The sequence below is a fragment of the Bowmanella yangjiangensis genome, assembly GCF_018531185.1.
Lineage (GTDB): Bacteria > Pseudomonadota > Gammaproteobacteria > Enterobacterales > Alteromonadaceae > Bowmanella > Bowmanella yangjiangensis.
On sequence record NZ_JAHDJU010000002.1, the window covers coordinates 1321659 to 1379329 of the forward strand.

At 49.4% G+C, this 57671-nt stretch carries 51 protein-coding genes (2 of these 51 cut by a window edge); 41 read left to right on the forward strand and 10 right to left on the reverse strand.

The features are described from left to right. The 28 genes from KJY73_RS15060 to flhB form a co-directional block, all read left to right on the forward strand. Nucleotides 1-714, forward strand: the 3' portion of a protein-coding gene (locus KJY73_RS15060) for an HAD family hydrolase (protein ID WP_214344518.1). 342 nt of this gene lie to the left of the window's left edge; only the last 714 of its 1056 coding nucleotides appear in the window; the start codon falls outside the window, past its left edge; it ends in the stop codon at nt 712-714. 3 nt (nt 715-717) lie between these two features. Beyond that, nucleotides 718-2661, forward strand: coding sequence for a rhamnan synthesis F family protein (locus tag KJY73_RS15065; RefSeq protein ID WP_214344519.1), 1944 nt, complete (start codon nt 718-720; stop codon nt 2659-2661). Between the two features lie 18 nt (nt 2662-2679). After that, on the forward strand, nt 2680-3666 hold the full coding sequence (locus tag KJY73_RS15070; protein ID WP_214344520.1) for a hypothetical protein: 987 nt from the start codon (nt 2680-2682) through the stop codon (nt 3664-3666). Continuing rightward, entirely contained in the window at nt 3659-4870 is a 1212-nt protein-coding gene (locus tag KJY73_RS15075) for a glycosyltransferase family 2 protein (protein WP_214344521.1), read from the forward strand. The genes KJY73_RS15070 and KJY73_RS15075 overlap by 8 nt, the downstream gene beginning before the upstream one ends. Before the next feature lie 67 nt (nt 4871-4937). Next, nucleotides 4938-6089, forward strand: coding sequence for a glycosyltransferase family 2 protein (locus KJY73_RS15080; protein WP_214344522.1), 1152 nt, complete (start codon nt 4938-4940; stop codon nt 6087-6089). Between the two features lie 57 nt (nt 6090-6146). Then, on the forward strand, nt 6147-7376 hold the full coding sequence (locus KJY73_RS15085; RefSeq protein ID WP_214344523.1) for a glycosyltransferase family 2 protein: 1230 nt from the start codon (nt 6147-6149) through the stop codon (nt 7374-7376). Nucleotides 7377-7386: 10 nt separating this feature from the next. Beyond that, on the forward strand, nt 7387-8892 hold the full coding sequence (locus KJY73_RS15090; RefSeq protein ID WP_214344524.1) for a sulfatase family protein: 1506 nt from the start codon (nt 7387-7389) through the stop codon (nt 8890-8892). A gap of 810 nt (nt 8893-9702) precedes the next feature. Beyond that, nucleotides 9703-10743: a glycosyltransferase family 2 protein gene (locus tag KJY73_RS15095; RefSeq protein ID WP_214344525.1), complete on the forward strand. Its 1041-nt coding sequence runs from the start codon at nt 9703-9705 to the stop codon at nt 10741-10743. A 7-nt stretch (nt 10744-10750) separates the two neighbouring features. Then, nucleotides 10751-11698 (forward strand): formylglycine-generating enzyme family protein, encoded by a 948-nt coding sequence (locus KJY73_RS15100; RefSeq protein WP_214344526.1) that lies wholly within the window; start codon nt 10751-10753, stop codon nt 11696-11698. Nucleotides 11699-11803: 105 nt separating this feature from the next. Next, nucleotides 11804-12691: a glycosyltransferase gene (locus KJY73_RS15105; protein ID WP_332874211.1), complete on the forward strand. Its 888-nt coding sequence runs from the start codon at nt 11804-11806 to the stop codon at nt 12689-12691. Continuing rightward, a complete protein-coding gene (locus KJY73_RS15110) occupies nt 12688-13575 on the forward strand; it encodes a glycosyltransferase family 2 protein (protein WP_232848619.1) in 888 nt (295 codons plus the stop codon). The genes KJY73_RS15105 and KJY73_RS15110 overlap by 4 nt, the downstream gene beginning before the upstream one ends. A gap of 187 nt (nt 13576-13762) precedes the next feature. After that, nucleotides 13763-14878 carry a sensor histidine kinase gene (locus tag KJY73_RS15115; RefSeq protein WP_214344527.1) on the forward strand — a complete coding sequence of 372 codons (1116 nt, stop codon included), beginning with the start codon at nt 13763-13765 and terminating at the stop codon, nt 14876-14878. Then, nucleotides 14875-16212 carry a sigma-54-dependent transcriptional regulator gene (locus tag KJY73_RS15120; protein WP_214344528.1) on the forward strand — a complete coding sequence of 446 codons (1338 nt, stop codon included), beginning with the start codon at nt 14875-14877 and terminating at the stop codon, nt 16210-16212. Before KJY73_RS15115 ends, KJY73_RS15120 begins: the two co-directional genes overlap by 4 nt. 432 nt (nt 16213-16644) lie before the next feature. Beyond that, nucleotides 16645-16971, forward strand: a complete 327-nt coding sequence (gene fliE / locus KJY73_RS15125; RefSeq protein WP_214344529.1) for a flagellar hook-basal body complex protein FliE — start codon at nt 16645-16647, stop codon at nt 16969-16971. A gap of 14 nt (nt 16972-16985) precedes the next feature. Beyond that, complete coding sequence (gene fliF, locus KJY73_RS15130; RefSeq protein WP_214344530.1) at nt 16986-18683, forward strand: flagellar basal-body MS-ring/collar protein FliF; 1698 nt, start codon at nt 16986-16988, stop codon at nt 18681-18683. Between the two features lie 2 nt (nt 18684-18685). Beyond that, entirely contained in the window at nt 18686-19744 is a 1059-nt protein-coding gene (gene fliG / locus KJY73_RS15135) for a flagellar motor switch protein FliG (protein ID WP_214344531.1), read from the forward strand. Between the two features lie 21 nt (nt 19745-19765). Then, entirely contained in the window at nt 19766-20548 is a 783-nt protein-coding gene (gene fliH, locus KJY73_RS15140) for a flagellar assembly protein FliH (RefSeq protein ID WP_214344532.1), read from the forward strand. A 92-nt stretch (nt 20549-20640) separates the two neighbouring features. Then, a complete protein-coding gene (fliI, locus tag KJY73_RS15145; protein ID WP_214344675.1) occupies nt 20641-21975 on the forward strand; it encodes a flagellar protein export ATPase FliI in 1335 nt (444 codons plus the stop codon). Next, nucleotides 21975-22421 carry a flagellar export protein FliJ gene (gene fliJ, locus KJY73_RS15150; RefSeq protein WP_214344533.1) on the forward strand — a complete coding sequence of 149 codons (447 nt, stop codon included), beginning with the start codon at nt 21975-21977 and terminating at the stop codon, nt 22419-22421. The genes fliI and fliJ overlap by 1 nt, the downstream gene beginning before the upstream one ends. A 1708-nt stretch (nt 22422-24129) precedes the next feature. Continuing rightward, on the forward strand, nt 24130-24489 hold the full coding sequence (locus KJY73_RS22055; RefSeq protein ID WP_408611391.1) for a flagellar hook-length control protein FliK: 360 nt from the start codon (nt 24130-24132) through the stop codon (nt 24487-24489). Between the two features lie 76 nt (nt 24490-24565). Beyond that, the gene (gene fliL / locus KJY73_RS15160; RefSeq protein ID WP_214344535.1) at nt 24566-25099 is read left to right on the forward strand and encodes a flagellar basal body-associated protein FliL; all 534 of its coding nucleotides are present in this window, start codon (nt 24566-24568) and stop codon (nt 25097-25099) included. Nucleotides 25100-25109: 10 nt separating this feature from the next. Then, a complete protein-coding gene (gene fliM / locus KJY73_RS15165; protein ID WP_206594299.1) occupies nt 25110-26168 on the forward strand; it encodes a flagellar motor switch protein FliM in 1059 nt (352 codons plus the stop codon). A gap of 67 nt (nt 26169-26235) precedes the next feature. Further along, complete coding sequence (fliN, locus tag KJY73_RS15170) at nt 26236-26637, forward strand: flagellar motor switch protein FliN (RefSeq protein WP_214344536.1); 402 nt, start codon at nt 26236-26238, stop codon at nt 26635-26637. Between the two features lie 4 nt (nt 26638-26641). Further along, nucleotides 26642-27043, forward strand: coding sequence for a flagellar biosynthetic protein FliO (gene fliO, locus KJY73_RS15175; RefSeq protein ID WP_206594301.1), 402 nt, complete (start codon nt 26642-26644; stop codon nt 27041-27043). Beyond that, on the forward strand, nt 27036-27785 hold the full coding sequence (gene fliP / locus KJY73_RS15180) for a flagellar type III secretion system pore protein FliP (protein WP_214344537.1): 750 nt from the start codon (nt 27036-27038) through the stop codon (nt 27783-27785). The genes fliO and fliP overlap by 8 nt, the downstream gene beginning before the upstream one ends. Before the next feature lie 12 nt (nt 27786-27797). After that, nucleotides 27798-28067 carry a flagellar biosynthesis protein FliQ gene (fliQ, locus tag KJY73_RS15185; RefSeq protein WP_188688617.1) on the forward strand — a complete coding sequence of 90 codons (270 nt, stop codon included), beginning with the start codon at nt 27798-27800 and terminating at the stop codon, nt 28065-28067. A gap of 112 nt (nt 28068-28179) precedes the next feature. Then, complete coding sequence (gene fliR, locus KJY73_RS15190) at nt 28180-28962, forward strand: flagellar biosynthetic protein FliR (RefSeq protein ID WP_206594325.1); 783 nt, start codon at nt 28180-28182, stop codon at nt 28960-28962. 78 nt (nt 28963-29040) lie between these two features. Continuing rightward, nucleotides 29041-30165: a flagellar biosynthesis protein FlhB gene (flhB, locus tag KJY73_RS15195; RefSeq protein WP_214344538.1), complete on the forward strand. Its 1125-nt coding sequence runs from the start codon at nt 29041-29043 to the stop codon at nt 30163-30165. 4 nt (nt 30166-30169) lie between these two features. Here the strand turns inward: flhB and KJY73_RS15200 are convergent, their stop codons facing one another. Then, the gene (locus KJY73_RS15200) at nt 30170-30670 is read right to left on the reverse strand and encodes a helix-turn-helix transcriptional regulator (RefSeq protein WP_206594304.1); all 501 of its coding nucleotides are present in this window, start codon (nt 30668-30670) and stop codon (nt 30170-30172) included. 100 nt (nt 30671-30770) lie between these two features. Here KJY73_RS15200 and KJY73_RS15205 point away from each other — a divergent pair, with 100 nt between their 5' ends. Genes KJY73_RS15205 through KJY73_RS15215 form a run of 3 tightly spaced genes read left to right on the forward strand, consistent with a single transcriptional unit; the run spans nt 30771 to nt 35168 of the window. Continuing rightward, nucleotides 30771-31799 carry an efflux RND transporter periplasmic adaptor subunit gene (locus KJY73_RS15205; protein ID WP_214344539.1) on the forward strand — a complete coding sequence of 343 codons (1029 nt, stop codon included), beginning with the start codon at nt 30771-30773 and terminating at the stop codon, nt 31797-31799. Further along, a complete protein-coding gene (locus KJY73_RS15210) occupies nt 31799-34870 on the forward strand; it encodes an efflux RND transporter permease subunit (protein ID WP_214344676.1) in 3072 nt (1023 codons plus the stop codon). Before KJY73_RS15205 ends, KJY73_RS15210 begins: the two co-directional genes overlap by 1 nt. Beyond that, nucleotides 34863-35168 (forward strand): DUF3240 family protein, encoded by a 306-nt coding sequence (locus KJY73_RS15215; RefSeq protein ID WP_214344540.1) that lies wholly within the window; start codon nt 34863-34865, stop codon nt 35166-35168. Before KJY73_RS15210 ends, KJY73_RS15215 begins: the two co-directional genes overlap by 8 nt. Nucleotides 35169-35184: 16 nt before the next feature. Here the strand turns inward: KJY73_RS15215 and KJY73_RS15220 are convergent, their stop codons facing one another. The 4 genes from KJY73_RS15220 to mutS form a co-directional block, all read right to left on the reverse strand. Next, nucleotides 35185-35805, reverse strand: coding sequence for a hypothetical protein (locus KJY73_RS15220; RefSeq protein WP_214344541.1), 621 nt, complete (start codon nt 35803-35805; stop codon nt 35185-35187). Between the two features lie 36 nt (nt 35806-35841). After that, complete coding sequence (gene eno, locus KJY73_RS15225) at nt 35842-37137, reverse strand: phosphopyruvate hydratase (RefSeq protein WP_214344542.1); 1296 nt, start codon at nt 37135-37137, stop codon at nt 35842-35844. 75 nt (nt 37138-37212) lie between these two features. After that, nucleotides 37213-38844 carry a CTP synthase gene (locus tag KJY73_RS15230; RefSeq protein ID WP_214344543.1) on the reverse strand — a complete coding sequence of 544 codons (1632 nt, stop codon included), beginning with the start codon at nt 38842-38844 and terminating at the stop codon, nt 37213-37215. A 211-nt stretch (nt 38845-39055) separates the two neighbouring features. Next, nucleotides 39056-41656, reverse strand: coding sequence for a DNA mismatch repair protein MutS (gene mutS / locus KJY73_RS15235; protein ID WP_214344544.1), 2601 nt, complete (start codon nt 41654-41656; stop codon nt 39056-39058). Between the two features lie 35 nt (nt 41657-41691). On the opposite strand from mutS, the gene pncC reads away from it, so the two are divergent. After that, nucleotides 41692-42180 (forward strand): nicotinamide-nucleotide amidase, encoded by a 489-nt coding sequence (gene pncC, locus KJY73_RS15240; protein WP_232848621.1) that lies wholly within the window; start codon nt 41692-41694, stop codon nt 42178-42180. A gap of 20 nt (nt 42181-42200) precedes the next feature. Here pncC and KJY73_RS15245 read toward each other — a convergent pair whose 3' ends face one another. Next, a complete protein-coding gene (locus tag KJY73_RS15245; RefSeq protein WP_214344545.1) occupies nt 42201-43190 on the reverse strand; it encodes a hypothetical protein in 990 nt (329 codons plus the stop codon). Between the two features lie 227 nt (nt 43191-43417). Between KJY73_RS15245 and recA the strand changes: the two genes are divergently transcribed. Then, entirely contained in the window at nt 43418-44449 is a 1032-nt protein-coding gene (recA, locus tag KJY73_RS15250) for a recombinase RecA (RefSeq protein ID WP_214344546.1), read from the forward strand. Nucleotides 44450-44507: 58 nt separating this feature from the next. Here the strand turns inward: recA and KJY73_RS15255 are convergent, their stop codons facing one another. Together KJY73_RS15255 and KJY73_RS15260 are read right to left on the reverse strand one after the other, a co-directional pair. After that, the gene (locus KJY73_RS15255; protein ID WP_232848622.1) at nt 44508-45101 is read right to left on the reverse strand and encodes a DUF1287 domain-containing protein; all 594 of its coding nucleotides are present in this window, start codon (nt 45099-45101) and stop codon (nt 44508-44510) included. Beyond that, nucleotides 45098-46312 (reverse strand): MDR family MFS transporter, encoded by a 1215-nt coding sequence (locus KJY73_RS15260; protein ID WP_214344547.1) that lies wholly within the window; start codon nt 46310-46312, stop codon nt 45098-45100. The genes KJY73_RS15255 and KJY73_RS15260 overlap by 4 nt, the downstream gene beginning before the upstream one ends. A gap of 314 nt (nt 46313-46626) precedes the next feature. Between KJY73_RS15260 and metA the strand changes: the two genes are divergently transcribed. The 6 genes from metA to KJY73_RS15290 all read left to right on the forward strand — a co-directional run bounded on the left by metA (nt 46627) and on the right by KJY73_RS15290 (nt 53423). After that, on the forward strand, nt 46627-47544 hold the full coding sequence (metA, locus tag KJY73_RS15265) for a homoserine O-acetyltransferase MetA (RefSeq protein ID WP_214344548.1): 918 nt from the start codon (nt 46627-46629) through the stop codon (nt 47542-47544). A gap of 23 nt (nt 47545-47567) precedes the next feature. Next, entirely contained in the window at nt 47568-48608 is a 1041-nt protein-coding gene (locus KJY73_RS15270; RefSeq protein WP_269813766.1) for a homocysteine S-methyltransferase family protein, read from the forward strand. A gap of 15 nt (nt 48609-48623) precedes the next feature. Next, the gene (gene metH, locus KJY73_RS15275; protein WP_214344549.1) at nt 48624-51248 is read left to right on the forward strand and encodes a methionine synthase; all 2625 of its coding nucleotides are present in this window, start codon (nt 48624-48626) and stop codon (nt 51246-51248) included. A gap of 244 nt (nt 51249-51492) precedes the next feature. Then, a complete protein-coding gene (locus KJY73_RS15280; RefSeq protein WP_214344550.1) occupies nt 51493-52203 on the forward strand; it encodes a hypothetical protein in 711 nt (236 codons plus the stop codon). A gap of 142 nt (nt 52204-52345) precedes the next feature. Continuing rightward, nucleotides 52346-52837: a WbuC family cupin fold metalloprotein gene (locus KJY73_RS15285; RefSeq protein WP_214344551.1), complete on the forward strand. Its 492-nt coding sequence runs from the start codon at nt 52346-52348 to the stop codon at nt 52835-52837. Further along, entirely contained in the window at nt 52830-53423 is a 594-nt protein-coding gene (locus tag KJY73_RS15290) for a DUF938 domain-containing protein (RefSeq protein ID WP_214344552.1), read from the forward strand. The genes KJY73_RS15285 and KJY73_RS15290 overlap by 8 nt, the downstream gene beginning before the upstream one ends. Here the strand turns inward: KJY73_RS15290 and KJY73_RS15295 are convergent. Both KJY73_RS15295 and KJY73_RS15300 read right to left on the reverse strand, forming a co-directional pair. After that, the gene (locus KJY73_RS15295; RefSeq protein WP_214344553.1) at nt 53420-54262 is read right to left on the reverse strand and encodes a substrate-binding periplasmic protein; all 843 of its coding nucleotides are present in this window, start codon (nt 54260-54262) and stop codon (nt 53420-53422) included. The two genes, KJY73_RS15290 and KJY73_RS15295, sit on opposite strands and share 4 nt — an antisense overlap. A 48-nt stretch (nt 54263-54310) precedes the next feature. Continuing rightward, nucleotides 54311-55462, reverse strand: a complete 1152-nt coding sequence (locus tag KJY73_RS15300) for a GNAT family N-acetyltransferase (protein WP_214344554.1) — start codon at nt 55460-55462, stop codon at nt 54311-54313. A gap of 49 nt (nt 55463-55511) precedes the next feature. Here KJY73_RS15300 and KJY73_RS15305 point away from each other — a divergent pair, with 49 nt between their 5' ends. Continuing rightward, nucleotides 55512-55970, forward strand: a complete 459-nt coding sequence (locus KJY73_RS15305) for a regulatory protein RecX (RefSeq protein ID WP_214344555.1) — start codon at nt 55512-55514, stop codon at nt 55968-55970. A 174-nt stretch (nt 55971-56144) separates the two neighbouring features. Then, nucleotides 56145-57671: the 5' portion of an alanine--tRNA ligase gene (gene alaS, locus KJY73_RS15310; protein ID WP_214344556.1), read on the forward strand. Its footprint extends 1071 nt past the window's final position; only the first 1527 of its 2598 coding nucleotides appear in the window; the start codon lies at nt 56145-56147; its stop codon lies beyond the right edge, outside the window.

A 57671-nucleotide genomic window follows, 5' to 3' on the forward strand; every position in this document is an offset into this window, starting at 1 on the left:
GCTTCATTGTTTACCGAAGAAGAGCTTGCGGTTAATTATGAACTTCCTGCGCAAGGTGGTGACCTTGAACTGGTATTGAGTCAGCACCTGCCAGCCTTAAAATCTATGGTTCAGGAGAGCAGAAATGCCTACCTTGATTATTTACAAAGTCTCGGAATTGGCACCACTGACACTCCCTTGATGATTGATGTGGGCTATAGCGGTACCATTCAAAAGATGCTGACGCGCTTACTGCAATGTGAAAGCCAGGGCCTCTATTTTATTACCACCGAAGATGGGCTTCATGATATTGAGGGCTTCCAAGCGAGCATCTCTAGCGTGTTTAAAACCGGCGTACGTATGGGAGACGGCTATCTAATGTTAGATAGATCGTTGTTTCTTGAGTCATTGCTCACCGCACCTAATGGGCAGTTTGTGGAAATAGGTAGAATGTCTGAGCTTACTGAACCTAAGTTCCATTTCTTTTATGGCCGTCAGACGCGTACTCAAAGTCATTTTCAGGATCTTCAGGTTGTATTTGCTGGAGCGCAGCAGGCGATAGAGCATTTTTTCAGGCATCGGATTCGATTTAGCACAGAAGAAATAGAGTGCATGTATCAGCAATACGTAACGAAGCGCAACCTTCTGCCAAGGGCTGTTTGTCCATTGTTTGATGTGGATGACGTTATTTCTGGAAATGGCAATGTGAACCCTTTGCAGTTATTTGGGGTATGACCAATGAAAACCTTAGTTAGGCGCTCCCTGGCTGGCGCATATAGAACGCTTACTCTGTTGCTCCGGGGACGTGAGTTTCTAAGAGTTAAGCGCCAGTTACGCATGGCGAAGAATGCAGGGGTTTTTGACCTGGAATGGTATCAACAACATTACGGCATGTTCCGCAGTGAAGTGGCCGCCTTTGAGGATTATCTGGCCAAAGCTCACTACGCCAATGTGAACCCTTCTGCCAAATTTGATACCGAGCATTATCTTCGCACGCATTTGGATATTTATCACTCAGGCAACAATCCGCTATTGCACTATCTATATAACGGTCGCTATGAAGGTCGTTCAATGCAGGAAGCGCGTCCCAGATGGTTGCCATCTAGCTATTTGGTGGCGAATGAAACACCGACCTGGCATCAGCAGAAAGTGGCTATTTGTCTGCATATTTATTACCCGGATTTCGTTGACAAATTTTTGCAATGTTTGAAAAACTTTCCGCTTAATGTTGACGTCTTCGTTGCTTGTGCCAGCGAAGAGATTTGTCAGGACGTTACCCGGCGTTACAGCAAATTAAAACGAGTCGGAAAGCTGCAGGTGGCTAGAGTACCCAATAGAGGTCGCAATTTTGGGCCTCTGCTGGTGGAGTTTGGTCCGGCTTTGCTTGAGTACGATTTAATGTGCCATTTGCACTCCAAGAAATCGCTTTATTCAGGACGTGAACAAACCCAGTGGTTTGATTATTTGAACCAGTATTTGTTCAAAGATAAGCACGTGGTTTCTTGCTTGTTGAGGCTATTTGATGAACATCCAGAGCTTGGGATTTACTACCCAACATCGTTTTGGATGATGCCACCTTGGGTGAATCATTGGACCTGTAATAAACCTTTTGCCAAAGAGTTTGAATCGCAGTGGGGCATTGACCTAACTCAGAACTTTATCAGCTATCCGGTTGGCGGCATGTTTTGGGCTCGGCCCAAAGCCCTAAAGCCATTGTTGGAAAAAGTGTATAAATACGAAGATTTTCCAGCGGAGCCATTACCTAATGATGGCTCTTGGTTGCATGCTTTAGAGCGTGCGGTGGGATTGCTGGCGGAGAAAAGTGGCTACAAACAGTTTTTCTACTATCCGCCTGCTGGCCATTTTACCGATGACAAGAGTCATATCTTTGCGGGTTACCATAAACCACCAGAACAGCTATTTACAGAGCTGAGACGCTTTGACCATATATCTTTTGATGTGTTTGACACTGTGCTGAGCCGCAAGTTGAATGAGCCGGACTATGCAAAATATCAGGTAGGGTTATATTTGCAGGAGCAGGGACTCATGCCAAATGCACAGTCTTTCGTTTCGTTACGAAATGAAACAGAGTTTGCGCTTAGAAAAGAGCACAATTTTGCTGGCGACGTATGCATTACACAGGTTTATGACAGACTGGCAGTGGTTATGGATCTCGACTCAGACCACGCCAAGGGGCTAATGGAACTGGAATTTGACCTCGATATGCAACAAATCGTGGCTAAGCAGGAAATGGTCGATTTGGTGCATAAACTGTCCGACTTGAACAAGACCATATGGTTCATCTCTGATACTTACTACAGTCACCAACAAGTGGAAACGTTACTGCGAAAGGTGGGAATTACTGCGCCATTCCGGTTATTTGTGTCAAGTGAACTTGGGTTTCGGAAGGACCGGGGAGATATGTGGCAGCATATTAGCGAGCTCGTGAGTGGTTTGTCCGGCTCCTATATTCATGTGGGAGATAACGTTCGCTCCGATGCTCAGTTGTGCGGGGATCATGGTCTCACTAATTTGCATATTCTGCATCCCAACGACAAATGGCAGGCAGCAGGAATGCCGCCGATTAACAGCGATAATCAAGGAGAGATAAATGAAGCCAACATTTTCAAATGGGGCCCACTGGTCAGTAATCTGGGTCGTTATCCATTCTTTGGCGAATAATTTGACAGCAAGCATACGATGAATACTTTTTACCTACATGTGGGACCCCACAAAACAGGCACTACTGCGTTGCAGAAGTTTTTACTAGACAATCGAAGTACCCTGTTTAAGAACAATCTGGTTTATCCCAAGCGTTACCAAAGCATTTTTGGCCATCACCCATTTCGGGCGTTATTGGACGAGCAAAGACTGACCGATGAAGATATTTCGTTTTTTAATAACGAACCTCACGACTTTCTGTTGTCTAGTGAAGACTTTATATCTCTGAACCGGGATAAATTTGAATACCTGCGCAATACGCTGGACAACAAGCATATTGTTGTTATTTATGCGTGGAGACGGGCAAGTTACAAGCTTTATTCAATCTGGCAGGAAACCGTGAAACATGGTGGTACGGAGAGCTTCTTTGCTTACTATCATGACCATCTGGCAAGGCCTGGACAAAGCCAAATGCTATCGGCAGATTTAAAGGTCGCTATGTTTTGCCATGTTTTTGGCAAAGAAAACGTTAAAGTCCTGGACTATGACGCATCTCAGCGCAGTCGGAGTTTGATACCGGATTTTATGAATGTCATCGGACAACCTTATCAGGACGACATGATTCAATCTGACAAGAATCCTGATGCTGTCAATCGCTCTATGGATATCGCGGATATTGAAGTAATCCGGGCCCTTAACCATGTATTCAAAGCAAATTTTGGCGTGACAGGTTCCTGGGTTCGCAATCAATACATTAAACATCTTCCAGCGTTAGTTATGGCCGGGTTAGATGATTTGAAGGCCATTGTGCGAAGCGCTGAACGGGAATTACGGGTGGGTAATTATTTTGTCGATAGCCGCTGCGAAAAGGTGATGCTCAGCCGTTTTAGCGACAACCTGGTTAACTATCAACCTAATAATGAGCTAGCAAGTATCAAAGTTGTTAGTGACGAATGGGCTTTCAGCCTGCCAGCGCAACAGTTAATTGGCAAAATTGCACACGTTTTGAGGCAGGCTGATGAGTGAAACCTCTGTTTCCGGAGCGCCACTGAAAGTTAAAATCGTCGCGGTGGCGAAAGATGAAGCTGCCTATTTGACCGATTGGGTGCATCATCATTTGTTTTTTGGCTTTGATGATATAGAAATCCATATCAACAGAACCACTGACAACTCATCCCAGGTCCTGGCTGATATCAACAAAGAGTATCCGAATGTCACCTGGCATGAAGCTGACTGGATTGATATGTGCCCAGCGTCAGCCAAAAAACAGATCCAGTTTATTGTTTATGCCAGGGCCTTAGATATTGCCAGGCGTGAGAATTCAGCAACCCATATTCTGTTTTTGGATATTGATGAATTTTGGTGCCCTATGGACTTCGAGACGAGCATTAAAGGTTGTCTGAACAGCTTAGGGACAGACAAAGCGATTTTCTTCGAGTGGTTGAATGATTTAGGTAATGAAGAACCTTTTACAACCTTAACAAAGGTACTCTCTGGAAATCTTTCGCCTTTAGGCAAGACCCTACTGCCAGTATCTGTAGCTATTCATGAACTTAAGCATCATGTGCCACAACTCGCCGTTGGGGAGGGACCATTGCTGGCTGATGGGCGAACCTTTGTGGGCCGCGATAATCTTGAACAAGCCGTGTTGCCAGAGTTGAACAGCCTCAAGCCGTTTTTTATCTTTCATCGTGCGCACCGTTCTGAATATGAATATGTTTCTTTGCTATACCGTGGCAGACCGGGCAACAACTTTGCATATAAGAACAATCGAAATGGTTTACCCAGGCGAGGCGGAGTAACAAAAGAGGTGATTTTTCCTGGTCCGCAGTTTGTCGAATACCAGAAGAGTCTGCAGCAATTCAAGAAACGGGTTAAGCATACTGAGCATGATGATGACGCGCGACAGTTTGTGCATGAGCGTTATGCGACTGCGGTTGAGAACATCACTGCAAATCTGCCTGAACATTATAAAGACATGGTCCGTATTTTCACGGGGGTCAGGGTTGACGAAGTTCGAACGCAATTTCAGGCCTTTCGCAAGATTTATGCCCAGCAGCACTCGCGCAATGTGGAAATACTAAAGCAGCTTGCCCGGCATGCCGTCCCACACGATGTGGACGAGGCCATTGGCTATCTGGAGCAAGCGTTAGTCATACGGCCCAAAGGACCACAGATAAAAGCACTTCTGGCGGAATTTAAAGAACGTAAGGCGAGACGGCAGGGATGAATTATCAATTGTTGTTTAAGGTTCTGAAGTTTGAAGGAGTTCTCTTTTCTTTTCGATGGGTTGAAAAATGACCATTGCGTCGAGCTATCCTTCAGTTAGCCGCTCTGGAGCTAAAGTAAAGCTGGTCGCTGTGGCGAAAGATGAGGCACCTTACCTACCTGAATGGGTTCACCATCATTTATATTTTGGCTTTGATGAAATAGAAATTTACATCAACAGGACATCCGACATCAGCGAGCAGATTTTGCACAAAATCAGTTTGCACCACCCAAATGTCAGCTTCCAATATGCAGATTGGATTGATGCCTGTCATGATAATGTTCGTCGCCAACTTCAGTTTATTATTTATGCCAAAGCTTTTGCCGAGGCCAAGTCTGCCGGGCGAGTTGATTTCATTATGTTTCTCGACATAGATGAAATGTGGACACCGAATAACATGCAGAAAAAAGTAGGTGACTATTTAGTCGATTATCTTGATGCTGATTCGGTGTCTTTTGGGTGGATAAACGAGCAGGGTGTTAATGAGGCATTTCAACCTTTTGGTAGCAGCATCAATGGGCAATTAAGCCCACTGGTGAAAACTGCTGTTAATGTCAGGGCTGAGATGGTGGAAGTTGCCTTACACTTACCAAAAACCAAACGTTTAGAGAATAAGGTGTTTGGTGGTGAATCGTTTCTAGGGCAACCCACTAACCGGGAATGTTTACATCCCGACCTTATCAGGATGAGAGAGGTCATGATTGTACATAGAATGTTCAGATCTGAGTCAGAGTATATTGCAACATTAGGGCGAGGACGGCCTTCGGACTATTTTCCACTTAAACTAAACCGCGGCGGTTATAATAAGGCATCCGGCGCTCACACTGTCTTTGCGCTTCAGCCGCCCGCTTACCTGGCATACCGTACTGCTTACTCGGAATTTATTCACGCCTGTTTATTGGCGGATGACTTGCAGTATGCTCAGCAGTCCGTACTCGCCCGCCGTGATTGGGTGTTAGATAACCTTACCTCAATGCCAGTAGAGGTGCTCGACCAAGTATTAAGAGTTTTTGAGGGGTGCAGTGATGAGGTTAAACGCCGGGTCGTAGAGTCTATTAAAGTTTCTGGGATGCTAGAAACATTGGATAACAAGCAAAATGCGTTAACGTTGGCAATGCGCGTCCGCCCCCTGAATTTTCAGCTAGCCAAGTATATTATGGCAAAAGCAGCGTTGCTTTAGTTTTGAGTGACGGACCTTAATCACTTAATGGACAGACTACGGCCATCATTTCCATCTATGAATAAGACATTGAAAGTTAAATTAGTCGCTGTAGCAAAAGACGAAGCTGCTTATCTTCCCGAATGGATCCATCATCATTTGTATGTTGGTTTTGATGCGATTGATATTTACCTGAACCGAACATCAGACAATAGTGCAGAGGTCCTCCAACGGATTCAACAGCAGCATCCAAATGTAAATTTCTTTTATGCAGATTGGATTGATTATTGTCCACCGGAAGTCTCAAAGCATATCCAGTACTTAACCTATGCAAAGTCCTTTCAGGATTGTCGAGACTCAGGTGAATTTGATTACATGATGTTTTTAGATATCGATGAGTTTTGGATGCCCAAAGACTTGTCTTTTAAAGTCCAAAACTGTCTTGAGGAAAACGCTGATGCTGACTGTATTTCCTTTCAGTGGCTCAATGAGGAAGGCAGTAGCAAGTCATTCTCAGCATTAAACCAGAACATCCGTGGTCGACTGTCACCTTTGGTTAAATCGCTTTTCCGGGTAAATGCGAATGTCGCCCAAGTTTCTTTGCATGTTCCCCGTTTGAAAAAAGGAAAATCTGTACTTTGTGATGGCAAAAAATTCAAACAAATGGAAAAGAAACGTGAATGCCTCCATGAGAGCCTCCATCAGTTACGCGACATAATGATCGTACATAGGCTTTTCAGATCTGAGAGAGAGTATTTATCGCTGCTCAATCGTGGCCGCCCGTCTGATGAAGTACCCTTGAAATTAAATAGAGAGGGGTACAACTTTGCCGGAGATCCTAGCGAGGACGTGACATTTTCAATAAAACCTGGGGCCTTCCGGGTTTACCATGAGTCTCTACAAAGGTTCATGTCATCGTCGAACTTAGATGACGTAATAGCAGAGGCCCGGCAGTTTGTTGAAAATCGCTACAAAATGACGTTACGTGACATTTGTCGGGTACCTAAAGAATACTTTGTGGAAATGGTGAGGGTTATTCGCGGCCTGACCCTCAAGTCGGTGTTTAAAGATATTCGGTTAACTATTGATACCTATTTTGCGGTGAACCGTTGTAATTCGTCCGGTGAATTAATTGCCTTGGCTAAAGAAGTAGAACGTGTAGATTTACGTTTGGCATTAGAAGTTTGGAAGAAGGCTTTAGAGCTTAGGCCAAACGGGCCAATGATTAAGGCAAGAATCGCTGAATATGAGTCAATTGAACTTAAACCAGGTATGAAGCGTTCAGATCTTCGTAAGTATCATAATTAGGAAGTATGTTATGCGGATAATATCCGTTGTTATTAGCGTCTTGTTTTTGGTTGCATGTGGTGGTTCTAGTGAACAGTCTGTACCGAGCAGACCTGAACCACCCAAACCCGACTTGCCTGATCCAGGTTACCCTGATAAACCGAATGTTGTGATTATTTTTACCGATGATCAGGGATATGCGGACTTAGGTATACAAGGTTCCAGGCAAGATTTGAAAACGCCTAATATTGATAAGTTGGCTTCTCTTGGCACACGTTTTTCGCATGGCTACGTTACTTCCCCTCAATGTACACCGTCGCGAGCTGGCCTAGTTTCCGGGCAATACCAACAAAGATTTGGCGTCGATGAGAATCGCTTTACACCGATGCCCCTGGATATTGATACGATTGGTAGTCGTTTCCAGCGCCTTGGTTACAAAACTGGCATGATTGGAAAATGGCATTTGGAGGTCATGGGCAATTCTAGTGAGTGGTTAGAGAAAAACCACCCAGATTTTTATGCTTCCAATCAAAGTATTGAAAAGCTTCCTTTGCAGTACAAACGGCCTTTTTTTCCTGACGAGCGCGGTTTTGATGATGTGTTTTGGGGATATGAGCGTCGCTATTGGACGAATTTCGAACTTGACGGTAGCGACAAATCAGCCAGCTATCAAATCAAGGAGCAATATCGACTGGATTTAACTGCACAGGCTGCAGGTGCGTTTATTGAGCGCAATGCGGAAAATCCCTTTCTACTCTATTTTGCGCCATATGGTCCTCACGTTCCTTTAGAGGCGACAGAGTTCTATTTATCACGCATTCCAGAAAATATGCCGACTAGACGTCGTTATGCTTTAGCTATGATGGCCGCAATTGATGATGGCGTGGGGATGATTGTAGATAAATTAGAAAAACACGGACTAATGGACAACACCATTATCTTCTTTATCAGTGATAACGGAGCACCTTTGGGGGACGACATGACAGATGCTCCCTTGGATAAACGCGGTGAGGCATGGAATGGTTCGCGAAACGATCCTCTGATCGGTGAAAAAGGCATGTTGACTGATGGAGGAATTCGCGTGCCTTACCTTGTTCAGTGGCAGGGGCATTTTCCTGCCGGTAAGGTAATTGATAAACCTGTATCATCACTCGATGCGGTTTACACCGCTTTGGAACTGGCCGGTGAAAAGTCGTTGTCTGATTTGGATGGGGTCAGTTTGCTACCAGCGCTGGAAGGCAATGCTGATTATCTGGATGAACGGGCACTTTATTGGCGTTTTTGGATGCAACGGGCTGTGCGAAAAGGAAAATGGAAATATCTCCAAGCAGGTATTCGCAGGGAGTTCCTTTTCGATATGGAGTCGCAAGAGGGAGAGACCTTGAATGTTATTGACCTGCACCCAGCTGTGGCTGATGAACTCCGACAACAACTCTTGCAGTGGTCTAACGAAATGCAAAGGCCTGACCCTATTGTTGAAATCCCTGCTCCGTTTGGCGCCAGATATGATCACTACTTGCCGCCGCCTCAAGGTTGAGAAAGGACGGATAATTTGTGCCGTCATGGCCTTACTAACAATATTGGGGTTTGAGTGGTAAAGAAGGTTGCAGTTGGTCTTTTGAAATGGGGTGTCAGCCAATTACCTAAGTCGTGGCGACGTTACGCCCGGCAGCATCATGGCATAACCAACAGATACACAAAATGGTTGAGACAAACCGGACATGTACAGTACTTCCCTCCTGAGTGGGTTTTACAGAAACGGTTTGAAGCCAATCTCTGTATGCAGGAGCGGGAGATAGCCGTGTTGAGTTATTCGGGAGCTGCGCAGCCGCGTTTTATATTGATAGTTGGAAATGCATCTGAGCAGTCATTAGCTGACAGCATTGATAGCTTGCTTGCACTGGACGGATTGAAGCTTTCTGAATTTAAACTTGTACTGTGGGCGGAAGCGTCACAGGCTGACCTGTGTTGTGGATTTATTTGCAGACGATGGGGCGCTCTGCAAAGTGCCTTGAGTGTTGTCAGTGATCTCGGGGAACTTGCTCCTTGCTGGGATAATAATGCGGTTTTTTTATATAGGGAAGGCGAGAGACTGCATCCCAAACTGTTGATGGTGCTGGACAACTGGCCATTACAGGAAGCATCACTGGCATATACAGACTGTGATCACTTGGGCGATAACGGACTTAGGTCTACCCCTCTGTTTTTTCCAGATTGGAATCCCGATCTGCAATTAACCATTGGCTATGTCGCCACAGGTGTATGGGTTAAATCGTTCAGCCTTATTCGTTATGAAGCACAACAGCCATATGCCAATTTTATCCGACACTGGCTTATGAAGGCTGCATTGGATAATGAGCAACAGAGTGTGGAACATATTTCTTTTAGTCTGTTGCACAAAAGGCAGTCGGAAGGTGATTTGCTTCAAGCCCTGCCTAAGAGCCTAGCTGAAAAGTTGTCGACACAGGCTCAGTTTGTTCAACGTAACCCAAATTGCTTGCAGTTTGACTGGCTGTTACCCAGTAAACCACTGGTAAGCTTGATCATACCAACAAGAAATGCCTGGCAGCTGGTTAAATCTTGTATAGAGTCCATATTAACGCTGAATTCCTACCAACATTTTGAAATTTTGTTGGTTGATAATAATTCTGACGAGGTTGAGAGCCTGACTTACTTTGAGCAGATTTCGGAACACCCTAAAGTTCGTCTACTTAAATATCCAGGAGCTTTTAATTATTCCGCAATTAATAATTATGCCGCGCGACAGTGCCGTGGGGAGATTATTGGTTTAGTAAATAATGACATTGAAGTAATAAGTGAACATTGGCTTGCCTCTATGGTTGCCCAAGTTATGCGGCCAGAGATAGGCTGCGTTGGCGCTAAGTTGCTTTACAGTGACAAGAGTGTTCAGCATGCTGGTGTCATAATGGGCTATGGTGGCGGAGCTGGACATGCACACAAATTTTTTGCAGCAGATGCACCAGGCTATATGCAGCGTTTGGTTGCCAGTCACAATGTCAGCGCAGTAACGGCGGCTTGTTTGCTGGTCAAGCGTGCGGACTTTGAAAAGGTTGGCGGGCTTAACGAACAGGATTTAAAAGTTGCTTTTAATGACGTTGATTTCTGTTTGAAGGTTCGGGAGTTGGGACGGCGCAACCTGTTTTGTGCTGAGGCGTTACTTTTTCACCATGAGTCTGTATCAAGAGGCGCCGAAGATACTCCCGAGAAAATGCAACGTTTTGAATCCGAAGTGGCCTATTTAAAGCGTACATGGGGAGCGGTTATTGCACATGACCCAGCGTACAATCGGCATCTGACGTTGAAACAAGAGAACTTTTTGGTTGCCGATAGCCATGAGTATCGGCCTTACTTCGGTGGCCAAGGATAGGATTATCATGCTGGTTAGAAACTTGGTGCTGGGATTTTGTCTGCTTTTATTGGCCGCTTGTGAGAAGCATAGTCAAAATCAGCACAACCTCGACGAAGGCATGCAATGGGTGAGCGGCGGCACCATCATGCTCGGTGACGGTGCGTTTTACCCAGAAGAGCGAGGACAACGTAAGGTAGTGATTCCGCCATTTCTTATGAGCAAAACAGAGGTTACCAATAGGGAGTTTCGTGTTTTTGTGGAAGCAACAGGGTATAAAACGACAGCGGAGAGAGTACCGTCTGCAATTGATTATCCTGACCTGCCAGCTGACATGAGAGTTGCGGGGGCTGCTGTGTTTTCAATGCCTGATGCTAACAAAGGCCCTGCGAGAAGTATGAGCTGGTGGGTCTTTGTACCCGGAGCGTTTTGGGCAGCCCCACAGGGGCCGGGATCAGATATAAAGGGTCTGGATGATTACCCAGTCGTTCATGTTTCTTTCGAAGATGCAAAGGCATACGCGACTTGGAAGGGGCATAGGTTGCCGACCGAAGCAGAGTTCGAATTGGCAGCACAAGGAATGCAGGCAATGGAAAACGGTCGCTACATAGCAAATATCTGGCAGGGAGACTTTCCATATGCTAATGATGCAACAGATGGTTATGCAGGGCTGGCACCTGTTGCACAATTTCCAGCAAACAAACACGGAATATTTGATTTACTGGGAAATGTTTGGGAATGGACATCCAGTTCTTTCTTTTTTGGGCATTCAGAAGATCTTTCAACTTTGTTAGATGCCAACCCGGACGGCTATTCGCCATCGCAGCCTGGCGTGCCGGTAAAAGTTGTAAAAGGGGGATCTTTTCTATGCGCAGTAAATTACTGTGCCAGATTTCGTCCTGCTGCGCGACAGGCGCAGGATAGGGGGCTTGGGACTTCCCATATTGGCTTTAGAACGGTTAAAGATATCAATTAGAGGCAGAATTATTTCGCTGTTTCTGTTATTTTCCCGCCATTTTATTCAGTTCAGCGGTTTTGTATCGCTGTTCGTAACACTGCACTGAATTTCGTAGAGAGTAGATTGAATAATCAATTTGAGTATTTGGGTAAGAGCTTGCAAGGTCTGAATTGTCAGGTAGTTGTGGCTATGGCGGTATATCAGGAAGACCGCGCTGAATGGGTGGCGCAGGCGATTGATAGTATCCTTGATCAAACCTATCGAGACTTCATTCTGGTCGTTGTTGCTGATGGGCCTTTGCCATCGGCCATTTCTTCTTTCCTGCGGGAAAAAGAGCAACGTAATTCCCAGCTTGTCGTATTACTGGGGGAAGAAAATTTAGGACTTAGCTCATGCATGAATGAAGTGATAGACCGGTGTGCTGACCTGTCGCCTAAATACTTGTTCAGAATGGATGCAGACGATATTTCTTCTACAGAGCGACTAAGTAAACAAGTCAGTTTTTTTGAGCATCACCCCGAAGTGTCGGTGCTCGGCACATCATTAGTTGAGATCAATGAAGCTGGAGTTGAAGTGGGAGGAAGGAAGCTGCCTCTATCTCATCAGGAGATTCTGGAATTTTTGCCAAAGCGCTGTTCGATGAATCACCCAACGGTTGCCTTCCGTTACAGCGTATTTGAGCAAGGCTTTCGCTACAGGAAAGAGTTGAAAAATACTCAAGATTATTTCCTTTGGATCGAGTTGATGCATGCAGGTTATATATTTGAGAACCTCAGTGAGCGTTTGCTTAAATTTAGGCGGGTGAACGACTTTTATAAAAGAAGGGGTTTTAACAAGTCAGTTAATGAGTTTAGAGCCAGATGGATGGCAATGAACAGACTTAAGCGCTATTCCTTCTCAAATGTACTCTATGCATTGTCGGTATTAGCATTACGTATTATGCCGGCCAAAGTGGTAAAACTGGCTTATAAGCTTGACAGGCTGATTCTGGACAAGTTGGTGAAGCATTGAAAATTGGTGCTGTTGTCATTTTGTATAAACCTGACCTGACAGAGGCGAGGGCGCTGTTAGGCACTCTGGCTCGCCAGGTCGATTTGGTTTGTGTCATTGATAACTCTCCAATCAGTATGTATTCCCCACTTACCTTAAGTGAGCTTGGTAATTTGGCTTTTCATCACTATCCCAACAACCTTGGTATTGCTACAGCACAAAATGAAGGACTGAAACAGCTAATTGAGGCTGGCTGTAAATATGCGTTGTTGTTTGACCAGGACAGTCAGTTTGAAACTGATTTTGTTGCGAGAATGACGGACGCGTTTCAAAAGACCAAGCGGCAGAACTTAAAGGGATTCGCGGCTATTGGCCCCTCTTTAGTCTGTGCTTTTACTCAGGAAATAGTGCGACCGAGGATTCAAACCGAGATTGAACGCTTTGATGATGTCTCCTCCGTCCCGCAAATCATTGCATCAGGTATGATGATAGATTTGGACCACCTACAGCAAGTTGGTTTTAAAGATGACTCTTTGTTTATAGATGGCGTAGACCATGAATGGTGTTGGAGAGCGAGAGAGAATGGTTTTTCCATAGGAATGGCATTAAATATCTTTATGCTGCACAGGCTAGGTGATGGACGACGTAAGTTCGCAGGAATTCCATTCAAAGTAGGTTCTCCAGTCCGTCTTTACTATCAATTCCGCAACATTTTTTTATTATCTCGTAGGTCTTATGTTCCTCTCTATTGGAAATTGCGCAATTTTGCTGTCATGCCGCTACGTATTTTTGCCAACAGTATTCTTTTGCCTAATAGAATGATTAGGCTCAGATTTATGGCTCGAGGCATTTTAGATGGCATGCGTAATCGTTCAGGTCCATTGCGGGAAAATGCCAAAAAGTAGTGAGTCACTGAGGGTTACCATAGACGATTCCTGCGCGTCAAGATAGATGTGAACTTCCATATAGTGTCAATTTTACGCCTAAGGATTTAATCTTAAGTGTATGAAATTTAAGAATAAAAAATTGGCATAGTCCCTGCTTTACCCTTATGTCTGTTTTATAACGTCCAAGTTTTGACATGAGGTAGCCATGGTGAGTCAATCCGTATCGGGATCTACATACCACACCATTCCCAATGTTGCTTTTCTGCCGGATGAGGAAGAGCTGTTAGGGCTTAAGCAGCAAGCATCACGCTTGCAGCACTTGTTGGAAGTGATGCCAGCCGGGGTGATAGTGGTCGATGGTAATGGCCATGTGCGTCAGGCTAATCAAGTGGCTGTTGAACTCTTAGGTGAACCGCTGGAAGGTGAAGCCTGGCGAACTATTATTAACCGTTCGTTCAAACCTCGCGCCGATGACGGCCATGAGGTGTCGCTGCGTGATGGGCGTAAGGTGAAGCTGGCTATCAGTCCATTGGAACTGGAACCCGGTCAGTTGATTGTTATTACCGACCTGACCGAAACCCGCCGTTTACAGCAGCAGCTAAGCCATTTGCAAAAGCTGTCATCCCTGGGACGTATGGTGGCCTCCCTGGCGCATCAGATTCGTACGCCCTTATCGGCGGCCATGCTGTATGCCGCCAATCTGCAAAACAGTACCTTGGCGCCGGAGTCGCGTGGGCAGTTCGCCGACAAATTATTGTCTCGCTTAAAAGATCTTGAGCAGCAGGTTAATGACATGCTGCTGTTTGCCAAAAGTGGTGAGCAGCAAGTGGTCAGCGAATTATCGCTGCAAAGTTTAATGTTGGAAGTGGAATCGGGAGCCGAGGCCATGCTGATGGCTCGTCAGGCTATTTTAACCGTTGAGCTTCCAGAACCTGACATTTTGGTTTTGGGTAACAAGACCGCGCTGGCTAGCGCATTACAGAACCTTATTCACAATAGTATTCAGGCTATGCCAAGAGGTTGTCGCATTCACCTGCAGGCCAACCGCGACCCCGGCAACGAAGAGCAGGTGGTTATTTCTATCGCAGATAATGGCCCGGGTATACCGAAAACCGAGCTAACCCATATTTTTGACCCCTTTTACACCACCAAGTCTCAGGGAACCGGCCTGGGCTTAGCGGTGGTTAAGGCCGTTGCCCAGTCGCATCAGGGTAATGTTTGTGTCAGCAATGTAGAGCAGGGCGGTGCCAGGTTTGAGATTCGACTGCCCTTGCTTCGGCAACTGGAGCCGGCGCTAACGCCTAAGGAGTGTAGAGGATGAGTAACAGCAGAATTTTAATTGTTGAAGATGATGCAGGTTTGCGTGAAGCACTGATCGATACCTTGCTGCTGGGTGGATATGAGATCCTCGAAGCCGATTGCGCCGAAGCGGCAATGGTGTTGCTGAATCAGGAAGAAGTTGATCTGGTGGTCAGTGACATTCAAATGGGCCAGATGTCCGGCTTATCCTTGCTGCGCAGCATCAAGCAGAAGCTGCCTAATATGCCGGTGTTGCTGATGACAGCCTATGCCACTATTGATGATGCAGTACAGGCTATGCGAGACGGCGCTACCGATTATTTGGCGAAGCCGTTTGCACCGCAGGTACTGTTGAATCTGGTGGGGCGTTATGCGCCGGCGCAAAAGGTTGAGTCTCGACAGCCTGTGGTGGCCGACCCGGCCAGTAAAAAGTTGCTGGAGCTGGCACAGAAGGTCGCTAAGGCCGATGCTACCGTGATGGTACTGGGTCCTAGTGGCTCGGGTAAGGAAGTTTTGGCTCGCTATATACATGATCAGTCTGGCCGCGCAGAGCAACCTTTTGTGGCGATTAACTGTGCCGCTATTCCAGAAAATATGCTGGAAGCTACCTTGTTTGGTTATGAGAAGGGCGCCTTTACCGGTGCATTGCAAGCCTGTCCTGGTAAGTTTGAGCAGGCACAGGGAGGCACCATTTTGTTGGATGAGATCACTGAGATGGATCTTGGCCTTCAAGCCAAGTTATTGCGTGTTCTGCAGGAGCGGGAAGTGGAACGCCTTGGCAGTCGCAAAACCATTGATTTGGATGTGCGAGTGATTGCCACCAGTAACCGGGATCTACGTCAATCTGTGAGTAAGGGCGAGTTTCGCGAAGACTTGTACTATCGCTTAAACGTATTTCCCTTGACCTGGGCACCCCTTGTACAGCGTCCAGGGGACATCATTCCTCTCGCTCAGCATCTGATTGACAGGCACAGCCAAAAAGCTGGCACCCCAATCCCACAGTTGACCGCCGCTGCCAGGAACAAACTGCAACATTACAGTTGGCCGGGTAATGTGCGTGAATTGGAAAATGTGATCCAGCGAGCCCTGATTCTGGCCAGTGATAACCAAATTGATGCCCTGGATTTGATGTTGGAACAGGATATCCCACAGGACGTTCAGGAACTGGACTGTGAGCCGGAAGGCAGCAAACTGGGGATGGAACTGCAGCAGCAGGAACATCAGATTATTCTGGATACCCTTAAGTCATGCAATGGCAGTCGTAAGGCCGTAGCTGACAAGCTGGGGATCAGTCCACGGACTTTGCGTTACAAACTGGCCAGAATGCGTGATGTGGGAATAGAAGTCCCAGCTTGATTGCATGCTTTGTTGAAATTTACGTGCCACCACTAAGGACACGAAGAACACAAAGATATTAATTGGGGAAGTAGCAGGCCTCGTATTTCTTCGTGGCCTTCTTGTGCTTTGTGGTTATGTGGATTTTGCTGATTACCACAAAGGGCACTAAGGTCGCGAAGGTGTTAAGTGGGGTAGTAGACAACCTGTTATTCCTTTGTGCACTTCGAGTTTATATGAATTTAGCTTTTCACCATGAAGGGGACTTAGAAAAAACACCGAGATAACCCCCTATCTATCTACCTCAACCAGCCTGGTTAGCCGCCAATTTCCCGTCATCCGCCTCTTCTGTGCATTTTAACTCTTTGAAAATAAAGGGCTATATATGTTGGCATCAGTATTGCTATGCCTTTGTTAGTCAAATTTTCCACACCGATGAGTTTGGAGCAGTCAATGGACATCAAGGCACAGTCTTTGTACAGCGAACTTCAGTCACTGGCCCGTCAGGCCGGTATGGATGCCGCTCAGGCTCAACCGCTGGTCAGCAACCCGAGTTCTCAGAATTTTGGTGATATGCTGAAAACGGCATTGGATAACGTCAACGGTCTGCAATTTGATGCCAGAGACAAACAAGTTGCTTTTGATATGGGTGATACCAGTCTGAGTTTGGTGGATGTCATGGTTGCCAAGGAAAAGTCCGGTATCGCCTTTGAAGCCACAGTGCAGGTGCGCAATAAGGTACTGGAAGCCTACAAGCAAATCATGAATATGCCGGTGTAACGGGAGACTAGATTGTGGCAGATGCAACTGGTACAGAATTGGCCGTAACAGGCAACAGTCCTGAAGCGGATAACACACCGGAGCAACGTTCCGGTTTTATGGAAGGCATGGGCGGTATCGATCTGCTGCGTCAGATTACCCTGATTGTGGCACTGGTTATCTGTGTGGCCATTGCGGTATTTATCGTGATCTGGGCACAAGAACCGGATTATCGTCCTCTGGCCAAAATGCCTACCGAAGAGCTCATTCAAACCCTGGACTACCTGGATCAAAACCAGATTGACTATCGTCTGGACGGTAACGTCGTCTATGTAAACGAAGATCAGTACCAGAATATCAAGCTGGGCATGGCTCGCCAGGGCATTAGCCAGGAAGCCAATAGCGGTACCGATATCATCATGCAGGATATGGGCTTTGGGGTAAGCCAGCGGGTTGAGAAAGAGCGCCTGAAGCATGCCCGTGAGCAGCAGTTGGCCCGTACTATCGAGGAAATCAGTGCTATCACTCGCGCCAATGTGCTGTTAGCGCTACCTAAAGAAAGTGTGTTTGCCCGGGTTGAGAAAAAGCCCAGTGCCACTGTGGTATTAACCCTGCGTCGTGGTGCGGTACTATCCGGCGAAGAAGTGGATGCCGTGGTGGATATAGTGGCTTCTGCCGTGCAGGGTATGGAGCCTAGCAGAGTGACAGTGACAGATAATAATGGTCGCTTGTTAAACTCAGGTTCGCAGGACTCTCTGGCTGCAAGGTCACGTAAAGAATATGAAATTGAGAAACATCGCGAAACTGAGTATCTGCAGAAAATTGACTCCATTCTGATCCCGGTTCTTGGCCTGGGTAATTACACCGCCCAAGTGGATGTCAGCATGGATTTTACTGCGGTAGAACAAACTCAGAAGCGTTATAATCCCGACCTGCCTGCGGTGCGTAGCGAAATGACGGTGGAAGAGAACTCGGTGGGGGGCATTGCCGCCGGTATTCCCGGAGCCCTGAGTAATCAGCCGCCTTTGGATTCGAATATTCCCGAGCAGGCCAATAGCAATAATGCCAAGTCGGTAACCCCGGGCCGCTCACACAAAGAAGCGACACGCAACTACGAGCTGGATACCACCATCAGCCATACTAAACAGCAAACGGGGGTTATTCGTCGTTTGTCGGTATCTGTGGCGGTAGATCACACCCAGCAAACCGCAGCAGATGGTACAGTTACCTCTGTGCCAAAAACGCAAGAAGAGTTGTTGAATATTCGTCGGGTACTGCAGGGCGGTATCGGCTTTGACGTAACCCGAGGCGACTCCTTAGAAGTTGTTAGCATTCCCTTTAGCCGCATTGATGATCTGGTGGTTACTGAAGTGCCGCTGTGGGAGCAGGAATGGTTTATGCGGGCGTTGCGTCTGGTGGTCGGCGGTCTGGTGATTATCACCTTGATCCTGGCTATCGTCAGACCCATGCTTAAGAAACTTATTTACCCAGAAGATACCCGCGAGGCTGATGCCTTCGATGCCGACTCCGGCTTGGATCTGGGCGATGAAACCATCAGTATGCTGTCTCAGGAATTTGACGAAGGCCAGGTAGGCTTTGCACCGGATGGCTCCTTGATGCTGCCGGATCTGCATAAAGATGAAGATATACTTAAAGCGGTACGTGCGCTGGTGGCGAACGAACCCGAGTTGTCAGCCCAGGTTGTTAAGGGCTGGCTGATGCAGGATGAATAAGCATGGCAACCAGACAAATAACAAAAGTTCCAGAAGAAGCAACGTCCAGCCCTGGTTATGATGTCAGTAAGCTCGAAGGGGTAGAGAAAGCCGCTATCTTGCTACTGAGCTTGTCGGAAGAAGATGCTGCGCAGATCCTGAAACACCTTGAACCCAAGCAAGTGCAAAGGTTGGGTACCGCGATGGCGAGCATGGAAGACATGACGCAAAACAAAATCACGGCGGTGCATAAGCATTTTATTGAAGAAATTCAAAACTACAGCACCATTGGCTTCCAGAGCCAGGAGTTTGTGCGTAAAGCCCTGACGGCTGCATTGGGTGAAGATAAAGCGGCGAATCTGATTGATCAGATCTTGATGGGCGGCGGTGCCAAAGGCCTGGATTCACTCAAGTGGATGGACTCTAAACAGGTGGCCAGCATTATTCGTAATGAGCACCCGCAGATCCAGACTATTGTGTTGTCCTACCTGGATGCAGAACAATCGGCGGAGATCATTGCGCAGTTCCCTGAAAAAGTGCGTTTGGATCTGATGATGCGGATCGCCAACTTAGAAGAAGTGCAGCCAGCCGCCTTGCAGGAATTGAATGAGATTATGGAGAAACAGTTCGCCGGCCAGGCCGGTGCTCAGGCAGCCAAGATGGGCGGCCTGAAGTCAGCAGCAGACATCATGAACTACCTGGACACCAATATCGAAGGTCAGTTGATGGATGCCATCCGCGAGCAGGACGAAGAAATGAGTCAGCAGATCCAGGATCTGATGTTCGTCTTCGACAACCTGGCCGATGTGGACGATCGCGCCATGCAGACTATCTTGCGCGAGGTGCAGCAGGATGCGCTGCTCAAGGCCATCAAAGGTGCCGACGAAGAAGTCAAAGAAAAGATCACCAAAAACATGTCCAAACGGGCAGCCGAAATGCTTATCGACGATTTGGAAGCCATGGGACCGGTTCGAATCAGCGAAGTGGAAGCAGCGCAGAAAGAGATTCTGTCTGTGGCCCGTCGTTTGGCCGACGCCGGCGAAATTATGCTGGGCGGCGGTGGCGGCGACGAGTTCCTGTAATTAATAACGGGGTAAAAGTGGATGAGCGGTTCCAAAATCCTCAAGTATCAAAGCCAGGAACCTGGAGTGCGCTCCTGGGATCTCCCTTTTATGGAAGATGCGCAGCCTGAACCTGCAGATAAAACCAATGCTATTAATCGCAGTAGCGAGTGGAAATATGAACCGCCTGAGGTAGAAGAAGAAATTCTGCCGCCTACGGCTGAGGAAATTGAAGCCATCCGTCAGTCCGCCTATCAGGAAGGACTGGAAGAAGGCCGCCAGGCCGGGCACGAGCAAGGCTTGTTGCAAGGTCGCGAGCAAGGTCTGGCCGAAGGCAGAGAGCAGGGCCTGGCAGAAGGGCATGCCGAAGGGCTGGAAGCGGGTCGTCAGGAGGTTGAGCAAGCGGCTGCAATATGGCAGGAGCTTGCCAATAAATTGACAAAGCCAGTTAGCCAGGTGGATGACCAGTTAGAAAATGAGCTGGTGCAGCTGGCTGTTTCCCTTGCCCGTGCGGTAATTCGTACCGAAATTCAAACCAATAAAGATGTTTTACTGCAAGCTATCAGTGAAGGATTAAAGGTCCTGCCTATTGAAGAGCGTCGCTATCAAATGCATATGCACCCGGACGATGTGCAGTTGATTAAACAGCATTTTTCTGTGGAACATATTGAAGCACATCATTGGCAGTTTATTGAATCTCCCAATATGCAAAGAGGGGGCTGCGATATCGTTACCGATACCAATGCCGTGGATGTTTCCATCGAGCGGCGCGTGCGCCAGGTGCTGGATAAGTTCTTGCTTGAGCAGGGCTTGAGTAAAGAATAATGCTACGGGCCAGACAAATCGGGTGGAGATTTGTTCGTCCGTTGTGACTCGGACTTGAGGCTGACAAAAGCGTCCAAACTGAAACAGGTGCCATCTTGCAAAACCTAAAAGACAGAATTGCCGCCTATCGCCAGCAGATTCCGCAGGCTCACACCGTCGCTGCCGGTAAGCTGGTCAGAGGCATAGGCCTGACCCTTGAAGCTGTCGGTTGCCAGATGCCGGTGGGCAGTCAATGTCTGGTGCAAACCATAGACGGTGAAATTGAAGCCGAAGTGGTGGGCTTTGCGGAGAATATTACCTATCTGATGCCCACCGAAGCCGTGCGGGGTATTGTGCCTGGTTCCCGGATGCAGCCATTGTCCCGCGAGCAAGGTATTGGTGTGGGCATGGAGTTGTTGGGCCGGGTCGTGGATGGTAACGGTCAGCCATTGGATGGTTTGGGTGCCATCAAGGTTGAAAAACGTATTCCCCTAAGTCGCGCGCCTATCAATCCATTATCCCGTCGTCCTATCGGCCAGCCTCTGGATGTTGGCGTGCGCTGCATCAATTCCCTTATCACAGTCGGCGTGGGTCAGCGTATGGGCTTGTTTGCTGGTTCCGGGGTGGGTAAAAGTGTGCTGATGGGCATGATGACCCGCGGCACTAGTGCTGATGTGGTGGTGGTCGGTCTGGTTGGCGAGCGGGGGCGCGAAGTCAAAGAATTTATTCAGGATATTCTGGGCGAAGAAGAGCGCCAGAAGTCCGTAGTGGTGGCTGCGCCAGCCGATACCTCACCGCTGATGCGCCTAAAAGGCTGTGAAACCGCAGTTGCCATTGCCGAGTACTTCCGCGACCAGGGCATGAACGTGTTGTTGCTGGTGGACTCGCTTACCCGTTATGCCATGGCGCAACGTGAAATCGCCCTGGCCGTGGGCGAACCGCCAGCCACTAAAGGTTATCCGCCTTCGGTATTTGCCCGATTGCCAGCCCTGGTGGAAAGAGCGGGGAATGGCAGTGATGGTCAGGGGGCAATAACCGCTTTCTTTACCGTGCTGACCGAAGGTGATGATTTACAGGATCCTATCGCTGACTCTGCGCGGGCTATTTTGGACGGTCACGTGGTCTTGGCTCGTCGGCTGGCCGACAGCGGTCATTATCCGGCTATCGACGTGGAAGCTTCTATCAGTCGGGTGATGCCGATGGTAGTGAGTGATGAACACCTAAAAGCCGCCAGGCGAATCAAGCAGGTTTACTCAACTTATCAACAGAACCGGGACCTTATTAGTATCGGGGCATACAACCGCGGCGCTGACCCCAGAGTAGATCTTGCGATTAAGGCCGAGCCTGTGATCAATAAGTTCCTGCAACAAGAGATGAAGCAAATACTGCCTTATGACGAAAGCCTGGAAAATATGGCTGCACTGGCCAAAGGACTGGGTGAAGGCTGATGTCGACACGTCAACTTGAACAGGTGGCCAAATGGGAGCAGGAAAAAGAAGATAAGCTGGCCCGAGATTATCGTCTGGCCGAGCAAAATGTACAGACCAATGTGCAAAAGCTTACCGGCCTGCAAAGTTACCGCCTGGATTATCTTAGACAGTTGCAACAACGCGCTAATCAGGGCCTTGGGGCGCTTTCCTTTGCCCAGCATCAGGCCTTTATCGACAAATTGGATAAGGCCTGTCTGCAGCAAAATCAGATTATTGCCAATGCTAAGGCTGTTGCCCAGCAGCGCAGAGCGTTGTGGTTGCGGCAACAGCAAAAACGCAAGGCTGTTGAGATGTTGATTGAGAAAAAACGTCAGCAAGCTCAGCAATTAGAGAACAAACGCGAGCAAGCCTTGCTGGATGAAGTGGCCATTCAGCGTTTTGTTCGTCGGCAACTACAAAGCTAGCTACTGAGTTGCTTGAGGTTGGAACGCTACTTGCAAACATATCTGCCAAGAGTGTACGAAAAGTGTCAATTCCCTTATTTATTAAGGTATTGGCAAGACCAGTTTGATTGAGACAGGTTCTATGATGCAACAAGTTGCCGCTTCAAACCCACAGATTGCCGCTTCAGCCGCTATGCCGGAAGACAGCCCGTTGGCACTGGATAATGGTCAGGCCGAATTGTTCCGTGAACAGCTAAACCTCGAACAATCTAAGGGTAAACACAGCATTGAGCCTGTACGAAAAGGTGGTCCGGAAAAGCCGGGATTTGAGGTAGTAGAGAAACAAGGCAATGCGAAGCCTGCTCAAGAGAGCGAACCGGTCGATGATGCCACATCCGAAAGCACAACCTCAAAGGCAGAACAGAATGTCTCTGCCAAGGCTGGCGATGCCGCACCGACAGAGAAAGATCCTAAAAAAACTGATGATGCTGAATTTGCCAGTACCAAAGCATCATCATCTGAATATTCAGAACCATCCGATGACGCATCTGATAGCACCGACCAGCAAGCTGATGATTGGCTCAAGCTGGTTTATCAGTTGGTATTGGGCCCGTCGGCAAGCGCAGATGTTCAGATAGAACCTGACGCATCGGAATCAGCACCAACCGATGTTGAGCTGGAAAAAGCCCAAGCAGCCGATGTGGATGTGATCTGGACTGAGGATGATCTTGCTTTGCTGCAGGAGCTGGGGCTGGATCCTGAGGTGCTGCAAGACATGCTAACACCTCAGCAGTTGCAGGAATTCAAAGAGCTGCTGGCTGACATGCCTCAGCAACCAGAAGAACAGATGTTCGCCGAGGTATTACTGATGCTTGAACAGGTCATGGACGCCGAGCAGGTTAAGCAGGTGCCTGTAGAATTGTTCGAAGCTAAGGGATGGGAACACCTGGTCAAATTAGGCTCCGAGAATGGGCAACAAGCGCCCCTTCAGGAACTAGTCGCAACGTTGCCGTTGATGACGGATGAAGAAAAAACCGCGCTTTTGAAAGTTAAAGTGCAGGACGGTGTGCTTAGCCTGAATCAATTAACCGCAGTGCTGCAAACCACACTGCCAGCAGTTGAAGATGTTAAAAGCATAAAAGAACAGGCTACTGCCGCTACTGATGAGTTGGGTAAACAAACCCCTAGTGCAGCAGCGGTCACCGAGGTGAGTAAAGAGACTGCCAAAGCGCCCACTTCAGATAAAACCCTGACGTTGAAAGAGCTGGTGCAATTGCCTGAGAAGGAACTAGACAAAAAATTGACTGAGCTGGCCGAACGTTTACCTGTGAAGCAACAGGGGCCTGAGGCCGTGAAAGATTTTGTCGCCAGTCTCAAAGCCGGTATTGCCGAATTTAAAGCGCAGTTACAGCAAGGCAGAGAGCCGGGCCTGGATCTGCAAAGTCTGGTGCAAACCAGTTTGAAAGAGCAGGGTATTCAGGTTTCTCAACCTGCACTGCAGCCAGAGTTACAGCGTTTTGCTGCATTATTGGAAAATCCGCCTACGCCTCGCCAGGACGCCTTTGACCCCAGCATTCGCGGGGTAGCCGAGCGTCAGGTTCAGGCTGAAACCGCACACATACACAGTGAATCCGCTAAAGCCAGTGGCAGCCAAGCCCACAGTGCACTGGATAAAGCCATTAATATCGCCAAACCTGAGGCCGCTATACAACTCGCCGAGCGGGTCAGAATGCTGGTTAATCTCGGTAATATGAGCGCGGATATTCGTCTTGACCCACCTGATTTGGGATCTATGCAGGTGCGGGTGCAGATGCACGGTGAACAGGCCACTGTGAACTTTGTAGTGCAATCTCAGCAGGCCAGAGACATGCTTGACCAGGCAGTACCCAGGCTTCGGGAAATGCTGGCGGAGAAGGGCATTGAACTGGGGCAGTCCTTTGTTCAACAGGAAGGAAAAGGCCAGCAGTTTGCCCAGCAGCAAGGTGAGGCTGAGCAAGATTCCAGGCCTGATGTGGGCGCTGATGCATTGGCTGAAACCGAACTTCGCGTAGTGAATGGTCGCGTGGGCGGAATTGATTATTTCGTTTAAGGCAATTGCGTTAAAGCATTGCTATTCCGCTGGCGCTGGATAAGATCCGGTTAAGGTATTTGATTCGAGACGGATAATGGCAGAAAAAGAACTGGAACTGGAAGACGGCGGCAAGAAGAAAGGTAAGATGATGATTATCATCATTGCCGCAGTGGTGCTGGTTATAGGTGGGGCCGCAGCTTTTTTCCTACTGGGAGGTTCTGATGAACCTGCCATGGACGAAAGTCAGGCCATGAGCCCGACCCCAGGTGCATCCGACGGGGCGGCGGCATCTAACAGTGCCGCGCTGGGTTCTGCCCTTTATGTGGCGATGCCAAGGCCCTTTGTATTCAATGTACCGGGCACAGGACGCGATCGTCTGGTTGAGATTAAGGTGCAGTTGCTGGTACGTGGTGCCGATAACGAGGAACAGGCCAAGATGCATATTCCAATGATTGAAGGCACCCTGCTCAGAGTCTTTTCCAGTGCCAACGCCGATGATTTGGTCACCGAAGCGGGCAAGATTGCCTTGCGTGAACAATCCATCAAAGAAGTGAAAAAAGTGATGCAGGAAATTGCCGGCAAGGACGTGGTGTCTCAGGTGTTGTTTACCGGCTTTGTAATGCAATAGGAACTTACAGGTGAGCGATTTATTATCCCAGGACGAAATTGACGCACTATTACATGGCGTTGACGAAGTCGAAGAAGAGGAAATAGACAGTTCCGAACGAGGTGGTTCGGCGCTCGAATATGACTTCTCTTCGCAGGACAGGATAGTCCGTGGGCGTATGCCAACCCTGGAGATTGTGAACGAGCGCTTTGCCCGGCATATGCGGGTGAGCTTGTTTAATATGATGCGCCGCAGTGCCGAGGTGTCGATTAACGGCATCCAGATGATTAAGTTTGGTGAGTACGTACATACCCTGTTTGTGCCTACCAGCCTCAACATGGTGCGTTTCCGTCCGCTTAAGGGCACGGGGCTTATCACCATGGAAGCCCGTTTGGTATTTATCCTGGTGGATAACTTCTTCGGTGGTGACGGCCGTTACCATGCCAAGATCGAAGGGCGGGAATTTACCCCTACAGAGCGGCGTATTATTCAGATGCTGCTCAAGCTTATCTTTGAAGATTACAAAGAGGCCTGGGCACCGGTGATGGACGTATCCTTTGAGTATCTGGACTCTGAAGTCAATCCCGCCATGGCCAACATCGTCAGCCCCACCGAGGTGGTGGTGATCAGCTCCTTCCATATCGAGCTTGACGGTGGCGGTGGTGATTTCCACGTGGCCTTGCCTTATTCCATGCTGGAACCCATACGTGAATTGCTGGATGCCGGTGTTCAAAGTGATAAAGAAGACACCGATCTGCGCTGGAGTAAGGCGCTACGCGACGAAATTATGGATGTGCAGGTAGAAGTATCTGCCACCCTGATGGACATTGAGTTATCGCTGCAGGAAGTGATGGATCTGCAGGAAGGCGACATTATCCCTATTGAAATGCCCGAGCATGTGGTGCTGTTTGTTGAAGACTTACCCACCTACCGCACTAAAATGGGCCGCTCAAGAGACAACATCGCCCTGAAGATTACTGAGAAGATACCCAGACCGACCTCAGTGAAATCCGAATTGCAATTGCTGACCAAAGGCGGTCGACGCTTGGATTCCGATGCCGAACTGGCCAGTCTGGAAGATGATTTATAGTACCGATAATCCGGTTATATAGCTTTGTCCCGCAAACGCGGGAATCAATTGAAAGTGAGGTAGCGCGATGAGCACCGAAAATGATGACGCAATGGACGATTGGGCAGCAGCCATGGCTGAGCAGGCTGAGGCTGAAGCATCCGGCGATGACATACAGGTTGCTGAACTGGATGAACTGCAAGACGATGCGCCTATCAGCGGCGATGAAAAGCGCAAGCTGGATACTATTCTGGATATTCCGGTTACCATTTCCATGGAAGTGGGGCGCAGCCACATCAGCATCCGAAATCTGTTGCAATTAAACCAGGGCTCTGTAGTAGAGTTGGACCGGGTTGCCGGGGAACCCTTGGATGTCCTGGTAAATGGCACGTTGATTGCTCATGGAGAAGTAGTAGTGGTCAACGACAAATTCGGAATTCGCTTAACCGATGTTATCAGTCAGATTGAACGTATTAAGAAACTTAGATAAATCAATGGCTAAGCTGCTTTTATGCAGCTTGGCCTGGTTCACTTTCCCTTCCTTCGCCGACAACAAACCTCTTAATAGCCCCGTCGATTATCTGTCAGTGTTGCTGTCGCTGGTGGTGGTGATCGCCATGGTATTCATGCTTGGCTACCTAATGCGCCGGTTTAATGTCACCCAACATGGTGGCGGACAAATGAAAGTCGTGGGCTCCATGGCCCTTGGCACCCGTGAGCGCATATTGGTGATTCAGGTAGGTGAAGAGCAGCATATGCTGGGCGTGACGGCCCAGAATATTAATCATCTGGCCCGGCTTGAAACGCCACTGGAGGTTCCTCAGGCATCTGGGGACAATTTTAAAAATAAGTTAAGCCAACTGATGCAGGGACATAAGGGGAAAACCGATGAATAGGCTATGGATGCTGTTGGTTGGGGGGGGCTTGCTGCTGCTACCTGATTTTGCATGGGCAAATGCGGGTGTCAAAGCCTTGACTGTGACCACTAACCCCGATGGTAGCCAGGACTACAGCATGACGCTGCAGGTGCTGGCGATTATGACGGCACTGAGCCTGATCCCTGCCTTCGTGATGATGATGACATCCTTCACCCGAATTATTGTGGTGTTGTCTATTCTGCGTCAGGCTATGGGTTTGCAACAGGCGCCGTCAAACCAAATCCTCATCGGGGTCAGTTTGTTTCTGAGCTTGTTTATTATGGCGCCGGTGTTCGACAAAGTGAACGAAACCGCACTGCAGCCTTATCTGAACGAAGAGATTACCTCACTGGAAGCCTACGAGCGGGCCAAGATCCCCATGCGCGCTTTTATGCTGTCACAGACCCGGGTTAAAGATCTGGAGACTTTTGTTGAGATTGGGGGATATGAGGGGCAGTTCCAAAGCCCTGAAGAAGTGCCCATGAACGTCCTTATCCCGGCTTTTGTCACTAGCGAGCTGAAAACCGCATTTCAAATCGGCTTTATGCTGTTTATTCCCTTCCTGATTCTGGATTTGGTGGTGGCATCAGTGCTGATGGCCATGGGTATGATGATGCTATCACCTATGATAGTCGCCTTGCCCTTTAAGCTGATGCTGTTTGTGCTGGTGGATGGCTGGAATCTGATTTTTGGCACGCTGGCTAATAGTTTTGGTATGTAGCGGGAGCACATTATGAGCCCGGAAATATTTGTCGACATCTTGCGCGAAGCCCTGTTTATGGTGATCTTGCTGGTGTCTGCGATCATTTTGCCCAGTCTGTTTGTGGGGTTAATCGTGTCGGTATTTCAGGCCGCCACATCCATCAACGAACAAACCATCAACTTCTTACCCAGGCTGATTGTGACCTTGTTGGCCCTGTCCTGGGGCGGACACTGGCTGACCGGGCAACTAATGGACTTCTTTTTTGAGATGGTCAATCGCATCCCTGAGGTTGTAGGCTAAAGGTGATAGCCATGACCTGTGCATTTATCCGCGGTGCGGTGCAGATTGAAATACCACAGGGGCCTTTCTATTGGCCGGCTGGTCCTTTTGGGTATAGGGAATTGGACAACTGATGGATATTCTGGCCACCACCATCACTCAATATCTGGCTGATCTGCTCCTGCCTTTTATGCGCATCAGTGGCATGTTCGCCGCCATGATTGGCATCAGCGCCAAAACCTTGCCGCCGCCGGTGCGTGCCTTACTGACCTTGTTCTTAACTATTCTGATTATGCCCGTGGTGCCGCCAGTACCAATAACCGAAATGGTGTCATTGGGTACCTGGTTAATGGTTATCCAGCAATTGCTTATCGGTATTGCCATTGGCTTTATTTCCACCCTGGTTCTGAATACTTTCGTGTTAGCCGGCCAGATTGTTGCTATGCAAACGGGTCTTGGCTTTGCGTCTATAGTGGACCCGGTTAACGGAATTAACGTACCGGCGGTGGGGCAATTTTATCTGATTCTGGCGACGTTACTGTTCTGGGCGCTGGACGGTCATTTAGCCATGATAAAAATGATAGTGATGAGTTTTGAGGCCTTTCCAGTTGGTCCTTACAGCTTGAGCCCAGAGCAGTTTCGTGATGTAGCACATTTTGCCGGATGGATGTTTGTGGCTGCATTGACTATCTCCCTGGCACCTATTATTTCTCTGTTAATCATTAACCTGGCTTTTGGTGTGATGACCAAAGCGGCACCACAGCTCAACGTTTTCACTATAGGTTTTTCTATCGCACAAATCGCCGGGCTGATTATCATCTGGTTGACTATGGATAACTTTACCTTCCATTTTGAGCAGGAATGGGACCGAGCCCAACTGTTTATGTGTCAACTTCTCAGGGTGTGCAGTCCATGATTTACTTGGGCTTCATGTTAATTATCAACAGTCGCCTGGGGGGCTTTGTGTCCTCTCGGTCTTGTCTGGAGTATCCGGATGGCTGATGCACATGAGAAAACAGAAGAACCCACGTCGAAAAAGCTCGAACAGGCCAGAGAAAAGGGCCAGATAGCACGTTCCCGCGAGTTGTCGACCACCCTGGTATTGATCGCTAGCGCAATAGCCCTGTTGTTGCTTGGTCAGAGTATTGGCAGTGCGTTGTTCAGTGTTATGCAGCGCATGTTTAGCCTATCCAGAGATGAAACCTATGACGTGAATCATATGTTTCAGGCTTGGGGCAGCGGCATGATTGAAATTGCCTGGCCGGTGCTGGCTTATCTTATCATTGTCACTATCGCTGGTATCTACGGCTCTATTGCTTTGGGGGGCTACAACTTTACCTGGGAGTCGGCCAAGCCCAAAGCCAGTAAACTCAACCCGATAAGCGGCCTGAAGCGGATGTTCGGACCCAACGGTATGGTAGAGCTGCTTAAAGCGCTGGCCAAATTTATCATCGTTGCGGTTAGTACTTATCTGGCGCTGAAGTTGTTTAGTGCCGAAGCTTTGCATCTGGATATGGAGCTGTACCCACGCAATGTCATGCATGCGCTGGAGTTGCTCGGCTGGGCTTTTCTGATTATTTGCTGTGCAATGATTCCGATTTCCGTCTTTGATGTGCCTTACCAAAGCCATAAGCACAATGAAGAAATGAAAATGACCAAGCAGGAGGTCAAGGACGAGCGTAAAAATGCTGAAGGTAACCCTGAGGTGAAAAGTCGAATTCGTCGCTTGCAATTCCAGGCTGCGGCTCGTCGTATGATGCAGAAAGTTCCAGAGGCCGATGTGATTGTGACCAACCCGACTCACTTTGCCGTGGCGCTTAAATATGATCAAAACGGTACCCGAGCACCGGTATTAGTGGCAAAAGGCCTGGACGAACTGGCCTTACATATTCGTGAAATAGCTGGCGCACATGGGGTGCCTATTGTTGAGTCCCCCATGCTGGCTAGGGCAATTTATTATTCCACGGACGAAGAGCAGGAAATACCTGAGAAGCTATTTATGGCGGTTGCTCAGGTACTGGCATATGTCTACCAGTTAAAAAACTGGAAAAAAGGTCGTGGCAAACGTCCCAAGCCGCTGGCCAAAGAACTGCCTATTCCGCCGGAATTACGTCGTTAGCGGCTTAAGGGCTAACGAAGTCTTCCAAAAACCAGGCGGCAAACTCATGACGCCCTTCCACTCCAGCCTTTTCGTACACCGAAGAGGCTTGCTGGCGAACGGTTTTCTCTTTGGTGTCTCGCACTTCACCGATTTCTCTGAGGCTTAAGCCTTTTAGCAGCAGAAGTGCCACATCTTGTTCGCTTTGAGTGAGATGCCACTGGCCAAACTGTTGTTGAATGGCGTGAGCAAAATCATTGCGCGCCTTCTGCATTTCCTCTGACGCCTTGGCGAGCTGGGAATGACTCAGGGTTAATTGATTCTTGAGATGTTCGATATGCTGGCGGCGGTTGAGGCTCTCTCTGATGATATATAAAGCCCCGAAACCTGACGCCAATACAATGCAACTTTCCTGAATGATATGCCACATGGGGATCCCCAGGTAGTAGTCGGTTATCACATCCACGGTGTTGAGTAGCATAATAACGATTAATAGGCCGGTTAAAATCTTGTCTCGTAACACCATGAATTAACAACCTTTTTTGTGGCTTAGGGCATTTGTCCCATGTGTTCTGGGCCTGCGTAAGGTAAAACCACCGACATCATTTAGCAACTTTTTGCGACCAATGCCCAGATTCTTCCTGCCAGCTGTTTTACTGTTTTTCACTTGGTCAACTGTATGTGCAGCAGACCAGGCTTCTATCGATATATCCAGCCTTCAGGGTTATCAACTGAGCTATGCCACTGCAGAGTCAGTGACGCAAGTTCAGGGCAGCCCGGTACTTGGTCAGGTGACCTTTCAACCTGGCAGCGCGTATGAGGTCAGCCTGCCTTTTGCTGTCATGCAACATACCCGGCTGGTGCATGATGGTGCCTGGGTGACTAAAGGCCAACCTGTGGCAAAAGTGCAAGGGCGTGAAGTTGAACACTTCTTTGATGAATATCAGGCGGCCAAACGCTTGTTTGAGGTGGCGGAGCGTAATTATCAGGCCAACTTGGCTGAGCGGGCTAAAGGTATCGTTTCCAGCCCACAGTGGCTGACACTGGAGCGCGAGTACCATGCCGCGTCGCTTAATTGGGAACATGTCCGGCATTTGCGTAGTTTACTAGTGGTAGATGAATTAGGGCTGGCTGCCGTGCTCAGCCCAATCGACGGGGTATTGGAGTTTAGCCAGGAGACTGGCGCCAGAGCTGGTGATGCGCCGTTATTTAGCGTGGTTGATAAAGCTGCCGTCCAGTTGCAGGTGATGCTGCCGCATACCAGCATCGCAGGTCTGACGGGGTTTTCCGCTGCTGATGTGGCCTGTGATTTTACTTTGCAAAGTGTGACCGGTCGCCTACAGGGATTAAAACAACAGACCTGGAGCAGCCTGGCACCACCTTGCCAGGTTGCGCTTGGACAAACCCTGAGGGTTAGGCCAATCTATCAGCGGCAATCCTACTCTGTGCCGCTTTCCGCGGTGTTCGAGTTGGACAATCAGGACTATGTTGCGGTGCGAGAGCAGACGCGTCTGCGTTTAGTGTCGGTCAAGGTGCGCCAGTCGAACACGCAAGGATTACTGGTGGATGCCGGACAGTCCCTGGACGGCAAAGTGGTGCTGAGCAGCTCGGTCAGTGCTTTACAGGGCTTGCTGATAGGTCTGGGGAAAGAATGATGCTGGCGGCGTTACTCAGACTCTCCCTGACTCAAAGATTGTTTGTTGGCTTGCTTGCGATCTTACTTGCAGGTGTGGGCATGCAGGCCTGGCGTACCTTGCCTATTGACGCCTTTCCGGATATTTCGCCTACCCAGGTCAAAGTCATTATTAAAGTACCGGGGATGACCACCACGGAAATTGAATCACAAGTCACGCGCCTGGTGGAAACGGAGCTGCTGGGGATCCCCCATCAGGCCAAGCTGCGCTCCACCACTAAGTATGCCATTACCGTTATTACCCTAGATTTTAGTGAGGGCACCGATATTTACTGGGCTAGGCAGCAGGTCAGTGAACGTTTGGCCGGGATTTGGAGCAGTTTGCCACAAGGGATCAGTGGTGGAGTGGCGCCCATGAGTACGCCGTTAAGTGAAATGTTTATGTTTACGGTGGACAATCCAGTGATGTCACTACAAGCGCGCCGTGAATTGCTGGATTGGTATATCCGTCCGGCACTCAGAAGTGTGGCTGGGGTGGCGGATGTCAACAGTCTGGGCGGCTTTGTAAAGACCTATGAAATCTTGCCTGACCCTCTGAAATTGCAGCAGTTTGGTCTGGGCCTGGAGGATATTGAACGAGTTATCCTCGAAACCAATCAAAACACCGGGCTGGGGCGCATCAGCAAAGGCACTGACAGTCTTATTCTGCGCACCGAGGGACGCTTTGCTGACATGTCGGAACTGCAAAACATGGTCTTGACCAGCAGTATCAGCGAAACAATACGTCTGCAGGACGTTGCTGAGGTGAGCGTAGGCCATCTGAGTCGTTACGGGGCGGTGACCCGCAATGGTAACGAGGCTGTGCAGGGCTTGGTGATTGCCCTTAAAGACAGTAACACTGCCGAGGTTGTTCGCCGGGTGAAGTTCAAGCTGGAAGAACTGGCACCGACCTTACCGACAGGCACAGAAGTTAAAGTGTTTTATGACAGAGCCAATTTGATTGAAACTGCCACGCAAACCCTGATTAAGGCGTTGGTTGAAGCGGTACTGCTGGTCATCATTGTATTGGCGTTATTCCTTGGCAATATCCGGGCAGCCTTTGTGGTGTCGCTTTCCTTACCGCTGGCAGCACTTGGTACTTTTGCCCTGATGAAAGTCTTTGGCTTATCGGCCAATTTAATGAGCCTGGGCGGATTGGTTATTGCTATTGGTATGTTGGTGGATGCCTCTGTGGTGATGGTCGAGAATGCCGTCACGCACCTGCACCGGCAAAACCAATTGCCACTGCTGCACCAGATATTCCGGGCCTGTCATGAAGTGGCCACCCCTGTATTAGCCGGTACGCTCATCGTCGTTATCGTGTTTTCGCCCTTACTTACCTTGACCGGCCTGGAAGGTAAGTTGTTCTCACCCGTGGCGAAAACTATCGTATTTGCCATGCTCAGTGCCATGTTGCTGGCATTTACTCTGATACCCGTACTGTCATCCCTGCTGCTTAATACCAAGGTGGCTGAAATGCCGCGTTGGGTAATGCGTTTGCAGGCACTTTACCAAGGCAGCTTGTTGCATGTATTAGCACACCCTCGTCCTTATATTGGCCTGCTACTTACATCTTTGCTGCTGGCCGGCGGTTTGTTTGTGTTCGTCGGGAAGAGCTTTATGCCGCAGCTTGATGAAGGCGACATTATTATTCAGTTTGAGAAGTCACCCAGTATCACCCTCGATGCCTCCATAGCTCTGGACAAGCAGATAGAGCAGACACTGCTGGAACGCGTTCCAGAAATACTCAATATTGTGGCCCGAACCGGCTCGGATGAGTTGGGGTTAGATCCTATGGGGTTAAACGAGACCGACGTGTTTTTGCAACTGAAACCTGTTGACCAGTGGCGCCAGCCGGACAAACAGTGGTTAGTCGATGAGATCCGCGCGCTGCTCGAACAATTCCCAGGTATGAATATCAACTTTACCCAACCGATTCAGATGCGGGTGTCTGAAATGCTGACCGGCACCAGCGGCGATGTGGCCATTAAGGTGTTTGGCCATGACCTGGATACCCTAACGGCGCTGGCCGGTCAGATAGGTGAGATTACCGAGCAGGTGCAAGGCAGTGAAGATGTGCAGGTGGCATTGGTGGAAGGTGGACAATACCTGAATATTCGGGCTCGCCCCGAAATGGCTGCCATGCTGGGAGTCAGCACGCAGAGCCTGTCTACCTATTTACTGGGACTGGTCGAAGGCCGAACCTTATCTGAGATTGTAGAAGGTGAAATCGCTAATCCTATTCGTTTTGCTAATAGTCTGGATAAATCGAGCTCAGTAAAACTCAGGGCGGTAGGGGACTTGTTGCAGCAGCCCATATTGTTGCCTGATGGTAGCAGTTTGCCGTTGGAGCAGGTGGCTGACGTTAGCCTGCAGCAAGGGCCACTGCTGATCGAGCGGGAAATGGCGAAGCGTTTTGTGTCTGTGACGACCAATGTGGTAGGGCGGGATGTAGTGGGCTTTGTGGAGGCCTTGCAAAGTAGTATTGACCAACGGGTCAGCCTGCCTCAGGGCTATCGAATTGAATATGGTGGTGAGTTTGAAAACCAACAGCGGGCAATGCAGAACCTGACCTTGGTTGTGCCCGTCGCCTTGCTGCTGATCTTTGTTATTTTGTTCACTACTTTCCACTCGCTGGCCTTATCCGGCCTGATCCTCGGCAATATTCCTTTTGCCTTGATGGGGGGCATGGTGGCGCTGTATGTCAGTGGCGAGTTTTTATCTGTACCGGCATCAGTCGGATTTATCGCACTGCTGGGCGTGGCGGTGCTAAATGCGGTGGTAATGGTCAGTTATTTTGAACAGACTCAGGGGGTCTATGCCGATGCCCTTGAGCATATCGTCCAGGGAGCCGTCAGACGGCTTCGCCCGGTACTGATGACGGCCACCACCGCTATGTTTGGTTTGATCCCTCTGGTCTTTGCCAGCGGTCCTGGCGCTGAGATCCAGCGCCCGCTGGCCATAGTGGTTATTGGGGGCTTGATTACTTCAACCCTGACCACCCTGTATCTGCTGCCGGTGTTTTATCGGCTAATGGAGCGTTCCCGTGCATGAAGACTATGTACTGACAAGCATTCTGCTGCCGCTTAAGGCTAAAGAGGAAGTCGTGGACAGACTGATGTCAACGGATTGGTTGTCGGGCTTTACCCTTCGTAATATTGAGGGGCATAGTCGCGGCCATGCCAATCTAAGTATTCGTGAGCAGGTACAAGGTTACAGACAGCTAGTGCAGTTCGATATTATGCTCAAAGAAACTGAAGTCTCAGAGTTACTTGCCAGGCTAGCGGGAATTCTGCAACCAGGCAGTATGAGGTACTGGGTGGTGCCGGTGACAGCTAGCGGACATATTTAGCTGCACAGTAAGTGCATCAGGCTGGTATCTTACTGTTTTTCCAATTAATCTGACTGACTAAACGCAGCTCACGCAAGCTCAGGGTATGGGGATGGAACCTGTGCCCTTGTTTCCAGCTATGTCCGCAACAGGCCGCGCTTAGCGTGGCTTTTTTGGGAACAAGTAAGGCGCGCTGCTGGCTGTTTTCACTGACCGGACTACCGTCCAGCATAAACCAGCCATTTTTATTCAGATGTAAGCGACCCTCAGCCAGATCAAACTTATCAATACAATCCAGCTCTAGGTATTCAATCCCAGTTTGATGTTGCCAAACCGGTACCGGCAAACCCAAGCAAAGATGCTGTTTAAACCAGGCCTGTGTGTCAGTTGGATTATCGTTTCTGGGGCAGTGCGGGGCTTGCTTAGCCTGCCAACTGGCATTGTGAATATCCAGTTGCAACGGACCATCATGTTGCAACATGCTGGCAGCAATACGCTTAATATGATGTGTCAGGCCCTTAAGACGCCGCTGTAACAAAGACAGATTGCCCGATTGCGCCAGGGTTTGCAGTTCTCTTTCGTACAAGGCATTACACAGCTCGGCAAACTGGAGCTGTTGGCTGTCATCCCGAAAGATATCTGTCTGGTTGGACTGCATAGATGCAAAAGGGGGCGGTTGCCCCCTTCAGTAATCTCAGGCCTGGCCTTTGATTTCTTTACGGCCGTTATAGGCCACGTTACCGCCGAGCATCTCTTCGATACGCAGCAATTGGTTATATTTGGCAACGCGGTCTGAGCGGCACAGTGAACCAGTTTTGATTTGACCGGCGGCAGTACCTACGGCCAGATCGGCAATAGTGGCATCTTCGGTTTCACCGCTGCGGTGTGAAATAACCGCAGTGTAGCCGGCTTCCTTGGCCATACGAATGGCTTCTAGGGTTTCGGTCAGTGAACCAATCTGGTTGAACTTAATCAAGATGCTGTTAGCGATGCCATTTTCAATACCACGCTTTAAAATCTTGGTATTGGTTACGAACAGGTCATCACCGACTAATTGTACCTTGTCGCCAATCTTCTTGGTCAGGCTGGCCCAGCCGTCCCAGTCGCTCTCATCCAAACCGTCTTCAATAGATACGATAGGGTACTTAGCAGTCAGTTCAGCCAGATAATCGCCGAAAGACTCGGAGTCAAATACCTTGCCTTCGCCTTTCAGGTCGTATTTGCCATCGTGGTAGAACTCAGATGCAGCGCAATCCAGCGCCAGGGTTACATCTTTATTCAGCTCATAACCCGCAGCGGCAACGGCCTCGGCGATAACGGCCAGGGCTTCTTCATTGGATTTCAGGTTAGGAGCAAAACCACCTTCGTCACCTACAGCGGTGTTCAGGCCTTTGGCTGACAGCACTTTTTTCAGGCTGTGGAAGATTTCAGCGCCCATACGCAGGGCTTCACGGAAGTTGGCGGCGCCGACTGGCTGTACCATAAATTCCTGAATATCTACGTTGTTGTCGGCGTGCTCACCACCGTTGATGATATTCATCATAGGTACAGGCATGCTGTACTGACCTGGGGTGCCATTTAGCTCGGCAATATGCTGGTAAAGTGGGATGTTTTTATCCATGGCGGCGGCTTTGGCATTCGCCAGAGACACGGCCAGAATGGCATTGGCGCCCAACTTTTCTTTGTTTTCTGTGCCGTCCAGCGCAATCATAACAGCGTCGATAGCTTGCTGGTCATGGCTGTCTTTACCCAACAGGGCTGCCTGGATGTCATTGTTGACGGCGGCAACGGCTTTCAGTACACCTTTACCTAAATAACGGCTTTTATCACCGTCGCGCAGCTCAAGGGCTTCACGAGAACCTGTGCTGGCACCGCTGGGTGCGCAGGCACGTCCCCAGGCACCGCTGGTCAGGTAAACGTCTGCTTCGACAGTGGGGTTGCCGCGAGAATCCATAACTTCGCGACCGATAATCTTGCTGATTTGTGACATTGTTGCCTCTGAATATGAAAGATACGTCGCCCAACCGGGCGACATTATTCGCTCAGGCGTAGCGCGCTACGCCCATCAATTATTGCTTTTATGATGTTGCCCGGCGGCTGCCACAAAACCTTCAAACAAGGGGTGACCATCGCGCGGGGTAGAGTTGAACTCAGGGTGGAACTGACCGGCAACAAACCATGGATGATCATCTATTTCGATGATTTCGACTAAGCGTTTGTCGGTAGACAGTCCCGTCACTTTCAGACCCGCTGCCTCAATTTGTGGACGCAGGTTGTTGTTTACTTCGTATCTGTGGCGGTGACGCTCGTAAATGGCTTCACTGCCGTACATGGCATGCACTTTACTGCCTTTGATCAAATGGCACAACTGGCTGCCCAGTCGCATGGTACCACCCATATCAGAACGCTCAGTACGGGTTTCCACGCTACCGTCGGCGTCCAGCCACTCGGTAATTAGACCTACCACAGGGTTAGGTGTGCTGGGATCAAACTCGGTACTGTTGGCATTTTCAAGGCCTGCCACGTTACGGGCATATTCAATCACAGCGACTTGCATACCCAGACAGATGCCCAGGTAAGGGACTTTGTTTTCTCGGGCGTAGCGTGCTGCGGCAATCTTGCCTTCAATACCACGTTCACCGAAGCCGCCAGGTACCAAAATGGCATCCAAACCGGCCAACAGGTCAGTACCTTTGCTTTCAATATCCTGAGAGTCGATATACTGAATGTTAACGCTCAAGCGGTTTTTCAGGCCAGCGTGTTTCAGAGCTTCGTTAACCGACTTGTATGCATCTGGCAGGGCAACGTATTTGCCGACCATACCAATAGTCACTTCACCATTAGGATTGGACTCTGCATACAGCACTTGTTCCCACTCGGACAGATCGGCTTCCGGGCAGCTCAGGCCGAAGCGTTTTACCACCAGTTCATCCAGGCCCTGAGATTTCAGCATGGCCGGGATACGGTAAATACTGTCTACGTCTTTTAAGCTGATAACGGCTTTGTCGGCCACATTGGTAAACAGGGCAATCTTGGAGCGCTCGTTCGCCGGTAACTGGGCTTCTGAACGACAAACCAGAATATCCGGCTGAATGCCAATGCTGCGCAGCTCTTTAACTGAATGCTGGGTTGGTTTGGTTTTTACTTCACCCGAAGCGGCCATGTAGGGAACCAGTGTCAGGTGCATATACATGGCGCGTTCACGGCCAATTTCTGTACCTAATTGACGAATGGCTTCCAAAAACGGCTGGGATTCGATATCGCCCACCGTACCACCGATTTCAACGATGGCCACATCAACCCCTTCGGCGCCTTCGATAACGCGGCGCTTAATTTCATTGGTGATGTGAGGAATAACCTGAATGGTGGCACCCAGGTAGTCGCCGCGGCGCTCACGCTTGATCACTTCTTCATACACACGACCGGTAGTGAAGTTGTTGCGGCTGGTCATACGGGTGCGGATAAAACGCTCGTAGTGACCCAAATCCAAATCGGTTTCTGCGCCATCATCGGTGACGAATACTTCACCGTGCTGGATAGGACTCATGGTGCCGGGATCCACGTTGATATAGGGATCCAGTTTCAGCATGGTGACTTTCAGCCCGCGCGCCTCCAGAATGGCGGCCAGTGAAGCGGCTGCAATACCTTTACCTAGTGATGAAACCACACCACCCGTCACGAAAATATAGTTTGTCATGCGAAACCTAAGACTTGGGAGTTAATCGGAAATCCGTACCACAACGCAAAACACACCACCAAAAGTGGTTTGTCGGGGTGCGAGTGGAATTCTTATCAGGACGGGAAAGTAGTATACGCAAATACCGCTTATCTCTCAATCTAAAAGCGTCATCGGCGAGCAATTTCTGTGCGAAGGGGCATTGCCAAACGGCAAGCCCCTAAAGGCTTGTCTAGTCCTGGCTTAGACGCTTAAGGCTATACAAGGCGTCCAGGGCCTGACGGGGGCTAAGCTCGTCAGGATTCAGACCTTTTAAGGCTTTACGTAGTGGGTCATCCAACTGAATAAAATCCAACTGACTGGCCGCCGGGCTTGATGTCGACCCGGTGGGACGATTATCGCTCTGCTCAAGTTCTAACAACTTTTGTCTGGCGGCCTGAATAACCGGGCGCGGCACACCGGCCAGCATCGCTACCTGTATGCCATAACTGCGGTCGGCTGCACCTTCCTGCACGGCGTGCATAAAGCTGATACCGTCCTCATGCTCCACTGCATCCAGATGCACATTCGCCAGTGATTCCATGGTCTCGGCCAGCTGCGTCATTTCAAAATAGTGGGTGGCAAAGAGGGTAAAAGCACTGAGCTGCTCGGCCAGATAGCAGGCCGTGGCCCAGGCCAGGGATAAACCGTCATAGGTACTAGTGCCGCGACCAATTTCGTCCATCAGCACCAGGCTGTTTGCGGTGGCGTTGTTGAGAATATTGGCAGTTTCGGTCATCTCCACCATAAAAGTAGAACGGCCTGAGGCCAGATCGTCAGAGGCGCCGATACGGGTAAATATACGGTCGATAGGGCCGATTTTGGCGTTTTCCGCTGGTACAAAACTGCCTATGCTGGCCATTAACGCAATCAGCGCGGTCTGACGCATATAGGTAGATTTACCGCCCATATTTGGGCCGGTAATAATCAGCATGCGACGTTTATGGCCAAGGGCCAAGGGGTTGGCAATAAAAGGCTCGGTCAATACCTGTTCGACCACCGGGTGACGGCCGCGGTCATACTGAATGCCTGGCTCTGAACTGAACTCGGGCCTGTGATAGTCATACAACTGAGCACAGTCTGCCAGATTACACAGCACATCCAGTTCGGCCAGTGCCGCCCCACTTAGCTGCAATTCAAACAGTTGAGGCAGCAGGGCATCAAACAGGGCGTCATATAGCTGTTTTTCCAGCGCCAGGGCGCGGCCCTGACTGGTCAGCACTTTATCTTCGTATTCCTTAAGCTCGGGAATGATGTAACGTTCATTGTTCTTTAGGGTCTGGCGGCGTACATATTCTGCCGGGACAAGATCGGCATAGCCGCGGCTGACTTCAATATAGTAGCCATGCACTTTATTAAAACCCACCTTCAGGGTCGGAATATCGGTGCGTTGTTTTTCCCGCTCTTCCAATCGTACCAGGTAATCCGTGGCGCCTTTGGACAACGCGCGCAGTTCGTCCAGCTCAGCATGGTAGCCAGGGGCAATTACGCCGCCATCGCGAATCAATACCGGCGGGTTGTCGATAATCGCCCGTTCCAGCAGATCCAGCAGCTCGGGGAACTCATTGATTTCGCATGACAAGCTGTGCAGCGGCGAACAATTCAGGGTGGTCAGGAAACTGCGAATGGCCGGCAATTGACCAAAGGCCTGACGCAGTCTGGCAAAATCCCTGGGCCTGGCGCTACGCAGAGCCAAACGGCCCAATACCCGTTCGATATCGCCCACTTGTTTTAAATAATCACGCAGTTCCTGCAGGTCGGCATCCAGCAGTGCGGCAATACTGTCCTGGCGGCGTGTAAGCGCCTGAATATCGGTAAGGGGGCGGTGCAACCAGCGCTGCAGCAAACGGCTACCCATGGCGGTGCTTGTTTTATCCAATACTGAGGCCAGAGTGTTGTCCAAGGTGCCGGCCAGATTCTGGGTCAGCTCTAGATTGCGTCTGGTGGCGGCGTCCATCTGTACGGTATCACTTTGGGTTTCCAGACGAATGGCACGAATATGTGGCAGGGCGGCACGCTGGGTGTCTTTTACATACTGAATCACGCAGCCGGCAGCACACAGACCCAACTCGGCTTTATCCACGCCAAAACCACTTAACTCGCGGGTGCCGAATTGCTGGTTAAGCTGGGTAATAGCAGTTTGCAGGTCAAATTCCCACTCGGGACGACGGCGCAGTCCGCGGCGCTGTTCAATTAATTGCAGGGCTGCCATGCCTTCGGGATAAAGCAGCTCGGCGGGCTGAGTGCGTTGCAGCTCGGCAAGCAGCGCTTCTTCATTTTTAAGCTCGGATAAACTAAAGCGCCCACTGGATAATTCCAGTGTGGCATAGCCAAAGCCTTCCTTACCTTGCCAGATTGCCGCCAAGAGGTTATCCCGTCTGTCATCCAGCAAGGCTTCATCAGTAATAGTGCCCGGCGTGACAATGCGCGCCACTTTGCGCTCGACCGGCCCTTTACTGGTGGCCGGGTCGCCCACCTGTTCGCAAATAGCCACCGACTGGCCGAGCTTAACCAGCTTAGCCAGATAGCCCTCTACCGCATGGTAGGGAACCCCCGCCATAGGAATGGGATCACCCCCGGATTTGCCCCGAGCAGTCAGGGATATATCCAGTAACTGCGCGGCCTTTTTGGCGTCGTCATAGAAAAGTTCGTAAAAGTCTCCCATCCGGTAAAACAGCAGAATATTCGGATGCTCAGATTTGATCCGCAGGTACTGCTGCATCATGGGCGTGTGCTGAGCGAGTTGCTGTTCATCGAAAAGACCGGCTTGCGAGGCAAATTTATCAGAGGGCATAATGACGCTATTCTTGTTTATTGTCGGAGTAAGGAATGATGACGACAGATACTAACCTGCGTCTGGCCGAGCAGCTAGGCGACGCCCTAAAGCAAAAGGGCTGGACTATTACCTGCGCCGAATCCTGCACCGGAGGGGGCATAGGATACGCCATTACCAGCATATCTGGAAGTTCTGGCTGGTTCGAACAGGGCTTTATTACTTACTCGAATGACGTTAAAGAGCGTTTACTCGGGGTGCATCACGACACACTTGTTGTACATGGTGCGGTCTCTGCACAAACCGTGGAAGAGATGGCACAAGGTGCGCTTAAGGCCGCAAAGGCAGATATAGCCATTGCGGTGAGTGGCATCGCCGGCCCGGATGGCGGCAGCCCGCAAAAACCGGTGGGCACGGTATGGTTTGGTATTGCCCTGGCAGATAAGGTGGTCAGTGTACATCAGCGCTTTGAAGGTGACCGCCAGCAAGTGCGAGAGCAGGCCATTGATTTTGCCCTGCAACAGGCGGTTGTGCATATTCGTTGATGAACTGCATTGATTAGTTTTTATTTTTTAAGCAAGCTAATCATAGTTTCTAATTTTTGTTGTTGGCCCTCCTGGGGCCAACCAACTAGCTGGCCGACAAGTTCTTTTTGTTTAAAAAAGTACAGTGTTGGTGTCGACCAGGAACTAATCGACGGCCAGTCTTCTGGCTGGTTTACCAGATAGTATGGAATGGGATATTGCTTATTGGCATTGAGTACTTCTTTAAGCCAAAGGCGACCTGTTGCTGGTAAGATCCAAGTTGAATGCTTCTTAAAAAAATCTAGATACTCCGTATTCTCCAACAACCAGGCGCTAAATCGTCGGGACGGTGAGCATAAGGGAGAAGCCACTACAACAATATCTATTTTGTGCCAGTCAAAAGTTATGGCATTGAGTTCCGATGCCGAGTCATTTACCTGAAGTAGTTGAACTGTCATGTCGCTGCGGATATTTAGTGTTGGGAGTTTAGGAAACTCAATCTCAGGAAATTGAATACGAAGATCTTCGGCTTTTGCGAAAAGTCTTTTTTGGACATAGGCCTCAAAGAGATACTCAATGTTGATTCTTTGCGCATCAGATAACGCTAAACCAGATGACAGCATTCTTTGACGATTGGCAACTTCAAGATCTAACTGGAAATTTAGGCTTTCCTGGCTAGGGGAGTAAAAGTTTATTTTCTTCATCAACGCACTAAGCTGAGCTGTTGCTTCTGTTTCATCGTTAGTGAGAAGCTCCGCTTTCTTTCTCTGTATACAGTCCTCAAACAAAGCGGAATAATAATCGGGCCTAAGATCTATATTGACCGTTAGTCCATTGGCTAAAATTCTAGTTTCCTGACTTTTTTTATCTATCTCATCCATAAGAGGGGATAGATCTCTCAAAGACTTCTGACCGGAACTTTTACAAAATTCCTTAACTGAAAGTTCTTCTCCATATACTGTTCGGTTGAATAGAGCTAAGAGAAGAAGGACATGAAAAGTGCAGATTGCGAACTTGTGAAACCTTTTCATACGTCGGCATATTTCCATATTTAAGATATGGCTCCCCATTGAGCTCGTTCAAGTGTAGGGCAGCATTTGGTTTGAGTTGTATCTATTTGTTACTCAGTGACGGTGGTTCTACTTCAGTTGTCGCCGTTTAGCTATAAAGTCTTTTTGGGTACTTGAAACTGTATGGTTATACAGTATACTTGCCCCATATCCTGATCAACATCACTAGCTCAAGTAAGGAGCGACCAATGGAAGATAATAAAGCCAGGGCCCTGTCGGCTGCCCTGGGACAAATCGAGAAACAGTTTGGTAAAGGTGCCATTATGCGTCTGGGTGATAACCAGGCCATGGACATTGAAGCAATTTCCACCGGCTCACTGAGCGTAGATGTTGCCTTAGGTATTGGCGGTTTGCCTTGTGGCCGTGTGGTGGAAATTTATGGTCCTGAATCATCAGGTAAAACCACGCTGACACTGCAAGTGATAGCCCAGGCGCAAAAAATGGGTAAAACCTGTGCCTTCGTGGATGCTGAACACGCGTTAGATCCTGTTTATGCTGGTAAGCTCGGAGTGAATGTGGAAGAGCTGCTGGTGTCTCAGCCGGATACCGGTGAGCAGGCCCTGGAAATCTGTGACATGCTGGTGCGTTCTGGCGCAGTCGATGTGGTGGTGGTCGACTCGGTGGCGGCACTGACCCCTAAAGCTGAAATTGAAGGCGAAATGGGTGACTCCCACGTTGGTCTGCAGGCGCGTTTAATGTCTCAGGCGCTGCGTAAGCTGACCGGTAATATCAAACGCTCCAACACTCTATGTATCTTCATTAACCAAATTCGTATGAAAATTGGTGTGATGTTCGGTAACCCCGAGACCACTACGGGTGGTAACGCGCTGAAATTCTATGCCTCGGTTCGTCTGGATATCCGCCGTATCGGTGCGGTGAAAGAAGGCGACGAAGTAGTGGGCAGTGAAACCCGCGTTAAAGTGGTGAAGAACAAAGTGGCCCCACCCTTTAAACAGGCCGAATTTAATATTATGTACGGCGAAGGGATCAGCAAAGAAGCTGAGCTGGTGGACATGGGCGTACTACACAAGTTTGTGGAAAAAGCCGGGGCCTGGTACAGCTACAATGGTGAGCGTATCGGTCAGGGTAAAGCCAATGCGGTGAAGTTCTTAAAAGACAAACCGGAAATGGCTGAGGCGATTGAGAAGCAGCTGCGTGACAAACTGCTCTTGGCTAAAACCGTTAAAGCCGAAGAAGGTGTATCAGAGGAAGTACTGTAAACTTCTGCACCTTGTCAGCAAAAAAGCCCGCCATCGCGGGCTTTTTTATGTCTGTGGTTTATTGCTCTGTCGCAGCCGGGTATCGGTAATGACCTGGGATGGGATAGCGAAGCAGGCTGTTATCTTCCACGGGCCCCGCGCCGATATTGTGTAATACCAGCGGCGTGCCGTCTGGTGCGCTTTTATCACTGACAATCCCAATATGCGGCAGATTACCCGGTAACATCCAGGTGACGATATCTCCGGCCAAAAATGCCTCGGTTTGCTGGGTAAGCGGCAGCGACTGCCCATATCGGCCCAAAAACACCTGCAGGTTGGGCACGCGCCGGTGATCTATATTGCGGTCAGGCTTGCTCAGGCCCCAAATGCGTTTTGAGGGGTAAAGTGAGAAGTGTTGCCTGATATCCTCATGGACTAACTGCTGAAGGTCGACGCCCAGGGTACGATAGCTGCGGATCACCAAATCGGTACAAACCCCGATATTGTCCGGCACATCGCCCCCCGGATAGGCCAGTTTGTGATAACTGCCGTCATAACGTATATCCAATAGTGTGCGGGCTTGAGCGGCTTTTACCAGCGCATCAGGCTGTGCTTGCAGGCTATTGGCAAAGACTAAGATGCTGCTGAGCAGCATGCTGAGGTATCCCTTCATCCTTCTTGCTCCACTGGTTCGGTTGCCAGAGCTGGACGTGTGGCAAAGCGCATTTGCTGATATAGCGCAAACACGACCAGACAGCAAAGGCTGGTGAAGAAAAACAAGCTGGGGCCGCCATAAGCCTTTAGCAACAGACCGCCGATATAAGGTGCGAGGGCAAAGCCGATGGAATACAAAGACGCCGCGCCATAATAAACGCCGCGCATATTGGCAGGTGCAATGCGGTCAATCTGGATATTCATGGTGGGGAATAAAATACATTCCCCCAAACTTAACAGGAAAGTGGCGACAATCCAGCCCCAGTACCAATCGATGGGGTTAAGGGCAAAGCCCAGCTGTGACAAGGTCAGTAGCACCATACCCACCTGAACACGATGCACCAGGCTGCGCTTTTGCATCAGGCGCACCATCACAAACTGAAAGCACACAATGGTCATGCCATTGGTAAAAATTAGGGTACCCACCAGTTGCACCACATTATCCAGGCCTTCGCGGCTCAGATACTGCACCAGGGATGAGTCCAGATGGGCAAACACAAAAGCGACCAGGGTATTTGCCAGAACCAGTAATAAAAACAACTTGTCCTGACTCAGGACCCGTAAGATTTGCTTGAATGGAATACGGCTGATGTTCTGTCCTTTGGGAGAAGAAGGACGGCGAAATGCCCACCACACCGCCCACAGCAACAGCAGGTAAACTGCTGCGACGGCAAAAAAGGTGTGTTGCTGACCGGCAAAGCCCATCCATACGCCAGCCAGGGGGAAAACGGCGGCACCGACGTTAATGGAAAAGTAACGCAACTGAAAAGCCGTTTCGCGCATATCGGCTTCGGGCAGCATATCGCTGATCAGGGCCTTGGCAGGCGGCTCCCAAATCTCCCGGCTGATGGCGCACAAAGCCATGCAGAGAGCATATAAGATCACCTGGTCTGCAATGGCGAGCAAACTGAAAGCCAAAATGGCTAATACCCCGGCGCTAAGTAGCATGGTTTTGCGGCCTAATCTGTCGGTCAGCGCGCCGGCATAAAAGCCAACCAGTACCGCAGAAACCGCCGATATTGTCATTGTCAGGCCTATCTGCCATTCGTTTAAGGCAAACTTTTGGTAGAGCATGATGGCCATAAAGGGCCACACCATAAAAAAGGTGCCACGGGAGAAAAATACGCCGAGGATCATAACCCATACCAGCGATGGGAATTGTCTTGCCAACTGCCAGTTCATAGGTCTTGTACAATGCCAGGAAGAGACGGCTAACCTAGCGTTTTTACGACGTTTTTTGAAGCGCTAAGATTAGATCTTTTTGTGATGGCTATATATAGATAATGTGCTCTTGAAAGGCGTTTTTGGAAAAGCTTTTCATCTGGCGTAGCTGTTCTAAAACATCACTGTAGAGAGAGCTTTCCATTCCACATAAAAATCATTTGGACGTCTAGACGTAAAGAGGTTGACATTTCCAGACGTCTTGGCAAGATGCCCTACATAGCCAGCTTAAGGCTACTTGTTCACTAGTTCGGAGGACTGCTATGCCAATTCGTATTCCCAATGATTTGCCCGCACAGGATGTATTAGGTGAAGAGAACATCTTTGTGATGGGAATGGAACGCGCAGCCAATCAGGATATTCGCCCCTTGGAAGTGGGGATCCTCAATCTGATGCCGAACAAAATTGAAACCGAAATTCAGTTGCTGCGGCTGTTGTCCAACACGCCGCTGCAGATCAACGTGGACCTGATTCGCATCGATAATGAAGCGCCGAAAAATACCCCTAAGGCGCATATGGACGCGTTCTACCACCAGTTCGATGATATCGCTAATAAGAAATATGATGGTTTGATTGTGACAGGTGCGCCGCTTGCGCTGCTGGATTACGAGGCGGTGAAGTACTGGGATAAGATGCAAACTGTGCTCGATTGGGCTCGCCGACATGTGCAATCCACACTGTTTTTATGCTGGGCAGCCCATGCTGCTATGTATCATTATTTTGGTATCGACCGCCGCTTACGCGAGCATAAATTGTCTGGCGTATTCAGTCATCAGGTCAACGAAGAGCATGATGAGTTGCTGCGCGGTTTTGATCCGGTGTTTAACGCCTGCCATTCACGCTTTGGCGAGATTCCATTGGAGACTTATCATTCAGTGCCTGAGCTCAAGGTGCTGGCTACGTCGGAAAAAGCCGGCGTGTATCTGGCAGCTACGCGGGATAAACGTTTAGTCTTTGTGACGGGGCATCCCGAGTATGATCCAGATACCTTGGCGGGTGAATATCAAAGGGACCTGGATGCTGGTTTGGCGCCTGCTGTACCGGATAACTACTTTCCTGGTAATAACCCTTGCTTAGCACCGCTGGTCACTTGGCGCTCCCATGGTAATTTGTTGTTCACCAACTGGCTGAATTACTATGTGTATCAGGAAACCCCGTTTAATTTGTCAGATATCGCCTGAAAGGCACGAAGAGGATTGTTTAGTTGAAGCTCAAGCCCATTGAAGAGGCCCTGAAATCCCGCATCCTGATCCTGGATGGCGCGATGGGGACCATGATCCAGCAGTACAAGCTGGAAGAAGCTGATTACCGAGGCACACGCTTTGCCGACTGGCATATGGATATCAAGGGCAACAATGATTTGTTGGTATTAACCCAGCCGGACATGATTGGTGAAATCCACGAAAAATACCTGGCAGCTGGTGCCGACATTTTGGAAACCAATACCTTTAATGCGACCTCTATCGCCATGGCTGACTATGATATGCAGTCACTGGTGTATGAAATTAATCTGCAGGCCACCCGACTGGCAAAGCAGGCCTGTGAAAAATACAGTACGCCAGAGCGACCACGCTATGTGGCAGGGGTGTTAGGTCCCACCAACCGTACCGCGTCAATTTCCCCGGATGTGAACGACCCTGGTAAGCGCAATGTCACTTTCGATGAGCTGGTGGAAGCCTATGAGGAGGCCACCCAGGCACTGATGGAAGGTGGCGCGGATATTATTCTTATCGAGACCATCTTCGATACCTTAAATGCCAAAGCGGCGGCCTTTGCGGTAGAAAACGTGTTTGAAAAGCGCGGTCAATCCTTGCCGGTGATGATCTCCGGTACTATTACCGATGCCTCCGGCCGTACCTTGTCCGGACAAACCACCGAAGCTTTCTACTATTCACTGCGTCATATTAAACCGCTGTCGTTCGGCCTTAACTGTGCGTTGGGACCGGATTTGCTGCGTCAATATGTTCAAGAGCTCAGTGATGTCTGTGAATGCGCGGTATCTGCGCACCCCAATGCGGGTCTACCTAATGAATTTGGCGAATACGATATGGATGGGGAAGAGATGGCCGTGCATATCCGCGAGTGGGCCGATGCAGGTTTGTTGAATATTGTCGGCGGCTGCTGTGGCACCACCCCTGAACATATTCGCATTCTGGCTGACGCGGTAGCGGGCAAGGCGCCAAGGGTGCCCCCCAGATTGCCGGTGAAATTACGCCTGTCCGGCCTTGAGCCATTTGTACAGTAACAGACCGAGGTAAGCATGACTCAACAAGCCAGCGCCAACTTTATTAACGTCGGCGAGCGTACCAACGTCACAGGTTCGGCCCGCTTTAAACGCCTGATTCTGGAAGGCGATTATGAAGCCGCATTGGAAGTGGCCCGCCAGCAGGTCGAAAACGGCGCGCAAGTGATTGATATCAACATGGATGAAGCCATGTTGGACTCTGAAGCGGCCATGGTGCGCTTTTTAAATCTGATTGCCTCTGAGCCGGATATCAGCCGTGTGCCCGTGATGATCGACTCATCTAAGTGGTCGGTGATTGAGGCCGGGCTTAAATGCGTGCAGGGCAAGGCTATCGTTAACTCCATCAGCCTTAAAGAAGGTGAAGAGCAGTTCCTGCATCAGGCTAAACTCATCAGACGTTATGGCGCTGCAACTGTGGTTATGGCTTTTGATGAAGTGGGGCAGGCCGACACCGAGGAGCGTAAGTTCGAGATCTGTCAGCGCAGCTACAAGTTACTGACCGAAAAAGTCGGTTTCCCGCCGGAAGACATTATATTTGACCCCAATATATTTGCGGTCGCTACCGGTATCGAAGAGCATAACAACTACGCGGTGGACTTTATTAATGCCACCCGAAAGATCCGTAAACATCTGCCTCATGCCCATATCTCCGGCGGTTTGTCGAACGTGTCTTTCTCGTTTCGTGGCAATGAACCAGTGCGTGAGGCCATGCACTCGGTGTTTTTGTACTATGCCATCAAGGCCGGTATGGATATGGCCATCGTTAACGCCGGGCAGTTGGCGGTGTATGACGATATTCCGCTGGAACTGCGAGAAGCGGTGGAAGATGTGATTCTTAACCGCCATCCCGAGGCTACCGACCGCTTGCTGGAACTGGCGCCAAAATACCGAGGCGACGGTAAAGAAGTCGAAAAAGAAACTCAGGAATGGCGTGGCTGGCCGGTTAGTAAACGACTGGAGCATGCGCTGGTCAAAGGCATTACCGATTTTATCGAGGAAGACACTGAAGCTGCCCGCCAGGAAGCGGAAAAACCCCTGCATGTGATTGAAGGGCCGTTAATGGATGGCATGAACGTGGTAGGTGACCTCTTTGGTGAAGGTAAGATGTTCCTGCCCCAGGTGGTGAAATCAGCCCGGGTAATGAAGCGTGCCGTGGCCTATTTGCAGCCTTATATCGAAAACGAAAAGAATGCCGGCTCGTCCAACGGTAAAATTCTGCTCGCCACGGTAAAAGGCGATGTTCATGATATAGGCAAGAATATTGTTGGCGTGGTGCTGCAATGTAATAACTTCGAGGTGATTGACCTTGGGGTGATGGTGCCTTGCGAGAAAATTCTGCAAACCGCCCGTGAACAAAAGGCCGATATGATTGGCCTGTCGGGGCTGATTACGCCGTCACTGGATGAGATGGTGCATGTGGCCAAAGAGATGCAGCGTCAGGGCTTTGAGCTGCCGCTACTGATTGGTGGTGCCACCACATCCAAGGCCCATACGGCGGTGAAAATTGAGCAGAATTATCATGGCCCGGTAGTTTATGTACCCAATGCCTCCCGTGCCGTGGGGGTATGCCAGAAGCTTATCTCCGCTACCGCCCGAGCCGAGTATGCGGCCGAGCTGGCGGTGGAGTATGAAAAAGTCCGCGAACAGCATGCCCGTAAAAAACCGCGCACTAAGCCAGTTACTTTGGAGCAGGCTCGCGCTAACGATGTAAAACTCGATTTTAGCGACTATCTGCCGCATAAGCCTAATCAGCTTGGTGTACAGGTAATTACCGCGGATATCGCGACGTTGCGCCGCTATATAGACTGGACGCCGTATTTCCTGACTTGGTCGCTGGCCGGTAAGTACCCACGCATTTTTGATGATGAAGTGGTGGGCGAGGAAGCCAAAAAGCTGTTTGCCGACGCTAATGCCATGTTGGACCGCTTTGAGCAATCCGGTGAAATTCAGGCCAAAGGGGTAGTGGGCATATTTGCTGCTAACCGCATTGGCGATGATATTGAAATCTATGCTGATGACAGTCGCAGTCAGGTGCTTACCACAGCCTGTCATTTACGTCAGCAAACCGAAAAGCTGGATTTTCCTAACTACTGCTTAAGCGACTTTGTTGCCACTAAAGACAGCGGCATAGCTGACTACACCGGCGCCTTCGCGGTAACCGGTGGCATTGGCGAAGATGAACTGGCCGATGCATATAAGGCTGATGGCGACGACTATAACGCCATTATGGTCAAAGCTGTGGCCGACAGATTAGCCGAGGCCTTCGCCGAGTACCTGCACGAGCGGGTGCGTAAGGAAATTTGGGGATATGCTGCCGAAGAAAACCTTAATAACGACGAGCTGATCCGTGAAAAGTATCAAGGCATTCGTCCGGCGCCAGGTTATGCGGCATGCCCAGAGCATACCGAAAAGCAGAAGATCTGGGATTTGCTGGACGTTGAGCGCCGAATTGGTATGCAGCTTACCTCCAGCTACGCCATGTGGCCTGGGGCCTCTGTCTCAGGTTGGTACTTTGCTCATCCACAGAGCAAGTACTTTGCTGTCGCGCAGATCCAGTCTGATCAGTTAGAAGATTATGCGCAGCGCAAGGGCTGGGATATACAGACCGCCGAAAAGTGGCTGGCACCTAACTTAAGCTGACCACTGGTTGTTTTAACTAAGTACAAAGGGAGCATAGCTCCCTTTTTTATGGCCTGTATTTCAGAATAATTATTTATCATTCAAACCGGCTGTTTCGTCATAAATATTTACAGAAGGTCACAGGTTTATTTGTTAGTTGTTTGATAAATATGTGAATTTTTAATTGGCTCGGCCTTTGCTTAGGCTGAGTTGAATCAAGATGTAGCGATTCAAATCATAACAATGTTCTTATGGAGAAAAGAATATGAATCGTGGTAAGCAAATTTTTGCTTTTTTTACTTTGTTTTTTTGCTTGTCGAGTACACAAGCTGCGCCAATCTCGTTCACCAAGCTGTCTGGTGTGGCGGGGGGCTCACCTGCTAGCACAGCGATTTACATGGCCGATCTTAGCGGTATAGGCTTATCAAATATCTTGTCCGTCACTATTAATGATGACAGTCGTGGACTTGGTGGGGCTACCGGTCAGTTTAGTGGCTTCGATCTGGATGCCATTATCTTATCCAATACCTTATGTACAACGGCTTCATGTGCGGCAGGGCTGACGGGGCTGTCGGTATTTGATTATATCAATGGTGTGCTTTTCTCGCCGGGTGTGCAGCGGGCTCCATTGAACAGCAAGCTATTTGGTACCAATAGCTCAGGGAATGGCGTGGACAACACTGTGGCTACACTTGGCGCTTTTGATGGCAACGCAACAGTCGCAATTCCGGGAGCTGCAGGATTTCTCAGTATGGGTGATCTCGGCAAGCTGAGCTTCAACTTGACCTCTGCTTTGTCAACGGCCGGACTCTATCTGTATATAGGTGAGGTAGGTGACAACGGTGAAGTCGCTAGTTCAGCCATAGAAGTGTCTGATCGCCCAGTTGGGGTAAGTGAACCCGCTCCTCTGATGCTGTTTGCACTTGCTGGTCTGTTGCTCGCTTGGACGCGCAACCTAAACAAGACTGGTAGGTAATGCAATAAAGGTATTCGACCTGCTTGTGTTTGCTTGGATTGGCCATTTATCCACAGGCAGGTTGAAACGAGTAGTTAAAGGTGTTCGAGTATGGTGCTTCTGGTAGTCTAAATGCAATATTTTGCTTATTGGAAGACTTTATTTGGCAATCCAACTGTTCGACGACTCGCTGTTTTCGCAATTACAGGACGGCGCAGCGCAAAGCCCGAGAAGGCGGCTCAACCACAATATTCACAGTGATCTTAGCGATCCTGTGCAGAGGTTGTTTATTACCCTGATGCCAGACTCTTATGTCAGGCCCCACCGGCATAGCCAATCTGACAAATGGGAGTTTTTCCTGATGCTGGAGGGCACGGCATCTTTTGTCATTTTCAGTCAGGAGGGCGAAGTACTGGCTCACCATGAGCTTTGCGCCCAAGGGCCGTTACGAGGCCTGGAAATTCCCCATGATACTTGGCATAGCGTGGTGGCGCTGGAGCAACCCGCGACCTTTTTAGAAGTCAAACAAGGGCCTTATCAGGCATTATCTGCAGAAGACATGGCCAACTGGGCACCAGCAGAAGGAGAGCCCGAGGTACAAGCATTTTTGCAGCGTTTAAAAGGCTGCCAGGTAGGAGATAAATTCAATGGGTAAACCATACAGCCAAGCCTGTGAAAACAACAAAGGCCCTATTTTGGACGTGTTGAAAGTGCGCCTTGGTGGCAGTCGACGCTTGCTGGAGATCGGCTCGGGTACAGGACAGCATGCGGTGTACTTTGCCGCCTTGTTACCGCATTTGCATTGGCAAACCAGTGACAGGCTGGAAAATCATGCTGGCATTAACGCCTGGATAGATGATTTCCCCGCAGCCAATCTGCATCGCCCTATTTGTTTTACTGTCGGTCTGGATAAGTGGCCAGACGGCGGTTTTGATACCGTGTTTACTGCTAACACCACTCACATTATGCAAGTGCCAGAAGCTAAGCTGATGATGCAGATGGTGGCCGAGAACTTAACTGACAATGGGGTGTTTTGCCAGTACGGTCCTTTTAATATCGATGGTCAATATACCAGTGACAGTAATCAGGCCTTTGACCAACATCTGTTAAGTCAGGGCTTTGGCGGAATTCGTGACATTGCAGAACTGCAAAGCTGGGTTGCAGGAAGCGGATTGACACTGATGCAGCGAATTCAAATGCCGGCTAACAATCAACTGCTTGTCTGGCAAAAACTTATTTAATTCAGCTCTCGTATTAGATGGCTTTTTAAGTCTGTTGCGTAGGCGTTAAGTTGGGCAAGCCACGTTTCATAACTGTCTGATGATAAGTTATTTTCCTTATAAAGAGGGAGAACTTGATTGGTGGCAACGAGGTGTTTTAGTCCTTCTGTTAATGCTGTAGAGAAGTGCAAAAATGCCGGGTCACCGAGATTCCCCATAATATGAATGGTGTTTTCCTGCGGTACTTCACCGGATTGCAGGCAGGGTTGGTGCTGCTCCTGATTCATCTGTGTGCAATAATAGTTGGCCAGGGTTTCTATGATAAAAGCATGTTTGATTCGCCCACCCAATAGCATCTGCAACAGTGCATCACTCTCTACCAGCGGATAGATATTGGTAAATCCTTTGTCCAATAGAAATTGATTTTGTGCAGTACCTTGCAATACGCCGATAAGCTCATTGGAAGCCTTTAGCTCGGATAGCGACTGGGCTTTTGTTCCAGGCAGGCTGAAAAATCCCGCTCTGGACAGCGTTAACGGGGGGCTAAATTGCGCCCACTTAGCGCGTTCTGTGGTTTTGGCTGCAAAGAAAACAGCATCCAGTTTGCCCTGTTGCAACTGGGTTTGTGCCCAGGACCAAGCCAAGGATGATGGGGTGATTTCGAAGCCTTTGTCATTGGCTAACGCGCGCTCCAGTAACTGCCAGGACAAACGATATTCTCCCGGGCGTGCCAGACCTTGTGCATGCCTCTCAGATACCGCCAAATGCATATGCACAATTTCACTCGCCTGTCCCCATGGTGAATTTAGAAGCAGAATGACAAACAAACCACGCAACAGTTTCACAGCAATTTGACGCATTGGATATTTTCTTTGACTCTAGCAGCTGTTGGCAGTTAGGAAAACGCTTTAGGTGGCATTCTGTTGTGAATAAGGAAGTAGTTTGGTGGCTTCTCGATAATATTCAGCCATTTGCAACTTTTCCTGGGCGACATAATGTTGCACTGCTGTATGAAAAGCGTTGTCTGCCAACCAGTGATTGCTGAAGCACAAAACTGGTTCAAACCCCCGTTGAATTTTATGCTCGCCTTGTGTGCCTGGATTAAAAAATGGCAGGCCATGTTCAATGCAATATTCGATGCCTTGGTAGTAACAAACTTCAAAATGCAGTCCATCTACTTCCTGCATACAACCCCAGTAGCGGCCGAACAGACCTTGCTTGTCAGTAAAAAACAATGCGCTGGCCAGCATATCGCCGTTAATGCGTGCTTGCACAAGTAGTAGCCGCTTACTCATATTTTGTCGTAACGCCTCAAAAAAGCGACTATTCAGATAGCCATTGTGGCCTGAGCGTTTCAGGTAGGTGTGTTGATAACACAGATAGAAGTCTTGCATATGCTCGGCAGTGATGGCGCAGCCCGTTAGCCGATGGAAGCTGATACCCGCTGCTAGTAGTCGTCGACGTTCTTTAAGCAGGTTCTTGCGCTTACGGGAGCTGAAGGTGGCCGTAAAATCAGCAAATTCGTTGTAGCCGCGATTAAACCAATGAAACTGCACAGAGTGACGTTGCATGGCACCAAGCTCGGCAAGTTGTACAGCATCCTCTTGGTGAGGGAAGAGTACATGCAGTGAGGACAAGGATGCTTCATGACAATAAGTTTTCAGGCGTTCCAGTACTGCAGGCCATAAATCCGCAGCATTTACGCCGGGACGTGTTAGCAAGCGCTGGCCGGGAACCGGTGTGAAAGGCAGGGCAGACACTAGTTTTGGATAGTAGCGTTTTCCGTATCTGCTAAAAGCCTCGGCCCAGGCAAAGTCAAACACGTACTCACCATAGCTGTGTGACTTTTGATAAAGCGGCAGCGCGGCAAGCAGGCCCAATGTGTCTTTCACCAGCAAATGGCAAGGCTGCCAGCCGCTATCTCCTCCCACGCAATGATGCGCTTCCAAGGCCCCCAGAAATGCATAGTCCAGAAAAGGGCCGGCATCTTGACCTAAGGTTTGCCACTCAGACGCAGGAATACGTTTAAGGCTATCGATAAAAGTGAATTGTAAATCCATGGCCGGACAGCGTTACAATATGAGCAAGAAGATATAGGTGCAGATAACTATGACAGATGCTGATCGCAAGATCATCAGAGAAACCCTCACTATGTTGCTTGCCAGACGGGAACATAGTCAGGCAGAGCTGATGGTTAAGCTGACCGCCAGAGAATTTGACCCTGCGCTTAGTCGGACCATTCTAACCGAATTTACCGAGCGGGGCTGGCAGTCGGATGCGCGGTTTGCCGGAAGCTTCGTCCGCCAGCGGGTGGGAAAGGGTCAGGGAGAAGCACGTATTCGTGCTGAGCTACGTATGCGTCAGGTCGCTGATCACTTTATTCAACAGGCTCTGGATGAATTGGATGTCGACTGGTTTGCTGCTGCATTGACTACCTATCAACGTAAGTATCGACAGCCTGCGGCAGATTGGAAAGAGCAGCAAAAGCGTATGCGTTATTTACAGTATAAAGGCTTTAATGGAGAGCAAATCCGTTTTGCCTGCGAGAGTGCCTTTATCGATGAATAATGGCAAATATCGACTCTTGTTGGCAGCTTCACCGCCAAAGGGGTGAAAGTTGCATAAATTGAGGCGGTACAGGCTAGTAATTACTTATGATTGCACCTGACAGGTGGCGAGTTTTCATGATATCGTCCGCAATAATTCAAAGGTTTTTTTCACAGTTTTTTTCCGGGATGTTAAATGACTATTAGCACTGCTGAAATTCGAAGCGCATTTTTGGACTACTTTGCCAGGCACGGTCACCAGAAGGTTTCCAGTAGCTCTCTTGTGCCAGCCGATGACCCGACTTTATTGTTTACCAATGCCGGGATGAACCAGTTCAAGGATGTGTTTTTGGGCGCTGAAAAACGTGCTTATACCCGCGCGGTATCTTCACAGCGCTGCGTGCGTGCTGGTGGTAAGCACAACGACCTGGAAAACGTGGGATATACGGCCCGCCATCACACTTTTTTTGAAATGCTGGGCAACTTTAGCTTCGGCGACTATTTCAAAAAAGAAGCTATTGCCCTGGCGTGGAATTTCCTGACCGACGAGCTCAAGCTGCCCAAGGAAAAGCTGCTGGTTACTGTGTATGCAGAGGACGATGAAGCCTTTGATATCTGGGAAAAGGAAATCGGGATACCTAAAGAGAAGATAATCCGTATTGGTACCTCAGATAACTTCTGGTCAATGGGGGATACCGGTCCTTGCGGTCCGTGCTCCGAGATTTTCTATGATCACGGCGAGCATATCTGGGGTGGCCCTCCTGGCTCCCCTGAGGAAGACGGCGATCGCTTTATTGAGATTTGGAACTTGGTTTTCATGCAATTTAACCGTCAGGCTGACGGTAGCATGGAGCCTTTGCCTAAGCCTTCTATTGATACCGGCATGGGTCTTGAGCGTATTTCGGCTATTTTGCAGCATGTGCACAGCAACTATGAAATTGACCTGTTCCAGGCCTTGATTAAAGACACCGCCAAGGTGACAGGCGCAAAAGATTTGGAAGACAAGTCACTGCGTGTGGTAGCTGACCATATCCGCTCTTGTAGCTTCCTGATTGCCGATGGCGTTTTGCCATCCAATGAAGGACGCGGCTATGTACTGCGCCGTATTATTCGTCGTGCTGTGCGCCATGGCTACAAGCTCGGCGCCCAGGATATTTTCTTCTATCAACTGGTGGCGTCTCTGGTTGCACAGATGGGCTCCGCCTATCCAGAACTTAAATCTCAGCAAGCCACTATTGAACGGGTGCTGAAAGCCGAAGAAGAACAATTTGCCCGCACCTTGGAGCGTGGCATGCAGATTTTGTCCGATGCGCTGGAAAACCTGGATGGTAAGGTTATTCCGGGCGAGTTGGTGTTTAAGCTGTATGACACTTATGGCTTCCCTTCCGATTTGACCAACGACGTGGCCCGTGAAAAAGGCTACAGCATCGATGAGCAGGGCTTTGAGGCGGCCATGGCTGAGCAGCGTAAGCGTGCCCAGGCTGCCAGCAACTTTGGTGCCGACTACAATGCGCAGTTGACCAGCGAAAATAGCTCGGAGTTTACCGGCTATGAGCAGGAAGAAGGCATGGCCAAGGTGGTCGAGCTGTTTAACCTGCAAAATGCCGTCAGCAGCCTGGCTACCGGTGAGCAAGGTATTGTGGTACTGGATAACACGCCGTTTTACGCCGAGTCGGGCGGTCAGGTAGGTGATACCGGGGTGCTGAAACTGCTAAATGGTGCA

Bases quoted from the DNA above. Each gene is read 5' to 3' on its own strand.
- KJY73_RS15065 (WP_214344519.1), top strand. From the start codon at position 718: ATGAAAACCTTAGTTAGGCGCTCCCTGGCTGGCGCATATAGAACGCTT.
- KJY73_RS15070 (WP_214344520.1), top strand. From the start codon at position 2,680: ATGAATACTTTTTACCTACATGTGGGACCCCACAAAACAGGCACTACT.
- KJY73_RS15075 (WP_214344521.1), top strand. From the start codon at position 3,659: ATGAGTGAAACCTCTGTTTCCGGAGCGCCACTGAAAGTTAAAATCGTC.
- KJY73_RS15080 (WP_214344522.1), top strand. From the start codon at position 4,938: ATGACCATTGCGTCGAGCTATCCTTCAGTTAGCCGCTCTGGAGCTAAA.
- KJY73_RS15085 (WP_214344523.1), top strand. From the start codon at position 6,147: ATGAATAAGACATTGAAAGTTAAATTAGTCGCTGTAGCAAAAGACGAA.
- KJY73_RS15090 (WP_214344524.1), top strand. From the start codon at position 7,387: ATGCGGATAATATCCGTTGTTATTAGCGTCTTGTTTTTGGTTGCATGT.
- KJY73_RS15100 (WP_214344526.1), top strand. From the start codon at position 10,751: ATGCTGGTTAGAAACTTGGTGCTGGGATTTTGTCTGCTTTTATTGGCC.
- KJY73_RS15115 (WP_214344527.1), top strand. From the start codon at position 13,763: ATGGTGAGTCAATCCGTATCGGGATCTACATACCACACCATTCCCAAT.
- KJY73_RS15120 (WP_214344528.1), top strand. From the start codon at position 14,875: ATGAGTAACAGCAGAATTTTAATTGTTGAAGATGATGCAGGTTTGCGT.
- fliE (WP_214344529.1), top strand. From the start codon at position 16,645: ATGGACATCAAGGCACAGTCTTTGTACAGCGAACTTCAGTCACTGGCC.
- fliG (WP_214344531.1), top strand. From the start codon at position 18,686: ATGGCAACCAGACAAATAACAAAAGTTCCAGAAGAAGCAACGTCCAGC.
- fliH (WP_214344532.1), top strand. From the start codon at position 19,766: ATGAGCGGTTCCAAAATCCTCAAGTATCAAAGCCAGGAACCTGGAGTG.
- fliJ (WP_214344533.1), top strand. From the start codon at position 21,975: ATGTCGACACGTCAACTTGAACAGGTGGCCAAATGGGAGCAGGAAAAA.
- KJY73_RS22055 (WP_408611391.1), top strand. From the start codon at position 24,130: ATGCTGGTTAATCTCGGTAATATGAGCGCGGATATTCGTCTTGACCCA.
- fliL (WP_214344535.1), top strand. From the start codon at position 24,566: ATGGCAGAAAAAGAACTGGAACTGGAAGACGGCGGCAAGAAGAAAGGT.
- fliN (WP_214344536.1), top strand. From the start codon at position 26,236: ATGAGCACCGAAAATGATGACGCAATGGACGATTGGGCAGCAGCCATG.
- fliO (WP_206594301.1), top strand. From the start codon at position 26,642: ATGGCTAAGCTGCTTTTATGCAGCTTGGCCTGGTTCACTTTCCCTTCC.
- fliP (WP_214344537.1), top strand. From the start codon at position 27,036: ATGAATAGGCTATGGATGCTGTTGGTTGGGGGGGGCTTGCTGCTGCTA.
- fliQ (WP_188688617.1), top strand. From the start codon at position 27,798: ATGAGCCCGGAAATATTTGTCGACATCTTGCGCGAAGCCCTGTTTATG.
- fliR (WP_206594325.1), top strand. From the start codon at position 28,180: ATGGATATTCTGGCCACCACCATCACTCAATATCTGGCTGATCTGCTC.
- flhB (WP_214344538.1), top strand. From the start codon at position 29,041: ATGGCTGATGCACATGAGAAAACAGAAGAACCCACGTCGAAAAAGCTC.
- KJY73_RS15200 (WP_206594304.1), bottom strand. From the start codon at position 30,670: ATGGTGTTACGAGACAAGATTTTAACCGGCCTATTAATCGTTATTATG.
- KJY73_RS15205 (WP_214344539.1), top strand. From the start codon at position 30,771: ATGCCCAGATTCTTCCTGCCAGCTGTTTTACTGTTTTTCACTTGGTCA.
- KJY73_RS15210 (WP_214344676.1), top strand. From the start codon at position 31,799: ATGCTGGCGGCGTTACTCAGACTCTCCCTGACTCAAAGATTGTTTGTT.
- KJY73_RS15220 (WP_214344541.1), bottom strand. From the start codon at position 35,805: ATGCAGTCCAACCAGACAGATATCTTTCGGGATGACAGCCAACAGCTC.
- eno (WP_214344542.1), bottom strand. From the start codon at position 37,137: ATGTCACAAATCAGCAAGATTATCGGTCGCGAAGTTATGGATTCTCGC.
- KJY73_RS15230 (WP_214344543.1), bottom strand. From the start codon at position 38,844: ATGACAAACTATATTTTCGTGACGGGTGGTGTGGTTTCATCACTAGGT.
- mutS (WP_214344544.1), bottom strand. From the start codon at position 41,656: ATGCCCTCTGATAAATTTGCCTCGCAAGCCGGTCTTTTCGATGAACAG.
- pncC (WP_232848621.1), top strand. From the start codon at position 41,692: ATGATGACGACAGATACTAACCTGCGTCTGGCCGAGCAGCTAGGCGAC.
- KJY73_RS15245 (WP_214344545.1), bottom strand. From the start codon at position 43,190: ATGAAAAGGTTTCACAAGTTCGCAATCTGCACTTTTCATGTCCTTCTT.
- recA (WP_214344546.1), top strand. From the start codon at position 43,418: ATGGAAGATAATAAAGCCAGGGCCCTGTCGGCTGCCCTGGGACAAATC.
- KJY73_RS15255 (WP_232848622.1), bottom strand. From the start codon at position 45,101: ATGAAGGGATACCTCAGCATGCTGCTCAGCAGCATCTTAGTCTTTGCC.
- metA (WP_214344548.1), top strand. From the start codon at position 46,627: ATGCCAATTCGTATTCCCAATGATTTGCCCGCACAGGATGTATTAGGT.
- metH (WP_214344549.1), top strand. From the start codon at position 48,624: ATGACTCAACAAGCCAGCGCCAACTTTATTAACGTCGGCGAGCGTACC.
- KJY73_RS15280 (WP_214344550.1), top strand. From the start codon at position 51,493: ATGAATCGTGGTAAGCAAATTTTTGCTTTTTTTACTTTGTTTTTTTGC.
- KJY73_RS15290 (WP_214344552.1), top strand. From the start codon at position 52,830: ATGGGTAAACCATACAGCCAAGCCTGTGAAAACAACAAAGGCCCTATT.
- KJY73_RS15295 (WP_214344553.1), bottom strand. From the start codon at position 54,262: ATGCGTCAAATTGCTGTGAAACTGTTGCGTGGTTTGTTTGTCATTCTG.
- KJY73_RS15300 (WP_214344554.1), bottom strand. From the start codon at position 55,462: ATGGATTTACAATTCACTTTTATCGATAGCCTTAAACGTATTCCTGCG.
- KJY73_RS15305 (WP_214344555.1), top strand. From the start codon at position 55,512: ATGACAGATGCTGATCGCAAGATCATCAGAGAAACCCTCACTATGTTG.